This is a genomic window from Sulfitobacter sp. (assembly GCF_039977885.1).
Taxonomy (GTDB): domain Bacteria; phylum Pseudomonadota; class Alphaproteobacteria; order Rhodobacterales; family Rhodobacteraceae; genus Sulfitobacter.
Genome location: NZ_JBDWCI010000009.1, coordinates 115,344 through 173,014, shown reverse-complemented (window position 1 = coordinate 173,014; position 57,671 = coordinate 115,344). Strand labels below are relative to the sequence as shown.

Below are 57,671 nucleotides of genomic sequence, written 5' to 3'. Positions count from 1 at the left end.
TTTAACGTTAGCACTGCGCTGGCCACATTGCGTGACGATACTGCCCTTGGGTCTTTGGAGGGGACAAGCCAGACCTTGGCCCTAAGCGTTGGAAATCAAGAGGTCACCGTTGAGACCATCAACGGCATCCAGATCGACAACACGACCCAAGTGGCGGATGTTGCATTGGTTCAACTTTTGCCGGAAGAAACCTCGGTTTTTACTCGAGTGAATGGCCAACCTGCGATCAGTGTGGACATCATGCGCCAATCCGTTGGAAACACGTTGCAAATATCACAAGACGTTAATGTGGCAGTTACCGAGCTGCGCCAAGAGCTTACCGACGGTGTTGAGCTTATCATTGCATCTGATGATGGCGTGTTTATCGAAGCCTCGATCCAAGAGGTCGTGACTTCAATCTTGTTGGCAACCGCGATCGTGATTGCGGTGATCTTTCTCTTTTTGCGTTCTCCGCGTGCTACTTTAATCCCTGCGATTACAATCCCAGTGGCTTTAATCGGCACTTTGGCGGCCATTTGGATGACAGGGTTTTCGGTAAATACCATTAGCCTGTTGGCGCTGGTACTGGCCACGGGCATGGTTGTGGATGATGCAATTGTTGTCGTAGAAAATATTGTTCGCAAGCGGGCAGAAGGTATGGGAGCGTTTGCGGCAGCAGCTGCCGGCACAAACGAGGTATTTTTTGCCGTCATTTCAACAACCGCAACGCTTGCGGCGGTTTTTATTCCGATTTCATTTCTCCCGGGGCAAGCTGGTGGTGTCTTTTCGGAATTCGGGTTCGTTTTAGCATTCGCCGTCACGCTATCTTCGTTTACCGCACTGACCCTCGCACCGGTATTGTCGGCCCTTTTGGACCCAGGCAAGTCAAAGGCATCACCGAACAATGATGCCGCGACCCAAGGCGCAATGGCGCGCGGTTTTGATGCGGTGATGGACTGGTCCATTCGCACACCCGTTTTAGTTTTGTCTATTGCTGGGGCAATTGTCATCTACGCAATCAGCGTTGCAATCACCCTACCTTCAAGCGTGACGCCAACGGAAGATCGTGGATTTTTCGTGGTACAGGCACGTGGAGCTTCTGACACAACAGTGGATTATCTGGACACGCAGGTGGTCTTGGCGGAAAAAATCCTGACCCCCTATCTTCGAAGCGGTGAAATTGAGACGATCCAAAGTATCGTTGGCGTAGGCGGCGGTACGAGCGCCCAAATCATTGTACGGCTCCCAGATTGGGAAGACCGTGACTTCGCACAGGATGAACTGGTTGCAAAGATAAGCAGACAACTTGCGAATATTCCAGGCGTGCAGATCAGTGCACGCTCCTCCAATAGTTTGAATATTCGTGGCGGTGGCAGCGGCCTTGGGCTTGCCGTGACGGGTACCAACTTGGAAGAATTGACTGCGGCTGCGGAAGTGCTGGTTGCGGCCATGTCCGAAAATGCAGCCTTTGTGAATCCACAACTCTCTTCGGCACCCGTTAGTGCGGAACTGAAGATAAACGTCGATCAAGCGGCTGCTGGTGATATGGGTCTGACACCCGCATCGGTCACCAGTCTGGTCAGCGCATTGGTGCGTGGCGACGTCGCTGTCAGCGTTTTTGACAATGACACCGAAGTTGATGTGAACGTATTGCCAGGTGGTCCAGACATCGACGACCCCTCTGACATTTCGTCGATCTCAATCAGGTTGGATGATGGCTCCTATGTGCCGCTCTCTTCTGTCGCGACTTTGGAGACGGTAGTAAGTGATGCTCAAGTTGCTCGTTTGGGGGGCGCTTTGTCGGTGGCTTTGCAGGCGAATCTTGCTGAGGGTGTAAACCTCTCTGATGGGATAAACTTGGCCCGCGACTTGGCTGCAGACGCGCTGCCTGATGGAATGGGTCTGACTTTCACAGGTGAAGCTGCAACGCTGAATGACAGTACCCAAGAAATGTATGTCGTTTTCGGAACCGCCTTGTTGATCGTCATGCTCGTTCTGGCGGCGCAATTTGAAAGCTTCGCAAGTGCTGTCGTGATCATGCTGACTGTCCCCTTCGGGTTGGCAGCTGCCTTGCTGGCGATTTCCCTGAGTGGCGGGTCATTGAACTACTACAGCCAGATTGGTCTGGTGATGCTCATCGGCGTTATGGCCAAAAATGGTATTCTGATTGTCGAATTTGCAAACCAATTGCGTGAAGCGGGCCAAGACATTGATGCGGCCATTCGCAATGCGCTACGCTTGCGCATTCGACCGGTCATGATGACAATGGTCTCTACGGTGTTGGGTGGCCTCCCGCTTGTACTGACATCAGGTGCTGGTGCTGAGGCGCGTCGGGAAGTCGGTTGGGTCATCGTTGGTGGATTGGGCTTTGCCACGGTTTTCACATTGTTTCTAACGCCAATCTTCTATCGCTGGATCGCCAATTGGGGCAGCATGCCGGGTGCTGCGTCTAATCGGCTTGCCAGCGAGGCCGCGTCCGTTTCTATGTCAAAATGAGATTTTCTTTTAAGGCGATGAAGAGCCAAGATAAGCGGGCATCAAGGCCAAAGAAGAACGTTTTATCTGCACAGATGCCATGCGGCTCGTAAAAGCTGCACTGTCAAACTGGGCCTGTCGCGGTTTGGAATGGCCCTGCTTTTTAGGGTAACTTCATTAACAGCTGGTCTGAATTCTTGCGACCACCTCTCTCAGATCTGTATCGGAGCAAGATCAGCAACCTCGCCTGTGCCTGACAAGACCCAAGATTAAAGATGGAAACAACCATGGTTCTGCGCGGGTTGATTTCTGAGGTTCGGATGGTTCCGAGCACGGACGCGGCAAGCGTTCATCGCATTGAACTCGCAGAATAATTGACTGCTGTCTTGGTATTGTCCGCGCCGAAACGACAAAACCCGCGCTATTTGCACGGGTTAAGTCGGTTGTTATGGTTGCGGGAGTAGGATTTGAACCTACGACCTTCAGGTTATGAGCCTGACGAGCTACCGGGCTGCTCCATCCCGCGCCAATACCGGCTATCTACGGCGCTGCGGAAGGAAGCACAAGTGCCAATTACAACATTTTTGTAAATTACTTTTTCATCTGACCACCCATGCATTTTGTGGGCTTTCATCCCCATTCAGATGCGGGTTGTTCAGCGATTTGAAGGCTTGCTGCCCTGTGCCCTGAGGGGCCCTCAGATTGTTCAAGCGCTCAACCATTGCCGGCAGTGGCTTTGGTCGAGCGCTCCACTCCGTGACCGTGCCATTGATGTGCTCCGGACCGTTGTAGACACCCATTGGACCTGTCACGCTTTGGTCCGGGTCTCCGTCCAAAGAGATGTCATGACAGGATCATGGAGAGATAGCCGCCAATCAATGCAAGCACGGTCGTGAGGGCATAGCTGACCGGATAGGGAACCGCAGCGACAGAGCTCTTGGATTCTTCCATGATTGCATTCAGGCCAGGGGTGCTGTTTCTGCCGCCTGTTGTCGCGCCGTCCGAAATCACAGAATTCAAGCCGAAAACTTTTACTCCGATCCAGAATGCGACGAGTGGGGGGATAAGCGCGCCTGCTGTCCCGATCAGCGCCAGCCATATGATTGTGTCGCCACCGAGGGCGGAAATCACCTTGGGACCCACATTGGCCGACAACACAGCCACAAAGGCGTTCAGTCCAAAGTCCTGAAGAAAACTACGCGCGCCTTCATGCACGGGGCCCCCGAAGTCTGGATTCCGGCTTCGAAAATAGCTGACGCCCACACCGGCCATGATCACGCCAGCGGAGGTGCCAAACGCAAATGGGATGCCGGAAATCGTGACGGTGATGATCCCCACCAAATAGCCTACCAGCATGGCAAGCGCGAGATAGAGCAGGTCAGACTTCATGGTTGGCAAAATTGCGCGCCCGCCAAGTTGTTTTGCAGCCGCTTTTAATGCCGCATCCGGACCTGTCAGGCGCAGCACATCGCCAAAATATACATCGCTGTCGGGGCCTAGGGGTAACTCGTTGCCAGCACGAAACAGGGCCTGAACCTCGACGCCGCCAGTGCCGTGGCTTTGCAGTTCAGCAATAGTCTTCCCCGAAACCGCATGTGAACCAATATGAACGTCGGCAACTTCCAAAGGCACATTACGGGCCAGCAGATTATCGGATTCAGGGCCGATGAGTTCGCGTTCATCAAAGATCAGATCATGCACATTGCTGCGGACGGTTACGATATCGCCTGCAACGATCACGGGATCACTGGCCAGATCCACGATCTGTTGATCACGCACCACGCGCAAAATCGGAACATGGGGGAAATCAGCAGCCAACTGCGAAATGCTGCGCCCCAGAAAACGATCGTGGGTCACGTTGAAGGCACGAAGGTCATAGGGGGACGGGCCCATCGTTAATGCACCAGGAGCCCCCGGTACCGGATGTATGGCACCGCCTGTGTATTCGGCTTCAGCCTGCTTTGCATCCGCTTCAGCATCATAGCCAAAGATACGGGGCAGGTAACGGATCAACAAGATGATACCCACAGTCGACAGCACGTAGCTGATTGCATATGCGGCGGCCATGTTTGCGCCGACTTCCTCGACGGTCATACCTTCAGGCGGCACGTAAGCGCCACTGGCCATTGCGCCTTGGCCGACGCCGAGGACTGCAGTGATCGTGTAGCTGCCCGAGATAAGTCCTGTCGCATACCCGGGGGCCAGGCCCATCAGTTTTGCCCCGAAATAGCAGATGACCCAATTCAGCGACCAGACGATCAGGCCAATCCCGACAAAGGCCAGCCCGCCTTTTCGCAGGCCGGAAAAGAACTGAGGGCCGACTTTCAAGCCGAGAGCGTACATAAACAGCAACAGCATGAAAGAGGACAGAATTCCGGGAATCGAATAGGTGATGCCATAAGCTGCTTCAGCGATCATCGACAGAACCACCCCCACAAGCAACGTGCCTGCGGTAGAGCCAAGAGAGATCGTCTTGAAGCTAAAGCTGCCGATCAGTGTACCAAGAGCCAGCGCAAGCAGCACATAAGCAATCGGTTGGTTGTCCAGAAGCTGAAAAAAGCCGTGAAGCCCGGCCTCGGTAACCGGTTCGATCTTGTCAAATATTTGTCCAATGACGCCTTCAGGCGTTGAGGTGGCCGCATCTTGTGCCGATGCCGGTCCGCCAACAAAAAGCAGTGGCAGTAAGGAGACTTGGGCAGCAGATTTCCCTGCTGCCCTCAAGAAACTTCGCAATTCAACCATGATGGAATCCCGGGCCTGCAGTGGTATTAGGTACCGGATTTTTGGACAAATGCTCGATTGCGCGTTTCATATCTTCGAGAAGAAGACCGGCCAGATCACGGCTGACTCCGTGGCGTATCAGAATGCGCTGAACGACCGTTTCCTGACGGTTTGACGGCAACGGGTAGGACGCAATCTGCCAACCGCGCATTCGCACCCTTTCGGACAGATCATAAAGCGTGAAGCCATGATCGCCATCTGTCAGCTTGTACGCAACAGCGGGAAGGCCACCATGACCATTATAGACCATTTCGAACGGCCCGATTTTCGCCAGTTCCGCTCCCAACCATTGAGCTGTATCTGCGCAGGTCTGCTGGATTGCAGTGTATCCTTCGCGGCCCAGCCGCAGGAAATTGTAATATTGCGCGATAATTTCACCGCCCGGGCGGGAGAAGTTCAGCGCGAATGTGGGCATATTGCCGCCTAGATAATCCACGTAGAAAATCAGATCTTCTGGCAGGTCCTCTTTTGAGGCCCAGATCACCCAGCCCACACCCAGCGGCGCCAACCCGTATTTGTGACCTGAGGCATTGATAGAACGCACGCGCGGTATTTTGAAATCCCACACGAGTTCGTGCTGGATGAAAGGCGCAATGAAGCCGCCCGATGCAGCATCGACATGGATCGGAATATCGAGCCCAAGATCGCGCTGCATTGAATCCAGCTCGCGTGCCAGGGCTTCGACGGGCTCGTAGATGCCGGTAAAGGTAACGCCCAATGTAGCCACCACACCGATGGTATTTTCATCGCAGTATTTGCGCAGGTCCTCTGGTTGGAGGCCAAGCGCATCGCCTTCCAGCCGCACCTCACGAATTTCGACATCGAAATACCGTGCGAATTTTTTCCAACAAATCTGCACCGGACCCGTGACGATATTGGGTTTGCTTGTGTCCTTGCCCTCGGCCTCGCGTCGCGCGCGCCATTTCCATTTGAACGCCAAGCCCCCCAACATGGCTGCTTCGCTTGAGCCTGTGGTTGAACAGCCCACAGTCTCCCATGATTTTTCCGCGTGCCACAGGTCCGCAAGGATGTGGACACAGCGATTTTCGATCTCGGCGGTCTGTGGGTATTCGTCTTTGTCGATCATGTTCTTGTCGACGGCGTCAGTCATCAACTGCTTAACTTCATCTTCAACCCAAGTTGTGCAAAACGTAGCCAAATTCTGACGCGCATTGCCGTCCAGCAATAATTCATCACGCACTAAAGAATAGGCGGCATGTGGTTCTGCGCCGCTGTTCGGCATGCGGTATTTTGGAAGGCTATTTCTAGATGCATCGGTTGCATAGATATCCTGTAAAGTGGATTGGTCCTTGAGATCAACTTTGTGGATAGGCATTTCGAGGGTCCTTTGATGGCGCCGATTCAGACTGAAGAAGGATTGATACGTGCGTTTGATATCGCTGCGCTATTCGCGTTAACTACGATACCTAATCGCGGATTAACGCTTCGTACCCTCAAAGGTATTGATCCAAATCAATTGCCAGGCAAATTGCCGCTTTTTTTCGGCAGGTCATTAGGGGATAAGCCAGCCGCTGAAAAACAGGGCTGACGCCAATTCCGGCCAGCCATCAAACGCGGCTTTAGCGTGTTGGCGCGCCAGTAATTTTAGAGCGCGCGTCCAGAGCGCTCGTCAGGTCATCGGGAATGACATCGACATATGTGCAGGCCCACAGGATGCGGGTTTCTTCATCGTTCAATGCGCGCAGGCCGTGTTTCAATGTGCTGTCAAAATACGTGCTGTCGCCGGTTTCCAGGATGACGGGCTGGTAATGCTCTACCGCAAGTTCCAGACGTCCTGACAGAACATAGATGAATTCCTCGCCTTCATGTGCGGACAGATCGCTCAGGCTCAAGGGTGCACGGTTTTCCACAAGGGTCACCAGTGGCACAATCTTTTTGCCGGTCAGCGCGTTGCACAGCGCTTCGTATTCGAAAAACTTTGTCCGGACCTTGCGCCCTTGGCCGGCGCGGGTGACGGTCATGCGGGTTGTCTGTTGTACCTCAGCATCCGAGGCAAATATCTGCTCGAGGCCAACACCGTAAACGCGGGCAATCCGCACAAGGTTTTCATAGCTGGGCGATGTTCGGCCGCTTTCGATCTTTTGAATGGTAGACAGGGCCAAACCGGATTTCTGGGCAGCGTATTCGAGGGTGAAGCCGTTTGTTGTCCGCAAGGATTTCATCCTCATGGCCAGATCATTGCGCAGCTCTATGCGGGTCGTTTCCCAGTCATCATCGGCCTGCGCGAGGTTTGATTTGCCGTCTGGTGCCATGGTCGAATGTCTCCGAAAAAGATGCCTGTCGGTGATAGACTGTAGGAAAGACAGGGCGCAATACGCGATTTATGCGCGGGCATTGTGGGTCGCCCTGTCTTTGCGGCGGTTAAAACCGCTGCATCAATAAAACACACCAGGTAGCCATGTTGCCAACCCCGGGAAGGTCAGTATCAGCGCAAGCACGATAATCTGGCATATGATAAAGGGGATCACGCCGACATACATCTGCTTTAGTGTCATGCTGTCCGGTGCGATGGACCTGAGGTAGAAAATCGAGGGTGCCATCGGCGGAGTCAGATAGCTGGTCTGGAGAGTGACCAGAAAGACGGTCGAGAACCAGAGCGGATCAATGCCGTAGGTGCGTAGGATGGGCATTGAAATTGTCATCATGATCAACACGATCGAAATCAGATCCATGGCAAATCCCATGATAAAGGTGATCCCCAGAATGACTGCCATGACGGACCATGGTTCAAGGCCGAGGCGGTCAATCAATCCGGTGGTCGCGCTCATTCCGCCCGACGCAAAGAAAACACCCGAGAACATGGAGCCAGCCAGCACGATGGCGAGGATCATCGCAGTGAGCGACACAGTTTTCAGTGAGGCTTCAAAAAGCAACTTGAGCGAAAAGCGGCCATAGAAAAGGGCCAGCAGGACAACGCCAGCCGAGCCGCAGGCAGCTGCTTCTGTCGGGGTTGCCAACCCGCCAAAGAGTGTGCCGAGCACGGTCAGGATAAGAAAGGCGGTGGGCAAAAGCGCTACGGCGGAAATGCGCAGCTTTTCGGCAAAGGTTTTGTCATCAGGTTCCAGATCTCTTGGGGCTACCTCTGGGCGAAGGGTTGCGACCCCTGTGATGTACAGGATGAACATTGCCGACATCATCAAGCCCGGCAGCAGGATCGCAGCGAGCAAATCACCAACCGGAAGGGCGGCGATCGGGGCAAGAATAATGACCGGAATAGACGGTGGAATCACGGTGCCCAAGGACCCGCCGCCACAGATTGTGCCAGCGACAAGCGAATTGGCGTAGCGCCGTTTCAGCATGGCGGGAATGGCCAACATCCCAACCAGCGTTTCAGTCGCCCCGACAACACCGCTTGCTGCGGCGAAAACGGTGCACATGATCAGTGCCGCGATCGCGAGGCCGCCGGGCAAACGGCGCGTCCACATGTAGATCGAGTCAAACAGCTTTTCGGCGATGCCGGCCTTTTCCAGAACTGCACCCATGAAGATGAACAGAGGGATCGCGCCCAACACATAGTTTGTCGCAACCTCGTCGACCTTTTGTGCCATCTGCAAAAACAAGATATCGCCGAACCGCATCCAGCCGAAAGCCAGTGTCGTCAGCATCATCGAAAATGCCACCGGGATACCTAAAAAGATAAGGGTCAAGAGGGCGGGAAACATCCAAAGTACATTGATGTCCATTATTTTGCTTCCTCGTTGGTTTCGGTCGCTCGCAGCGAGCATTGAAGGATTTTTGCGAATGACTGAAAGATCATCATCGTCATGCCGAGGACATAAATGACGCGGTAAGGCCAGATTTTCGGGTTCCAGGCGCTCAGCCCGCTGCCTTCTCCGGTCTCAAAGGCCCGCAGGGCGCTTTGTGCCAAAGCAAGCGTCAGGAAAATGAAAAACCCTGTCAGGACAAAATAGGCGATTGCATCAATGATGGCAGTCCAACGCTTTGGCAGGATATCATGCATGAAATCGACATTTACATGGGCATCAATACTGAGCGCATAGCTCATCCCCAGAAGGAAGATTGACCCCATCAGCATGTAACTTATCTCGAAGGCCCATTGCGTCGGGGCGTCGAATAGATACCGGCTGACCACCTCATATACCATCGCCACAACCAAGGGCATGACCAAAAAGGCCGCCAACCTGCCCGCCCAAAGGGAAAGCCGGGATATAGCGTTCGCGATTTGCGCCTGCTTGGGTTTCAGTTTTCGGGTTGGCTCTGGGGGCATCTGTTGGCTCCTGAACGGGAATTAAAATGAGAGCGAAGCCGCAAAGAGCGTGAACTGCTCTTTGCGGCGTCAGATTGTTTAGTGATCGCCGGGGGCAAACCGGAATTCGGTCAGGCCAGAGAGTGAGGCCAAGAAGGTGCTTTGGTCTTTGTAGACGCGGGCGAACCATTCGTTTTCAAGAGACTGTTCTTCGGCCCATTCCGCAGATGCAGCGGCCACAGCGTCGATCAGGCTGTCATCGACGATGACGATTTCTGCCTTACCCTCGGATTTGATCGTCTCATATGCTTTCAGGTCAAGATCGGCATATGCGAGGTAGGTTGTCTGAAGCATCCATTGGCCCGCAAGCTTCAGCAGCTCTTGATCTTGTTCGGGGATCTCGGCCCAAGCATCTTTGTTAAAGATGCAATCCATCATGGCACCGCGAGAATGCACACCGGGCAGCATCACGTAGGGCGCAATGGAATCGAACCCTTCTTGGACGTTTCCGCCCGGGCCACCCCATTCCACGGCGTCGACAACTTTACGTTCCAGCGCCGAAAATACCTCGGAGCCGGGCAAGACTACTGTGGAAACCCCCAGCTTTGGCGCGATTTCCGCCCAAGCCGACGAGGTGCGCAGTTTTAGCCCGTCAAGATCTTCGACCGTGCGGACGGGTTTGTGGGCGTGCATGAAAATCTCGGTTTCGGTCACGCCGCAGGGCACAGAAACAACATCAAATTTGTCCATCCGCCATTCTGCCAGCAACTCTGCGCCGTTCCCGTTGATCATCCACATCATGTATTCTTCGGGGTTGGGGCCACCGGGCCAGCTGCCGAACAATGCGCCGGTGCGGTCGATAGACCAGTCATAACCGCCCCAGCCATAGCCGGATTCAGCGATGCCCAATTTTACGGTTTCCGCAACTTTCAAAGCGGGGCCCAAGGCACCAGCAGGAAAGACGTTGATCTTGACCCGGCCGTCCGTGATTTTTTCGACGGTTTCGGCATAGCCTTGAATGCCAACATCATACCAATGCCCGCCTGCAAAGGGCGTAGCCATGTTCAGCTCGATCGTGTCAGCCATAGAGGCGACACCGCTTACTGCGGTTAGTGCAGCCGCGTAGATGAATTGTGATTTCTTCATGAATATCTCCTTGGGTTTCAGTATTGGTTCGGGGTTGCAAAAACAGGGGGCGCGGGAACGGTTTGGCCGATGTTAAATCGCGCCAGAAGCGAGCGCGCGCAGGCGGGTGAGTTGTGATATTTTTAAAGGAATTCCATGTGTTCGGCGCTCTGCGCACAGGCGGTGGCGTCGCAGGCCGGGCCGTGCATCAAAGCCGGCGTCTTCGAGCATTTTCATAAGGACGCTGGCCCGCGAAGGTAGTCCCCGCCCAAGCCCGCCAAATGACGGGTCGATCCCGATTATGATTTGTCCGGTCTTGGGGGTTTCGGCTCCGGGGTGGGTCGACCAGTCAAACTCGAACGAGAAATTCCCGCCGGATAATCCGGCTGTCAAAAGCTCGACCATCAACGAGATGGCGGACCCCTTGTGCCCGCCAAAGGGGACCAGAGCACCGCCATCCAGAATCGCATCAGGGTTGTTCGTGAGTTCACCGTTGCGATCTACGCCCGTGCCCGCAGGCAAGCTCCGGCCTTCTTTGGCGGCGATCTGGACGTCGCCATTTGCCATTGTTGTCGTGGCAAAGTCGAAAACGAGCGGCGGCTGGCCTTCCACGGGGGCGGCAAAGGCGATGGGGTTGGTGCCATAAACCGGTGTGCTGGCACCGTGCGGCACCGAACACGCAAAGCTGTTGACCATAGAGAGCGCGACCAGCCCGCTTTCCGCAAAGGGGAGAATGTCGGGCCACAGGGAAGAGAAGTGATGCGCGTTGCCAATAGCCAAAAGCGCGATCCCGTTGCTGCGGATTTTCTCAACAAACGCATCATGGGCGAGGGCCAGCGCCGGTTGTGCAAAGCCGTTGTTCGCATCGACGGCGATAAAGCCGGGTGCTTTGTCCTCTATGATCGGTACGGCTTTGCCATCGACCCAACCGCTGCGCAGGGTGTTGACGTAGCCCTCGATACGGAACACGCCGTGGCTTAACGACCCATCCCGTTCTGCGCCTGTGCAATTCTCGGCGAGTTGCCGTGCGACGACATCGCTACAACCATTCTGGACAAAGATTTCCTCCAGCAGTGCAATGAGTTCTTTCTCGCTGCTGTATTCGAATGCATCGCTCACGTTGTCTGGTCCGCTTATTTTAGTGACGTTCCAGAGATTGGTTGCATGGTTGTGGTGAGCAGCAAAAGAAAAAAGTGGTAATATTTTACCAAATACAGATCCTATTGGACTAAATTTGCGCCTGTGATTAATTTTTGACCATGCTGTGAGGTGCGGCAGGGGCAGGGCGCGAGGGTAAAGGCCGTATTGTGCCTTCTAAATGATATGATATAACATAACGATTAATGAAGCCTTCGAGAGAGCCCCAACAATGCCCCGAACCGACAAGCGTATCCCTGTAACATTGCTGACCGGATTCCTTGGCGCTGGCAAAACCACGATGTTGAACCAGATATTGGCCTCCGGCGGGGGGGCGCAGATTGCTGTCGTTGTGAATGAATTTGGCGAGGCTGGGCTGGATCATGACTTGATTGAGGCCGTCGACGAGGAAGTCGTGCTGATGCGGTCGGGCTGTCTGTGTTGTTCTATCCGTGGGGATTTGTCACGGACCCTGCAGGATCTGAGGGCGCGCAGGAAATCACGGCGGATCAGCTTTGACCGTGTCGTGATCGAAACCACAGGTCTTGCCGATCCCGGCCCTATTCTTCAGACTTTTTTAACCGATCCCTTTCTGGCTGGGAAATTCCGCGTTGACGGTGTGGTTACTGTCGCGGATGCGGCGAACGGGCCGGATACGCTCAATCAGCAGTTCGAAGCTGTGTCGCAGGTCGCAATGGCAGATCTGCTGGTGCTGAGTAAGACGGATTTGGTGTCGAAGCACGACAGGGCCACATTCGAGAGCAGGCTACGCTCGCTCAACCCGACGGCGCGTATTCTCACGGCCAAACGTGGCGTTGTTCAGACTGCATCGCTTTGGGGTCTTAGCGGGATGCGGCAGGCAGGAACGCCAGAACAGATCGTACCTTGGGTGACTCCAGCAGCAGCTGTCGACCCTTTGGCAAACCTTTCCGGTATTGCGCCGGAGAAAAGCCGCCTTTCTGCACCGCCTGTTCATACCCATGATGCGCGGATCGGTTCGGCGTCCATTGTTTTGGACCGTCCCATCCCGCCCAAGGATTTCGATCTTTGGCTGGACACGCTGATCCAATTACGAGGCGCTGACATCTTGCGGGTCAAGGGGATCGTTCACCTTGAGGGTATTGCTACCCCGTTTGTGTTTCACGGTGTGCAGCACCTGTTCGACCCGCCCATTCCGCTACGCAATTGGCCCGGTGGAGACCGCCAATCACGCATCGTCGTTATCGCGCGCGACATGACCAAACCGGAGCTGAACCGCAGCCTTGATATGCTGCGCGCCTCCCAGAGTGAGCGCTTACATGCCTCTTCCCTATAAGGAACTTATCAAATGACTGAAAAACTCCCTGTTACTGTCCTGTCCGGCTTTTTAGGTGCGGGTAAGACGACCCTGCTTAACCGGGTGCTGAACAACCGCGACGGGCGGCGCGTTGCCGTAATCGTCAATGACATGTCCGAGGTCAACATAGACGCCGACCTTGTGCGCGCGGACACAGAACTCAGCCGCACGGATGAAACATTGGTCGAGATGTCTAACGGTTGCATCTGTTGCACCCTGCGCGATGATCTGCTGGCCGAAGTGCGCAGATTGGCAGCAGAGGATCGGTTTGATTATTTGTTGATTGAATCCACCGGAATTTCGGAACCATTGCCCGTGGCGGCCACCTTTGATTTTCGCGATGAGGCGGGGCAAAGCCTGTCGGATGTATCTCGTCTAGATGCGATGGTGACCGTTGTGGATGCGGTGAACCTGCTCAAAGATTATTCCAGCCACGATTTTCTCAGCGACCGCGGCGAAACAATGGGCGAGGAGGATGAGCGCACCTTGGTGAACCTGCTGGTTGAACAGATCGAATTTGCGGACGTTGTAGTGCTGAACAAAGTGGACGATGCCAGCCCGGCCCAAGTCGAAGCAGCACGCCAGATCATCCGAAGCCTGAACGCAGACGCCCGCATCATCGAGACCAGCTTTTCCGATGTGCCGGCGAGCGCAATCTTGGACACAGGGCTGTTCGATTTTGAAAAAGCCCATGACCACCCGATGTGGGCCAAGGAGCTTTACGGTTTTGCCGATCACGTGCCCGAAACCGAAGAGTACGGCGTGGCCTCTTATGTGTACCGCGCGCGCAGGCCATTCGAGCCCGAGAAAATCATCTCTGTCTTGAATGGAGATCTGCCAGGGGTGATCCGCGCCAAAGGACATTTCTGGATCGCTACACGACCTGATTGGGTGGCTGAATTTTCGCTTGCAGGGGCATTGTCATCGATCAAGCCGCTGGGCACTTGGTGGGCATCGGTTCCCAAAGACCGCTGGCCCCCGCAGGACAGTGTTCAGGCTTATATGACCCAGCACTGGCAAGAGCCGTGGGGCGACCGTCGGCAAGAGATTGTTTTCATCGGTGCGAACATCGACTGGGCGGATATAAAATCGCGGTTGGACAATGCGCTTGTGCCAGACGCGCAGGCCGTATCGCCAGAGGCGTTGCCCGCGTTTTCTGATCCCTTTCCGGTCTGGCGCATGGCGAACCAAACCGCATGATCAAAGCCGCGAAGACCTGTGCGCCAGTTCGCTCAGGTCTTCGGAAATATCCGGTTAGGAATAGGATTAACCCAATTTAAATCACGTTGGTGCCACGCGACCGCCCATTTCTAGGACCAAATTCGGCTCAAACAAAACCACTGGTTTGAGTGGTGTATGAGTGCAGAGGGTTCAGGTAATGGCAACGATCAACGGCGGCGACACCGACGACAGCTTAAATGGGACAGCGGATTCCGACAACATCACCGGCGGTGCCGGTAATGACACGATTCAGGCCGGTGCAGGTGATGATGTCGTAGATGGCGGTTCTACGTCACTAACCAACACGGATCTGTTTCTTGACTGGACCGATGAAGGTGTCGACGGGGATAATATCGCTACCGGTTTCACTCAGGATACCGGTGGTATCAATGTTGCGGTAAGCTTTGAGAATGGCGGTACGGGCACGACGGCAACCGTCGAAGAGGATGCCCATTACGTTGATACGGATGAACCATTCGACCCGAATTCGGGGCTCGGGTTGCGGGGGAACGGTACGGGAACCGCCTGGACCACCGAATTGGGCTTTTCCGCTGTGGGCGGGTCTGGCCTTGCCGATGAGGTCGAAAATGTCTCGTTCCGGTTGCAGGATGTTGATCAGGGTGGTTGGCAGGATGTCCTGACCGTCAATGCCTATGATGCGGACGGCAATATGGTCTCTGTGACGCTGACTCCGGCGGGGGATGATACGGTCAGCGGTAACACCGTGACCGCGGGGCCCACATCAACCGGTGCGACGGATCCGCAAGGCTCGGTTCTTGTTTCTGTCGCGGGACCAGTTGCGCGGATCGAGATCATTTATGACAACGCAGGAACCGGTGGTCAGCTCCTTTATGTGAGCGATGTACATTTCGAAGCTGTACCCACCGACGAAGACACGATTTTTGGCGAAGATGGCAATGACAACCTGTCAGGGGGTTTTGGCAACGACCTCATTGACGGTGGCGCGGATGATGACACCATTGATGGCGGGTCTGGGAATGACACGCTCATCGGTGGTGATGGCCGTGACGTAGTTGCAGGCGGTGCGGGCAGCGATGATCTTTCTGGCGGATCAGGGGCCGATACGCTGGATGGCGGCGAGGGGAATGATACGCTTGCCGGCGATGTCGGCGCGGATGTCCTTACCGGTGGCGAAGGCGCTGACAGCCTGAGCGGCGGAAATGGTTTTGATACGCTGACAGGAGGCGAGGGCGCCGACGTACTTGATGGCGGTGCGGGCAATGACGTGTTCTTTGCCGGTGGCGGCGATACAGTCATTGGTGGCGAAAGCGGCACTGACACGAATGACGAATTGATCGTTGATGATGTGGCTGGGGTTACCTTCGACCCTGACAATAGTGAAAACGGCACCGTAACCTTCAATGATGGCTCCACCGCGGCTTTCACCGGGATCGAAACACTGACGGTCAATGGCGGTCCCGATGGCGTTGTTTCGGGCAGTGATAGTGCTGACCTGATTGACAGCAATTACGTCGACGAGAACCTCGAACAGATCGACAATAATGATGGAACCCTTGGCACGTCGGGTGATGAGGATAATGTTCAGGCCGGGCTGGGTGATGATACGGTCTATGCGGGGCAGGGCGATGATGTTGTATCGGGTGGCCCCGCCACGATCGGGACGGTATCGGAAAACCTGAGCTGGATTGCACAAGGGTCCGGCACGGATGTTTCGGGTGGCTTCACCCAGGACACCGGCGTCGCGAATATCACGGTGACGGTCACCGACGATGGCGGGCTAAGCCAAGCGGACATCGACAACTCGACGCAGTTCGTTGACACGGCAGCTGGCGAGGCCTTTGAGACAAATTCGGCTCTTGCGCTGGGCGGCAACGGTGCTGCGGATGTTGCTACGGTCAATTTCGCATCAGATGTGCCGCTTGATACGGTCAGCTTCCGGATCAACGATGTGGACAGCGCCAGCTGGCAAGACATCGTCACAGTGAATGCCTTTGATGCCGATGGCAATCCGGTCCCCGTGATCCTGACCGCTGCGGGTGATGAAACCATCACGGGTCAGACCGCTACAGGCGGGGCGGTAAACGACAATCAGGCCGATGCGAACGGTTCTGTTCTGGTCGAGATTGCCGGACCTGTCGCCAGCTTCGAAGTGGTCTATGAGAACGGTTCGACAGGTGGGCAGGTCGCCTACATCACCGATGTGCATTTCACAGCGAATGAGACCGACGATGATGTGATCCACGGGGATCAGGGTGACGACAGCCTTGATGGTGCGGCCGGTGATGATGTTATCTTCGGAGACCAGCTTGCCCTTGATCCGGCTGATTTCGCGTCAGGAACCTCTGGTGCGGCGACAAATGTGACCTTTGACAACCAGTCGCCCTATGCCGTCGAGCTGGCACAGATTGATGACACAGGCGCAGTTGTGTCGGTCATCACAATTCCGGCGGGTATGAGTTTCGCGCCCGCCTCCACGACCCAGACAAACTGGGTGCTTCTTGACCCGGACACTGGCGATATTCTCGAGCTTTACGAAGCACCTGCGGATGGCTCTACGCAGGTCTTTTCCAGCGCGGGCGAAGACACGCTGACAGGCGGTGCAGGCAACGATAGCTTGTCGGGGGATTGGGGCAACGACGTCATCAGCGGCGGCGAGGGAAATGATGCGGCCCGTGGCGGGTCCGGTGATGACACGATCAGCGGCGATGAGGGCGACGATAGGCTGGATGGTGGTTCAGGTAACGATAGCCTGTCGGGCGGTGCCGGATCAGACAGCTTGTCGGGTGGTGATGGCGATGACGCCCTGACAGGCGGCGATGGCCCTGACACGCTGGATGGTGGCGCGGGCAATGATACCATCGTTGCCAATGACAGCGCGACAGGCGGTGCCGCAGGCGCAACCGATCCTGCGTTTGGCGATCTTATCACCGGTGGCACGGGTGACGATGCAATCTTTGCCAACGGCTCTGATACCGTCGATGGCGGTGAGGATGCAGGCAATGGCGATACCGACACGCTTTTTGTCAGCGATGTTGCTTCGATCCAGTATCAGGATGCTGACGGGTCGGATGTCGCATTCGAAACCGAACAGGGTATTGTCACCTTCAATGACGGCTCAACCCTGAGCTTTAGCAATATTGAAAATGTCGTGGATCAGGCTTTGGACGGATACGTCGAAGGCACCACAAGCGACGACCTGATTGATAGTAGTTATACCGGCGATCCCGAAGGTGATTTTGTCGATGGGAATGACGAAATTCTAGCCGGTGAAGGGCCGCAGGACGACATTATTCTGGCGGGCGACGGCAATGATACGGTGCTTGGCGGTGCCGGTGATGATGAAATCTATGGGGATACCGCGGCCTTGCCGGGTACGGCTGACGGGACAGCTGGATCAGACCAAACGCCTTGGGTCTATGAATATTACGACCTCGACCCGAATGGCACGCCGGCGGACCTTGCTGATGCGGGCTTTACCGCTAATGGCGGGCGCGACAACACGGCAACACCGACAGAAACCGGCGTGGCAAGCTCGATCACGCCAAGCGACTATGACACGGAAGATGATTTTGCGCTCAAGTTCAGCAGTGAGTTGACGGTCACGACCGGTGGGACCTATACGTTTTCTACATCCTCTGATGATGGCTCAAAAGTATTCATCAATGGCGTCGAGGTTGTGGATAACGACGGTTTGCACGGCACGGCGACTGCGTCGGGGTCCATCACCTTGCCACCGGGCGAGCATCTGGTCGAAATCATCTATTTTGAAAACAATGGCGGCAATACCCTTAGCGGTACGATATCCGGCCCTGATACGGGCGACAGTGCTGTTGATCTGGCAAGCTATCCGGCCCTCACCCAGCCGGATCTGAACGATGGTGCCGGTGATGACAATCTTGATGGCCAAGCCGGTGATGACATCATTTTTGGCGAAGGCGGCGATGACGCTATTGAAGGGGGATCGGGTGCCGATACCATTGATGGTGGCGACGGCAACGATACAATTTTCGGGGACACTACGGATGGCTCGGCCGAGCCGGTTGTCGTCACAACCGAAGATTTTGAAGGCGGTGCCACCGGCTGGAGCGATAACGCAACGACGGATGGCGGCGCCAACTTTAGCGAATTTCTGGGACGGCTCGGCAATAGTGACGGAACAGAGGGCATCTCCAAGACGTTTTCGGTGGACCCGACAGCGGATTTCGCGATCTTTGAATTCGATTTCTATGAACTTGATAGCTGGGATGGTGGCGGGGACACTTTTTCCATCTTCATTGATGGTGAAGAAGTCTTCGTCGAAAGCTTTGATGACGCTGTTGCCGATGCCTATTCGACCACAGCCACCCTGTCCGATGGCCGTGAGGTCACAATCGAGGTGGGGGCAGGCGCGCCGTCCGACCTTGGGTTTTCGGGGAATGACGACGAAATCCACCCTGTTCGGGTCACGGTCGAGGCCCCGGGAGAGACTGTCACGCTTGGCTTTGGCGCGAACCTATCGGCGGATATCGACAATGAGAGCTATGGCATCGACAACCTTGTGGTCAGCACGGCCCAAGATAGCAGCAATGATGACGTCATCACCGGTGGCAGTGGTGCGGATGTCATTGACGGTGGTGCGGGTGCGGACACCATCAATGCCGGCGATGACGCTGACACGATTTTCATCGGGGCCGGAGACGTGGTCGATGGCGGCGAAGGTGGCGATGACAATGATACGCTGATCCTTGGCGATCGTGGCGCAACCGTCATCTTTGACGAGGATAACCTCGAAAACGGGAGTGTCATATTCTCGGATGGCTCGACAGCGACCTTCACCAACATCGAAAACATCGTGCCATGCTTTACCCCCGGTAGCAGGGTCGCCGTTCCGGGCGGTACTGTCGCCGTTGAGGATTTGCAGGTCGGACAATTGGTTGAAACCCGCGACAACGGCGCGCAAGCCGTGCGCTGGATCGGCAGGAAATTTGTCAGTGCCGATGAGCTAGAGCGTTCTCCTCATCTGCAGCCGATCGTGATCTGTCAGGACAGTATTGCGCCTGCGGTGCCGAACCGTGATATGCGGGTCTCGCCCCAGCATAGGATGCTGATCGAAAACAGCGCGACCCAGCTTTGGCTCGGAGAGGAAGAGGTGCTCGTTAAGGCCAAGGATATGGCTCATAAGCCGGGCATTGATCAGATGGATGGCAAAGGCAGTGTGACTTATATCCATGTCATGTTGGGCCAGCATGAAATCATGCTGGTGGATAACGCATGGACCGAAAGCTTCCAGCCCGGTGATGTCATTGCCTCTGATGCGGCTGGTGAGGTGTTCGAAGAGCTGCTGGCGTTATTTCCGGAACTGGAAACGCAAGAAGGCCGAGCAGATTATTCTGCGGCTAGATTGTCGGCCAAGCCCCATGAGGCACGGCTGGTCCTGTAAGGCACAAAGGCTCTGGCATAGTGCCGGGACCAAGCTGTCGTGTCGCAAATTGATCCGCTACGGCGCAGGAACCAGCAGGGTTACGCGGTCGGGTGCCATTTCTGCCATGACGATAGTGCCGTCTTGTTGAACGGCCAACCCGTGGGCATAGGTCGAAAAGCTCCGGCAGCGGCCGATCAGCTGGCCGTTTGGATCATAGGCGGACAGCCGCGGGGTCTGGTCGCTGACCAGCAGCGTGCCATCGGAACAAAGAGCAAGAGCCATAGGTTTGTGAAGCCCGTCAATTTGACCCAGCCAGTTGCCCTCGGCATCAAATTGCTGGATGCGGTTGTTCTCGCGGTCGGCTACGCAAAGCCTGCCTCGGGAGTCGAATATCAAACTATGGGGTGTCGAAAACTCTCCCGGCCCTGTCCCTGCTTGTCCGAATGATTTCAGGTGCCGCAGGTCAGAGTCGAAAATATGCACGGCGCTGTTTCCATAGCCGTCCGCGACATAATATCTAGCATCGGGTCCCCGCGCACAATCGCATGGATGGTTGAACGGGCGGCCCAAGGCAGGGCGTTCATTACAATGCAGGCGCGCGACTTCATTCATGCGCGCATCCAGAAGCACAATCTTGTGGCCATCCATGTCGCTGGCTGCCAATAGCCCGTCATCAATCGTGCGTAACCCGTGACCACACACAAACTGTGGCAAGTCCACGCTGTGGTTCAAGAGCGATCCGTCACGCGCGAGGGTAACCAGCTCGGGTGCCTGACGCCTGAGCACAACGATCCGGTCATCAAAGACACTGACATCGGTAATGCCGCTAAGCGCCGCATGGCTCACGTGCTTTACACGGTAGCGTTGTTGACCAAGTGTGACATAGGCCGCAGGCCGTGCCGGCTGATGTGGCGCGTTCACAATCTGCCTTGCAGGGCTTCGGCCATCCTGAGCAGTTTGGCGTCCTGTCCCGTGCTTGCTGTGATCATCAAACCCGCCCCGGGGTGGCTGGAAATCGGCAAGCTGACAGAGCAGCCGTCGATGAGATTGCCAAAGCTGGTGTTGCGCAATGCCAAAAGGTTGATCCGGTCATAGGTTGCGTCATCGTTTAAATCATCAAGCTTTGGAGGCATGATCGCGACAGTGGGCAGGACCAGCGGTGTGTCGCCAAATATCTGTGCGGCCTCGACGGTGAGTGCTTCCCGCGCTGCCAGAGTGCGGGAAAAGTCGATCGCCGAGAGGCCATCGGCCCGGGCCATGCGTGAGGCCACGCGTGGATCAAGGTCGCCATGGGCCTGATCGAAATAAGCGCCATGGTGGGCGCGCGATTCCACGGCCGAGAACTGCCAAACGGGGATGGTGCGATACTGCTCAAAGATATCAAGGCTCAACCGGCGTACTGAAATACCCGCAGCGCCCAGCTTGGCCAAGGCTGTCTCAAAGGCATCGGCCACCTCTGCGTCGAGATCGTCCAGACCAAAGTTTTCTGGCACAATGACGGCGCTGGGCATAGCCGCGTCAGCCAGGGGCGTGTCACGCAGCGTATTCAACACCGGTCTGAGGAGGCTTGCTTCCCGGGACATGATGCCAACGCTGTCCAGAGAATGTGAAAGAGCAACGGCCCCGTCGCGCGGAATTGTCTGTGCGGTGGGTTTGAACCCGTACAGCCCGCAAAACGCCGCCGGAATACGCGCCGAGCCGCCCGTATCTGTGCCAAGCGCCACATCGGCCACACCGCGCGCCACTGCCGAAGCCCCGCCAGAGGTGGATCCGCCTGCGATACATCCTGCGCGCAAGGGCGTGAGCGGTGTGCCGTAATGCGGGTTCAGCCCGAGGCCGGAATAGGCAAATTCGGTCATATTGGCATGCCCGATCAACCCCGCGCCGGATTGGCGCAAACGCTCAACGGCTGTGGCGTCCTGCGTCGCGGGCGCGGTATCTTTGCGCACGACAGAGCCTGCACGCGTTACATAGCCGCGCACATCAAACAAATCCTTCACCGCCACGTTCAGGCCGGACAATGGTCCTGTGTCGTTGACCTTGTCGGTGAAGGTGCAAGTGAAGGCAGGCGCTGTGGCGTTCGCGCGGGCGGTGTCCAGCAAGGATTGAGGTGTGTTTTCCATAGCGGGTGTTCTTTCAAAGGGTTTGTTGCACAAGCCAGGTCGCAATGCCCGGAAAAGCAGTGAGCAAAATAACGGCAAGCACGAGGATCATGAAGTAAGGCAAAACCATTTTGGTAATCACGAAGATGGAATTGCCGGTCAGTTTCTGGATGACAAAAAGGTTAAAACCCAAAGGCGGCGTGATTTGCGCCATTTCAACCACGATGATCAGGTAAATCCCGAACCATACCGGATCAATCCCGACCGCGATGACGGCAGGCATCACAACCGAAGTGGTGAGTACGACAATGGAAATCCCGTCCAGAAAACAGCCAAGCAGCACGAAGAAAACTGTTAGCACAGCAATCAGCCCCGGCGCGCCCAGCCCACTCGAAGAGATGAGCTCTGCCAACTGCCCCGGTAGGCCGGAAAAGCTCATGGCGGAGGTCAGGAAGGCGGCACCCAACAGGATAAGCCCGATCATCGCAGAGGTGCGGGTTGCGCCTAGCAGGGAGTCGATAAAGGTCTTTATGCTGAGCGAACGGCCAAATGCGGCAATGAGCAAAGCACCAGCTACACCAATGGCAGCGGCTTCGGTGGCGGTTGCGATACCGGCATAGATCGAACCGATAACTCCGATAATCAAACCCACAACGGGCAGCAACATCCGCAGCCGTGCGAGCCGCTGGGTAAATGATATCTTGGGTTCGGGGGCGGGAACTCCGTCGGGGTTCATTTTTGACCAGATGGCGATGTAGCCTGAAAACAATGCCATAAGCATCAGGCCGGGTACGACACCGGCGATAAACAGGCGGTTGATCGATACCTGCGCCGCGACACCATAGACAATCATCACGATGGATGGCGGGATCAAAAGGCCCAGCGTGCCGGACCCTGCAAGCGATCCGATGGCCAAACGGTCGGCATAGCCGCGCGATTTGAGCTCGGGCAACGAGATGCGGCCAACGGTGGCTGTCGTGGCTGCAGAAGACCCCGATACAGCCGCGAAAATCCCGCAGCCGATGACGTTCACATGAGCAAGACCCCCCGGCAGACGCCCGACCCAAGGGGCAAGGCCAGAGAAGAGATCTTCGGCTAGGCGGGTGCGGTAGAGAATTTCACCCATCCAGATAAACAAGGGCAAGGCCGTCAAGGTCCAGCTGGCGGAATGGGCCCACATGGTTGTGCCCAAAATCGCATCCACGGGGGTGGAGGTGAAGACCGTGAAGATAACGACAGCACTGGCCAAAAGCGCGACGCCTACCCAGATGCCCAGTCCCAGCAGGATCAGCAAGGTGACGATAAGTGTGGCGGATTGTAAAATGATATCCATGTTCATTCTCCGCGCGTTTGATCGTCGGTATTGGCAATTTCGACCGGCAGGCCAAGGATCAGGCGTAGCGTGCGTTCGGCAAAGGCTACCGCAAACAGAACAGCGCCAAAGGCCATAGGTGCCTGAGGGATCCAGAGAGGCACGGCAATGATGCCTTGGCTGACGTCATCGTAGGTCCAGCTTTCGTGGACATAGCCAAAGATGGCCCAAGCCACCCATGCCATCATCAGCGTTGCAAAACCTGCCGCCAGAATATCGCAAATATGGCCCGGCTTTTCAGGCATCAACTGACGTAGCGACGTCACACGGATATGATCGCCGTGCATCAAAGCAGCAGGTAGCGCGAGAAAGATCGAGGCACTTAACCCCCAAGCGGCAAAATCATCAGCAGAGGGAATTTGGCTCCCCAAAAGGCGCATACCAATCTGCGACAGGATCAGCACGACAATCCCCAGCAACGAAAGCGCAGCCAATGCGCCACAAAAATTAAACAGATGACGGGTCAGCAACATGGGGGGCGCTCCAATTTAAAGGAAATCGGCCGAGGTGCGACCACCTCGACCTTTTTTGTGAAACGGCCCAAGCGTATCACCGCTTGGGCCGGTCCGGATCACTTCATTGCGTCGACGATCTTTTGGCCATCTTCGCCTGCCTGCTCGAGCCACTCGGCCTGCATTGTGGATGAGATTGCGTCGAAATCGGTCGCAAGCCCGGCTGGCGTTGGCAGTACTTTCATGCCGTTATCGGCCATGGTGCTTGTGGCTTCGCCTGTTGCCGTTTCAGCCATTTCAAAGCCGCGGGTCTCGGCCAGTTTAGCGGCCTCTTTGACTGCGGTTTGCACCTCGGAGGACAGAGCGTCAAAAGCGCCTTTGTTCACGATCACCATGTTTTTGGGCAAAAATGCCTGCACATCGTAGTAGTGTGAAACAAAATCCCACGCTTGGCTGTCCACGCCTGTCGAGGGGGATGTAATCATGCCGTTGATAACACCGGTCGAGAATGCCTGACTGATTTCCGACGAAGCGATTGTGGCCGGTACGGCGCCCAAAAGCTCGGCCAGACGTGCGGTTGAGGGGTTGTAGGCGCGGAATTTTACGCCATCAAAGGATGTCGCGTCGGTGACTTCCTTATTCATGTAGATGCCCTGCGGTGGCCAAGGCGCCGCATAGAGCAGCACAAGCCCGTCTTCGGCCAGCTTTTCCTCATAGATAGGACGTGACGCTTCCCACAGGGTGCGGGCCTCATCAAAATTGGTGGCCAAAAGTGGTACGGCATCCGCGGAATAGGCTGGGTCTTCGTTGCCGAGTGCGGAAATCAGCACTTCGCCGATGGGCACGATACCGCGTTGGACACCGCGTTTGACTTCGGCACGTTTGAGTAGGACCGAGTTGGAAACCACGTCGATTTCCAGCTCGCCTTCGGACAGGCGCGCCACGTCGTCGGCAAAGGCACGGATGTTTTTGGTCAGATAGTTGCCGTCCGGCGCATCGGTGGACATCTTCCATGTCTCGGCATGGGCAAGGCCCGCAGACAGGGCGGCAATGGCGGTTCCGATAAGTAGTTTTTTCATTTTAGTCTCTCCTTGTTGGGTCGTTTATTAATGTGCTGCGTTTTTCGCAGGTTTTGTGGTGGGTGGTTTAACCTTCGAGCGGTGGCAGGTCGTTTTCATCCAGCGCCCACATCAGGCGGAATGTTTCGGCCTCGCGCACAGCGCTGCCCAGTTTCTCTTTCAGATCGCGCAAGGTGGCTTCAGCAATCGGTTCCGATGCCAGATCGACAGCAATACAAGGAGCCAGAACACGGCCTTGGGTGCTTTCTGAGGGGAGGGGAGTTGATAGAGCTTCGTCGGGGATCATACTGTGCACACGTAGGACGCCATCATTGGTCACTGTTTCGGATAGTAAGCCTGCAATTGCGTCGGCGTCCATGGAGTCGGGAACCAATTCGATCAGAACCAATGCGCCACCCCAGCCAAAGCCGCCTTCTTGTGCAACATGCATGACGCGGCGGCGGGTGTTGGACATGCGGCCAAAGTTCGTCACCGACCATTGGGTTTGTTTGGTAAAGGCCTTGCGGTAGGCGTCGGACGTGAAATCGGCAAGGCTGCTGGCGCGGTACAGCGCAAGGTAGCGGCGCGCAGAGCCGGAAACCGCACGGTAGCGGCGTGCACCTGTGAAACCGGGAATGCGCACACGCTCTTCCATGTGTTCGCGGTCATACCACTGATTGAAATCGGTTTCATGGTCCGGGTCGATATCGCTCCAGACGAATAGTTGCGCTTGGTCTGTGGTGCGGATTTTGGTCATTGTAGATCCTCATCTGGGTGCAGGCCCGTTGCGCAGATGGTGGTATCTTTAATCGGCGTGTGGGGGCTGTCGATTGTGGTCAGGGCACAGTCAGACAGAAGTTGTCTTTGCACAAACGGGATTATTCAGGAGGGGGTGATCGGGTTTTCCGATCATGCGGCGCGTTCCGGCTTAACCGGGGTGCTGATGGCGTTGTGCGCAATCCTTTGCCAGCTCGGCAATCGCCTTATAGGTCGCCGCATCCGAGCTGCGCCGCCAGATGCAGAACATGGGAAGCGGCGGCAGGTCTGCATCCACGTCCAGCTCGTATAACCCCGGTCCCGCCAGATCGCAGGCAAGGGGCAGGGTTGCTATCCCCAGACCGCGTTCGGTCAGGCGGGCAATTGCAGCCATTGACGTGATGCAATGCACAATCGAAGGCCGCAGGCCGCGTTCATTGAAAAGTGCCAGAACATTGGTGTGCGGGCGCGAATTGCGGGTGAAGGTGATCAAAGGTCCGCTGGCAACGTCACTCAGCGAAAGCGCTTCGCCGCGCATCCCTTCGGGGCCAAACCAACCCATTGCCAAGGGCGGAAGCTCTGCGCAGATGCAGGTTTCGTCATAGCGGTCATCGGTGGTCAGCAACATGTCCAGATTGCCGCGCTCGAATGCGGTGGCAATGTTGGGGGTGGGTTCGACAGTCAGCTCCAGTTCCAGCCGCGGGAAACTGCGCGCGACCTCTTCGATCAGGTCGCAGAGCCACGTGTGAACGACAGAAGACACAAGCCCCAAGCGGACTCTGCCCGCCGCATGGGTGGGGTCAGACAAGCTGTTGCGCATCTTGCGTTCGGTGGCCAGCATGTCTTGGGCTTTTTCGAGAATAAGCGCGCCGGCCACTGTAATGCGGGTTGCGTGAAACTCCCGGTCGAACAGATCAACGCGCAATTCGGTTTCCAGTGACGATATCCGGCTCGATACCGTTGCTTGGCTGATATTCAACTGCTCGGCAGCCGCACGGAAACTTCCCAAGCTGGCGACCGTAACAAAGGTTTCTAGAAATCGCGTGTTCACGGGCTGTTCAATCTTACCAGTCGGATTATTCAGCTTCCCTATATCACTTCGAAAGCAAAGTCACTCGGGGCTCTTTTCGTTTGCTAAGGGGGCAGGGAAAACCGTTTCCGTTGGTGGGTGTTTTACAAAAACTTCACTTTGCGAATCTTAGTAATTCACATATTCATGAATTATGGAAAAAATGATTCCCCACCGCCTCTCGATCCTTGGCCATCCACAGCGGCTTGCTGTGTTTCGATTGCTTATGCGGCGTTATCCTGATCGCGTCCCCGCGACCGAACTGGCGCAGGCGCTCGGGTTAAAGCCGAATACACTGTCGACCTATGTGAGCGCATTGCTGCAAGCCGGTCTGGTAACGCAAGAGCGTGTGGGAACATCCTTGCGCTATGCCGTCCACATGGATGCCACCCGTGAGACAATCGACTACCTGCTCATGGACTGTTGTCGGGGTCGTCCTGACATCTGCTCCCCAAACCTTCACCCATCCCCTATCGCGGAGACCGTCATGCGAAATCCGACATACAACGTCTTGTTTATATGTACGGGAAATTCAGCCCGTTCGATTTTTGCCGAAACCATCCTACGCGACATGGCGGGGGATCGGTTTCAGGCATTTTCCGCCGGCACAAAGCCCCGATCCGAGCTGAACCCCTTTGCGATCGAGGTTCTGGAGCAAAAAGGCCACGATGTATCGTTGCTGCGGTCCAAGCATATCTCCGAGTTTCAGGGGGGCGATGCGCCTGATTTCGACTTTGTGTTCACCGTCTGTAACGGAGCGGCGAATGAGGAATGCCCCTCATGGCAGGGTCAGCCGGTTACCGCACATTGGGGGTTGCCTGATCCGGTCAAGGTTGAAGGCTCGGATGCGCAAAAAAGCCTTGCCTTTCAGCAGACCTACGGTGCGCTGCGCAATCGTTTGAGCGGCTTCGCCAATCTGCCCATCGCCTCTCTGGACCGGATGTCGCTGCAAAATGCAGTGGATGATCTGGGTCAACTCAACGAAGAAGGATCCGCGATATGACTGTCTATGCTTTGAATGGCCTTGGCCGCATTGGTAAACTTGCCCTGAAGCCGCTGCTGGCTCAGGTGGCAAAGATTGCCTGGATTAACGATGCTGTGGGCGACCCCGAGATGCATGCGCATCTGTTGGAATTTGATACGGTGCATGGACGTTGGCAGGCAGATTTCGGCCATGATGCACAAAGCGTCACCATCGACGGCACCCGCATTCCGTTTATCGGAACGCGCGACATTTCCGAGCTGCCGCTTGAAGGTGTAGATGTGGTGATCGACTGCACCGGTGTTTTTAAAACACAGGCTAAACTGGCCCCCTATTTCGAGGCGGGCGTAAAGAAAGTTGTGGTTTCGGCTCCTGTGAAGGATGGCGAGGTTGCGAATATCGTCTATGGCGTAAACCACGACAGCTTTGTGCCTGACCGCCACAACGTCGTGACGGCTGCCAGCTGCACGACAAACTGTCTGGCTCCCGTGGTGAAGGTGATCCACGAAAACCTGCGCATTAAACATGGTTCGATCACCACAATCCATGATGTCACGAACACACAAACCATCGTGGACCGTCCGGCCAAGGATCTGCGGCGCGCCCGTTCGGCGCTCAATTCGCTCATCCCCACCACAACAGGAAGCGCGACTGCCATCACGTTGATCTACCCTGAACTGACGGGGCGGTTGAACGGACACGCTGTTCGCGTGCCTCTGCTAAACGCCTCGCTCACGGATTGTGTATTCGAGGTCGAGCGCGAGACATCGGCCGAAGAGGTCAACGCCTTGCTCAAGGAAGCCTCGGAGGGGGCGTTGAGCGGTATTCTGGGATACGAAGAGCGCCCGTTGGTTTCGGCAGATTACATCAATGATGAACGCTCGGGCATCGTTGACGCGCTATCGACGATGGTCATCGCAGGCACGCAGGTGAAATTATACGTCTGGTATGACAATGAAATGGGCTATGCTCATCGCCTTGTTGATGTTGCTCGGATGGTCGGAGAGAGTCTGTGACAATCGCCTCAGCCCGCCCTGAAGGGCAGTTGGCCTACATCACCGTCACCGCAGCATATTGGGCCTTTATGCTCACGGATGGGGCGCTCAGGATGCTGGTGTTGCTGCATTTTCACACGCTGGGATTCACGCCTGTGCAACTGGCCTACCTCTTTGTGCTCTACGAAGTCGCCGGTATGGCCACCAATTTGGCGGCGGGTTGGATTGCGGCGCGGTTCGGGCTTACCTCGACCCTTTATGCGGGGTTGGGCATTCAGGTTGTAGCACTTGTGATGCTGGCGCAACTCGATCCGACCTGGGCGGTTGGCACCTCGGTTGCTTTTGTGATGCTGGTGCAAGGGGCAAGCGGCGTGGCCAAGGATCTGGCCAAGATGTCTTCGAAGTCTGCTGTCAAAATACTTGCCCCCAAGGAAAAGGGCGGGTTGTTTAAATGGGTTGCTTTGCTCACGGGATCAAAGAACGCGGTGAAAGGTGTCGGCTTTTTGATCGGGGCTGCGCTTCTTGCGAGTTTCGGATTTCAGGCGGCAGTACTGGGCATGGCGGCTGTTCTTTTTGTTATCCTGATCGCGGTGTTGATCCTTATGCCTGCGGGGTTGCCCGAGGGGCGAAAGGGCGCAAAATTCTCTGAAATATTTTCAAAGTCGACCAACGTGAACTGGCTGTCTTTAGCGCGGGTGTTTCTGTTCGGCGCGCGGGATGTATGGTTTGTTGTGGGCATTCCGATCTACTTTTACGCCGTCTTATCCGATGGCAGTGAGGCGGGAAATCGCGGGGCGTTCTTTCTGATCGGCACATTCATGGCGCTTTGGATCATCCTGTACGGCGCGGTTCAGGCCGGCACGCCGCGTCTGCTGCGGGCGAATAGCCGCAGTGAAGCGCAATTGATCACCGCCGCGCGTGGCTGGGCCTGGGCTTTAGCGGTGGTTCCGGCGGCTCTGGCTGTGGCGGCTTTGGTGGCGACGGGGGCTCAGACGTGGCTCACGGTGATGTTGGTGGTCGGCCTATTGGCGTTCGGCGGGTTATTCGCAGTGAACTCGGCGCTTCATTCGTATCTGATCCTTGCGTTCACTAAAACAGAGCGCGTCACGATGGATGTCGGGTTTTACTATATGGCGAACGCCGGTGGGCGATTGGCGGGCACGGTTCTGTCGGGGCTGACTTATCAGCTTGGTGGTTTGGCTTTGATGTTGGGAACTGCGGCTGTGATGGTGGCGATTTCGGCTGTCGCAGTGGGCTTTCTGAAACCTGAATCTGCGGGTTCTATAAAGCCCGCGTAACAGGTGCACCGAGGCTGGTGGTGACTGCAATTGGGATCACTGCATGGCAGAAGGCGAAAGTCGGGGGCGGTCTAGATGGCGGGCGCCCCCAACCGTTCACGGTATCGCACCGGCGGGACGCCCATCATTTTTCGAAACTCCCGCCGGAAAGTTTCGGCCGAACCAAAACCGCAGACCTCCCAAACGTCAGACAACGGAATCGTACCATCTTCGAGCAGCTCGGCCGCCCGCGACACGCGCTCAAGCTTGAGCCAGCTCGACGGCGTTGTTCCCGTTTCTTCGTTAAACCGGCGTGTGAGGGTCCGGCCACTGGTCGCCGCCACGCGGGCCATGCGCTCCAAGGGCCAGCTTTCATTGATTGTGGCGCGGATGCGGTCCTGTAGCTGGGCCAAGCTGGAACCGGCGCGGGCTTTGGGTTCGGGGCGGGGTACAAATTGACGTTGCCCGCCATCGCGCTGCGCCGGCAACACAAGGCGGCGCGCCACGGATGCCGCAACCTGCGCACCGTAATCCTGACGTATAATATGCAAGCCCAGATCAAGTCCCGCAGCCGAACCCGCAGAGGTGAAAACGCGGTCACCTTCCACAAATAAGACATCCGGATCAACGGTCACGTCGGGAAACCTTTTCGCCAGCAGGTCGGTATAACGCCAATGGGTTGTTGCCGATTTTCCGCTCAATAACCCTGAGGCTGCCAGTACAAAGACGCCTGAACAGATTGATGCAATCCGTGCGCCACGGTCATAAGCTGCGCGCAAAGCTGCACATAGGGGTTCGGGAACAGGGGTGTAGGCACCACGCCAACCCGGCACGATGATCAAGCTGGCATCTTCCAATAGTTCAAGATCACCATCAGCCTCAATCGTGATGCCGCCTGTCGCACGGATTGGGCCGTGCTCGGCCTTTACGGTGGCGAAACGGTACCAGTTTTCAAATTCGGGTCGGGGCAACGCGAAGAGTTCAACTGCGATGCCGAATTCAAACGTGCACAGACCATCGTATGCAATTGCGCAAACCAAGGGGCTTTTTTCAGGAGGAGAGGCGGGTTTTTTCATATTGGCTGAATCCGACCGTATATTGTCATTTATGCCAGTATCGCGATTTTTCGTTTGCTGGCAAGTTCGCCACATCATCAGAAACCGGAGATAAGACATGACCCCGCTGAACGAGCTGATCACCGCCATCGACACATATTTCGATGCGATCCATCACTGCGACACCGAAAAATTGAATGCTGTCTTCCATCCGCAATCGAGCCTGTTTGATGCTGATAATGGATCGGTTTTTGTTGAACCCATCGAAAGCTTTGGCCGTGACGTGGCAGGCCGCTCATCTCCGGCCAGCAGGGGGCAGCCCCGCATCGCCGAAATTTTGATGGTCGATTATCTTTCTCCCGTGAGTGCCACGGTCAAAATTCGCATTCAGGCACATGAGAGTGTGTTTGTTGATCACTTGGGTTTTGTAAAAGGTGCAGACGGCTGGCAGATCGTTTCAAAAATCTGGCATCTGGAAAGCACAGTCGAGGCAGGAAATGCCGATCAACAGGCTGCATGATCCCACCCTGAAATTTTCAAAAATAGGAGACTGACACAATGCAACGGACACCTGTCAACCCATGGAACTGGTCGCTTAACCTTGGCTATAATCAAGGCGAAGTTATTGAAGGCGCGCAGCGGCAATTGATTTGCGCGGGGCAAACTTCGGTCGATGGCGAAGGTAATCCGCAGCATCTGGGCGATATGCGAGGTCAGATAGGCCTTGCCTTGGACAACCTTGAAGCGGTTTTATCAGGTGCGGATATGGATCTGAGCAACATCATCCGGCTTGGCGTGTTTGCAACTGATGTGGATGAGGTGCTCAAGAACTTCGATCTTTTCGGCATGCGCTTTGGCCCTATCCAGTCCGCGCCCCCTATGACGCTTTTAGGGGTAAGCAGGCTGGCGATCCCGGGTCTGTTGTTCGAGGTCGAAGCGACAGCAGCGGCTTGATTTTAAAAATCTGTCGACGAATGGCGTTGGGACCTATTGGGGCAATCCTTGTGGTCACGCCCATTCTGCACCCGGCCGGTATGCCGTTGGGTGCAGATCAGGCGGCTCTGCAGTATTGGTCAATCAAGCTATTCAGCTCACCTGCGGTGATTGGCTTGGCAATAAAACCATCCATACCATGTTTGGTCACGGCCACTTTGTCATGATATTGCACATCAGCCGTTACGGCGATAATTGCGATGTTTCGCGGAGGGTCGTTGGTTTTTTTCCGAATTATTTGAGTTGCATCAATACCGGATAAATTGGGCATGTGAATGTCCATGAGGACCAAAGCATAGTCTTCGGGACTTTGGTCCAATCGGTCACAGCCTTCTTGGCCATCCTTTGCGATATCAACTTCGATACCCAAAGTATCGATGATTTCTTGCATCATGAAGCGGGTGAAGTAGTCATCTTCCACGAGAAGGATCTTCTTTGCTGTGGTCATTTCCGACGCTCCATTTAACTAGAATACTACAATCTTAGCGAGAAGGTCGTGGTGTAGCAATCATCAGTTGATGGGCAGGTAATATTAAGTGTCCCGCCCATAAGAGTGGCAAGTTCGCGACTGATCGCAAGCCCAAGCCCTGATCCGCCGTTCTCGCGTGTTTGGGCAGCATCAATTTGCACAAACCTTTCAAAGATGGCTTCATGTTGGTTTTCGGGAATACCACAGCCGGTATCCGAGACAGATATCTGTAATTGTGGGGGCGCTGATGGGTCCGTGTTTTCCAGATGACCGATCTGGATTGTGACGCGGCCTTCCTTGGTGAATTTGAGCGCATTGTCCGTCATATTATTTACAATCTGTGTCACTCGGCGTTCGTCGAGCACCGCAAATAGGGGTATTGTCTCGTCTACCTCGAGTGATAATTCGATTGATTTACCAAGGCGGTGTTTCGTTGCTGCGGCTGTTTCCAGCCATTGCCGTGCCAAAGATCGAATATCGGTTGATGCCGGATCTATCTCGACGGCATCGGCTTCAACGCGCGACATTTCCAAGACGTTTACCAACTGCGCCAAAAGATGGTGCGACGCATCAAGGCCAACCTCGGCCTGCTTTTTCTGGCGTGGCGGTACATCCGCCATCTGGATCAGTTGGAACAGGCCCATAATCGCATTGAGAGGTGTGCGGACTTCGTGGCTCATATTGGCCAGAAAGATTTTCCTGACCTCCATGGCTTTCTCGGCCTCATTGGCGCTGTTTTCGGCCCGTGTTTTCGCGGCATAAAGTTCGGTCACGTCATTCGCTATGGAAAAGATTTTCGTGGGCTCTCCATCTTCGAATTGCACGACGTTTGACCATATGACGATTTTGGGAATGCCGCTCATTACCTGTTCTAGCAATACCGAATAGAACGGGTTTTCGGGGGTGGTATTCTCAAAACCGGCTTGTACCTCTGCACGCCGCTCTTCGGGAATGAAGGTAAAGAATTTCGTCCCCATTAGTTCAGCAGGCGGTATCCCGAATAAATGCTCACATGCGGCGTTTGCTTGCAAAACGGTTGTGTCCATCGCTGACACTGACATCGGTTCGGGCGCATATTTAAAGAACGACAGAAAGCTTTCGGTCTCTTTTTCGAGCGCGCGCTCAAGTTTTCGTCGCTCTGTGATATCCTCGACAAAGGCAATAAACATATCGCTATCGTCATGGAGTTCCAGCCGTATGGAGACCGGATAGATGGTGCCATCTTTACGCTGGTGTTTGGTCTCGAATTCGAGATTTGGGAGGCTTCGTTTTTTGAGCGGCTCGACTAGGGCGTTTAAGTCATCCAGACTGAAATCCGGCTTGATATTGGCGGGCGTCAGTGTGCGGAGTTCTGCCATGCTGTAGCCAAGGTTTTCGCGAGCGCCTTTGTTCACTGTCGTGAAATAGAACGATCCGGCTTCAAACATGAATACTTCATGATGCGAGTTCTCAACCGCGCGGCCAAGCTGTGTCGCGGCTTTCTGGGTGTCTTCGCGCGCGTTTTGTGTTGCTTGTAATTTTATCTGGGTGGTCACCGATCCGGCAAGGTCTGTGAGGGATGAAATATCATCCTGCGACCACGCGCGCGGTTTGAAATCTATCGCACATAAAGTGCCAAGAACCGCGCCGTCAGGTGCTGTGACCGGAATGCCCAGATATGCGGCGATGTTCATATCGGGGATGGCCGGATTATCGCTCACGAGTTGATGGTTCTTGGCATCTTCGACCACTAGAGGTTTGCCATCGGCGACGACATGTTTGCAGAATGAATGAGACAGCGGTGTCTGCCTCAGGCTTGCCCATGGTTCGCCCAAGCCCTTTTCGCTTGTGAAAAACTGCCTGTCTTGATCATGGTCAATGACCGACACAAGGGCCACTGGTACGGAAAGCATCTTGGCTGCCAGACGGGTAAGGCGGTCAAAGTCTTCTGTGGCAGGACAGTCGAGCAGCTTTAGCTGTGCCAGGGTGTGTTCCAACGTAAAAATACCTCTTACCCAGCCTGCGTCGTACATGCGTATGATTTATCAGCTTTCTGCTAGGATATTCGTATTCACGAATTGATTAACATATTGTTAAGGAATCCGCAGCGTCAAAGATCATTTGCTTTTCTGGGCGTTTACGGTTCCTTAACCATGAAGCGCAATGTTCCGGCAACTTTCCTCAACCTGGAGAATTAAAGTTGAAGGTTCTCGTTCTTGAAGATGATCCGGCTCTCCGGTTTGGGCTTTCCCAGGTTCTGGAAGACGGCGGGCACATTGTTTATGCGGCCAGTGATATTTCCGCAGCTTGCGATATCCTGAATGAAGTGAGCCCCGACCTTTTATTGCTGGACCTCATGATCGGACACGCAGAGTCCATTCAGGTTGCCGACCTTGCCGGTTACCGTTGCCCTGATGCCGAGATCATCTATTTGACCGGTAGCAACAAATATCCCAGCGGTGAGTTGTTCAACCTATCCCGAAACGCGTCGTGGGTATTGCGCAAGCCAATTGATTTTCGCGAGCTGCAGGCAATATTCTCACACTTTAAAAGCACCCTTCCCGAACCGCAGCCGCCACAGGCCATACGAAATGACGGCCTTCCCTTGGGGTGAACAGTCGCCCGAACGATCCGGCCTACGATCCTTTTGGAATAAGCTGGGCGCGCAGACTGGCCAAAGCTCAGCAGGTTTTGCCGCCGGAGCTTTCAGCAAGTTTTGATAGCATTGCGAGGCATTTTTCCAACTGATCCACCTCGATGAATTCGTCGGCCTTATGGGCCTGTTCGATGGATCCGGGACCACAGACCACTACGTCCATACCGATGTTCTGAAAGATACCGGCTTCGGTGCCGAATGGCACAACGCCGACTTTGTTCGACCCTGTCAGGGCGGCCACAATACGGCGCGCTTCATTCTCCAGAACCGGCACCAGCCCGTCGACTTCGCCGACAACTTCGGTTTCGATGCTTGCGCCGGGAAAGGCGGCTTTCATGCTGGGCAGCAGCACGTCGCGGCAATACCCGTCCAGATGCAGTTTCACAAAATCGGCGTCTGTTTTGCTGATTGGGCGCATTTCCCAGTCTACCTGCGCCTTTGACGCAATGACGTTATGAACAGTGCCGCCGGACATGGCACCGACATTCACCGTCGTCCATGGTGGATCGAAGGGGCTTTCTGGCGGGGACATGCTGCGCAACTGGTCCTTTAGGTCCAGCAAGAACGAGACATAGCGCGCGGCGTATTCGACAGCGTTCACACCAAGATCAGGCGCAGAGCCATGACCCTCGAGGCCCTGAAACCTTGTTGTGTATTCGTAGCATCCTTTGTGCCCTTCGATGATCCGCATCTGCGTGGGCTCGCCGATGATTGCAACGCTGGGTTTGATCCCCAGCGCGCCGAGAGACCGAACAAGGTGACCCGCACCGATGCAGCCGACCTCTTCGTCATAGGTAAAGGCAAAATGCAGGGGGCGGCTCTTGCGGGCCTGCGCAAAAGTCGGGGCCATGGCAACCGCGGCGGCGATGAACCCCTTCATGTCACAACTGCCACGTCCGTAAAGGCGGTTGCCGCGCCGGGTCATCCGGAACGGGTCGCTTGACCAGTGTTGATCGGTCACCGGCACCACATCGCTGTGACCGGATAACAAAATCCCGCCGTTTTCTTCCGGCCCGAGCGTTGCGAACATATTTGCCTTTGTCCCGCCGGGATCATGCATGAGATGCACCTTGGCGCCGCAGTCTTCAAGGCGCTGGGCAAGGTAGTCGATCATCGCAAGGTTGCTGACGGCCGAGACCGTGGGGAAAGCGATCAGGTCTCCCAGAATGTCGATCGTTTTATCGAGCACGGGATCAGGCCTTTACGAAGAGCTTGCGCTCAATGTCGCACAGAGGTTGCGCGGGGCCCTCGGGTGCGATCACGATTGTCTCGGTCGTCTCAAGCCCCCAACTGTCCATCCAGAGGGCAGGCATGAAATGAAAGACCATGCCCGGTTGAAGGACGGTTTCATCCTCGTTGCGGATCGAGGCGGTGCGCTCGCCCCAGTCGGGCGGATAGCTCAGGCCGACGGGATACCCCATCCGCCCGCTGCGTTCGATGCCGTGTTTTGCCATGATCGCCATAAAGGCATTGGCGATATCGCAGGTGCGATTGCCCGCGCGTGCGGCCTCCAGCCCGGCGGCGATGCCTTCGATCTGCGCGGCTTCCGCGCGCCGCATCTCGTCAGGAGGCGTGCCCAGATAGATAGTACGGCAAAGGGGCGCGTGATAGCGGCGATAACAGCCCGAAAGCTCAAAGAAGGTTGCCTCGCCCGCGCGCATCGGTGTTCCATCCCACGTCAGATGGGCCGCGGTCGCGTCCAGCCCTGATGGGGTCAGGGGCACAATTGCGGGATAGTCGCCCCAATCATCGCCAATGCCCGTGATCCCCGCATGTATGATATCCGCGACCAGATCGTTCTTGCGCACACCGGGTTCAGCACGTTCCAACGCAACCTGCGTGACCTTTTCCGAAATGCGCGCTGCCTTGCGGATAAAACCGATTTCCGCGTCGGATTTCACGAGGCGTTGCCAGTTCACAAGGCCTGTTGCATCGATCAACCGCGTCGAGGAGAGTTCGGTAGACAAGACCTCATGCGCTTTGGCCGAATAGTAATAATTCTCCATCTCGACGCCGATCCGCCCACGATCCAGCCCCCGCTCTTTTAGGGTTTGGGCCAGATCCTGCATCGGGTGAACCTGCGTCGACTGCACATAGTGGTCGCCGTAGCCGAGAATGTTGTCCTGTGCCATCCAGCACGTGCGCCGACCGCCCAGCATATCCATATGGCGCCCCCACCAGATTGGCTCTCCTGAGGGGGGGATGATAACGCCCTGATGCACATAGAAGGACCAGCCGTCATAGCCGGTCAGCCATGCTTGGTTCGAGGGGTCGGTGACGAACAGTGCATCCAGCCCCGCCGCCTGCATCGCTGCGCGGGTCGATGCAAGCCGGCGGTCGTATTCGCCCCGACTAAAGGGCGCGCTCGTCATCCCAGCACCGATTTAACAGCCCGCATGGTCGCGGTGACAATTTGGTCGACTTCCTCGGACGACAGGCAGAAGGGCGGAGCGAAGCCAAGGATATCACCTTGTGGCATAGCGCGCGCGATGATGCTGTCCTGCTCAAGAAGCTTTGCCGCGATTTGCGGCCCGATCTTATCCGCGGGATCATGGAAGATACGGTCGGTTTTGTCTTTCACAAATTCAACTGCGCAAAGCATGCCTTCGCCACGCACATCGCCGACCTGTGGATGATCATTGAACGCATCGCGCATCTTCGCATTCAGCAGCGCGCCGACCGTGCCTGCATTCTCGACCAGCTGCAGCTTGTCAATCAAAGCCAGGTTCGCAACCCCGGCGGCCGCCCCGATAGGGTGCGCCGAATAGGTCCAGCCGTGACCGATGGGGCCGTTTTCGTCGGTTCCCTTTTCCAGCACGCGCCACATCTTCTTTGACACGATAGAGCCGGACAGCGGCGCGTATGCAGAGGTCAACCCCTTGGCGATGGTAATCAGATCGGGCTTCATCCCGTAGAAGTCAGAGCCGAACATCGAGCCGAGCCTGCCAAAGCCGGTGACGACCTCATCGGCAACAAGAAGGATGTCGTGTCGATCCAGAACCGCCTGAATGGCAGGCCAATATCCTGCGGGCGGCGGGACAATACCGCCTGTGCCCAGAACCGGCTCTCCGATGAAGGCGGCGATAGTGTTTGCGCCCTCACGGTCGATCATGGCCTCCAGCTCGGCAACACAATGAGCTACAAAATCGCTCTCCGACTGGCCAAGGTCGGCACGCCGGAAGTAGTCGGGGGCTTGGGTGTGGAGAACTTGCGCCAACGGCAGGTCGAACTTCTTATGAAACAGCTCCAGCCCCGTGAGTGATCCCGTCATAAGGCCGGAACCGTGATAGCCACGCCAGCGCGATATTATCTTTTTCTTCTCCGGCCGACCGAGGATGTTGTTGTAATACCAGATAAGCTTGATGTTGGTTTCATTGGCGTCTGACCCCGACAGCCCGAAATACACCTTGGACATGTGATCAGGCGCGCGGTCCAGAACCATTTTTGCAAGTGTGATAGAGGCCTCGGTCCCGTGACCGACATAAGAGTGGTAATAGGCCAGCTCCCGTGCCTGATCCGCGATCGCTTCGACAATTTCTGTTCGGCCATAGCCTGCGTTTACGCAATAGAGCCCGGCAAAGGCATCGAGCATCCGGTTTCCGTCCCGGTCCTCGATATGGCAGCCGGTCCCGCCTTTGATGATGCGTTGGGGTACATTCCCCCGCGCGAATTCCGCCAGATGGGTGGAGGCATGAAAGAAATTGTCGCGGTCCCATTCTTCCAGTTTGTCATTGTGCAGCATCAATAGGCTCCTTGGTTTGATCCGGGCGGATCGAAATTACATGAATGGAGCCAAATGCGCGCAGAGGTCTATTGGACCTCATTAAAGGGCGGTTAGCTCCGCTCACCAAAGCAGCAGCGCACAATGCCTTTATTGCCGAGGTAATAAAACATTAAGAAAGATTGTATTTAATGAAAACTAAAAAATGACGGGAACCTATCACTGATGCGCCTATTGCTTAGAAAAGCAGCCTTTAGGGCATTAGGCATCGTTGTGTGGTGTCGGTCCAATCGGTGCGCCGGTATGATATACAATCTAGAAAAGAGCGAATAAGCTTAGGTTAATTTGTTGGAGGCAGTACTCTGCGTTTGAAAATAAAAGTTTTGGCAGGCGGTCGGTTATTCCATATCGCTTTGTTGGGTATTGCTGTTTTACTTGCGAGCGTTGGTCCTTCTCGGAGCCAATCCGACACTCCGACTCTTACCGTTGGCTGGGTTCATTCACCGCCGGTTTGGCAGATGGGCGAAGATGGTGGCGAGGCGGGCTTCTTTATCGAATTCGCAAAGCTGATTGCCGATGAAATTGGTCATGAACTGATCATTAAAAAATACCGGACAGTAGGGGACGTTATTCGTGCCCAGAACGCTGGCGAGACAGATATGATTGCCGGCGCGGCGGCATTCACAGCTCTTGAGGCAAATAACCTTTTTTCGGTGCCCATAGGGCGCACACAAAATCGCATATTTGCCAACGCAGACAATGCGAAGGATTGGGATCTGGAAACCGTTTCAGGCATAATTATTAGCTATGTGCCCGGAGTGATGACACCGGAAGTAGACGGGCTTTTGCAGCGCAACTTCGCCGTGAGTTCCTCAAGTCTGGGCTCGGGGGTGATTGGGGTGTTGTCAGGCGACTATGATGCTTTCGTCTACCCTGAAGAAGCAGCGAGCTATTTGCTGCATAAGGCAAGAATTGATCATCTGATTGTACCGGTCGGCGAGCCGTTGAGCCTCATTGATCGCGTTGTGGTGCTTCACCGTTCACGTGCAGATATTCTAGGCCAAATCAATGCTACCATCGAGCGCATGAAGGCAGATGGCACACTGGCTGCGCTTCTTGATGAAAACAACGTAGAAATTTACAAGCCGGCCCCCGAAGTCCTGACCGTGGCCTTTCCTGACATGCTAGCGGAAGACGGAGATACGTCGGGGTTTTCCCCAAGTTATATGCTGGATGAAGCTGGTGAACCGAGCGGCTACACTGTCGATATTTTTCGCGAAGTCGCCGACCGGGTCGGGTTGAAATATGAATTCAAAATGGTTCCGGCTGAATTGATGGTTCAAGGGCCAACCGCTGCAGGCGTCGATATCATTCCGTCACTCGGAATTTCCCCGAAGCGGACAAAGATCATGGATCAAACGCTCCCCGCCGGAAACCTCCAGATTTTGGCGACAATCCGCAGCGAGGATGCCGACCGTATATTAACGCCTGCGGATATTTCCGGTAAGACTGTTGGTGTCCTCGCGGGGAGCTTTTCTGATATACAGGCGCAGCGTGATCCTACACTTGTGGTAAAGCGCTTTGCTTCTCCTGAAGAACTGCTTGAGGGTTTGCTCGGCAAGCAGGTCGATGCGGGATTGATGCTGCGGACCCATTTGCTGAAATTGGCAAATCAACAAGGGGATGGTGCAAAAGTGAGCGAGCTGGCGGAGGCTGTGTTTTCCGCGGATCGCGCTATTTCTCTTCGGTTCGGGCTTGGTCAGATTCGCGAACGCCTCAATGACGAATTGCCAAGCTACCTGCTCTCGCCCGAATTTGCGGAGCTGAGAGAGAAATACTATGGCCGCCCCGCATTTTGGACCGAAACAAGGCTGCGTTACCTTGGCGGGGTGCTCGCCACGCTTGGTGTTCTGGTGTTTGGGTTGCTCATCGCGTTCTTGGCCAGCGAGCGTGCGCGGCGGCGCGAGAAACATGCAAACCAACAAGCCGAAACCGCGCGGCGTGAAGCTGTTGATCTGAGCCTTCGCTTGCAGGCCGTCATGGAAGCTTCAAGCAATGGTGTGGTGGTTCTAAGCCGTGATGGCAAGGTCGCCATGATGAACCCTCGCGCACGAGATTTGTTCGAAATTCCGGACAACTATAACTGGCCGCAGGATTTGGGAAATTCATTTTTTGCGATCAACGAGACAGGTATTCCTTTGAAAGAAGAGGATTGTCCGTTCCGTATTGCTTTGGAAAACAGCAATATAGACGGCGAATTATACCAGTTTCACAGAGAGAATTCCAAAAAGCCAAAGCATATTCGCATCTCGAGCTCCGCGATCCCGCTGGATGCTTCTAGCGAAATCGGAACCGTGATTATTCTGAATGATGTGACCGAATATGAACGCCAGCGCAAAGAAAGTTTGCGCAATGGCCGGATGAGCGCGATTGGTCGGCTGACGGGCGGTGTCGCACACGACTTTAACAATCTGCTGGCAATCATAATGGGTAATCTGGAGCTTATGAAGGACTCCAAGATTGATCCGATGCATAACGAGCTGATTGATGCGGGGCTTGCCGCGACAAGACGCGGTGCCAATCTGACGAAGAACCTGCTCGCCTTTTCCAGGCAATCGAGACTCGAGGTTGAAGTTCTTGATCTGAATTCTGTTGTTCTGGATGCGCAAAGCTGGATGAGGCGCGCGCTTCCTGAATCAATTACTGTTGAGACATCCTTGTTGGCAGGTGTCTGGCCCGTCGAACTGGATCGCTCTTCTTTGGAAAGCGCCCTTTTGAACCTGATCGTGAATGCGCGGGATGCGATGGAAGGAATGGGGCAGTTAACAATCCAAACCGCCAATTTGCGCATTGATGAAGCATACGTCGATTTCCGTGACGAAGAGCTCGCCGTTGGTCGTTATGTCATGCTCGCGGTAAGTGATACGGGTGCTGGCATTAGCAAGCAGAACCTTGAACGCCTATTTGAGCCTTTCTTTACTACCAAAGGCCCGGGCGAGGGGTCTGGTGTGGGTTTGTCTATGGTGCAGGGTTTTGTGAAGCAGTCGGGCGGGACTGTGCAGGTCTATTCGGAGGAGGGCGTGGGAACGACATTCAAGCTGTATTTCCCGGCCACTACGGACACGACATTGTCACCATCACACGAAGAGCCGAAACCTGTTGCACCGCCCGGTCGCAATGCAAGAATACTTCTTGCCGAGGATGACAAAAGCGTCCGCAAAGTGCTGGAAGGCATCCTGAAAGGAGCAGGCTACACTGTGGTCACGGCCAGCTCGGGTGATGCTGCACTGGAATTGTTCCATACAGAGGCAAAGTTCGACCTTTTGGTGACCGACATTGTTATGCCCGGCACGTTGCAAGGTACGGGGCTGGCCAAGGCAGTTCGGCCATTGCAGCCGAACCTGCCGATTATCTTTTTGTCGGGTTACGCTGCCGAAGCCACTGTTCTGGGTAATGGTTTGCAACCGGAAGACGTTCGGTTGATGAAACCCGTCCCAAAGGACGAGCTATTGGAGATCATCTCTCGACGTTTGGAGGATACCAAGCATTTGCGCGCATGAGCTGTGAGTATCTGATGGGCAAAAGCCTTTTTTGCCGTCGTCCGGCATTGCGGGGTGCCCTTGGATTTCTGAACCCGGATCCTCCGCGGTTACCTCATCACAAAGGGATCGGGAATTGGATCGTCGCTGGTGCGCAGCCAGACGGCCTTGATTTTCGTATAGTCGAGCGCGGCCTGCATGCCGCCTTCGCGGCCATGACCGGACAGGCCGTGCCCGCCAAAAGGGGCGATGGGACTGACGGCGCGGTATGTGTTGACCCAGACGATGCCCGCGCGGATGCCGCGTATCATGCGGTGGGCGCGGGTGAGGTCTTTGGTAAAGACACCCGAGGCAAGGCCAAACGCGGTATCATTGGCGAGCTGCAAGGCCTGCGCTTCGGTGTCAAAGCCAACGACTGATAGAACAGGGCCAAAGAATTCGGACGTGAGGCAAGGTGCATCTGGTGCATCTGTGCAATCAATGATTGTCGGCGCGAAATACTGCCCGTCGCGGTCAATCGCTTTGCCGCCCGTGATGATGCGCGCGCCTGCGGCCTCTGAGGCCACCACAAGATCGACGGCTGTTGTCAGTTGCCCTTGGGTGCACAGCGGACCGATCTCGGTATCCATGTCATCGGGAGAGCCGATCACCACCGCTTCGGCCTTTTCTTTCAGGCGGGCAAGGAAAGTATCTTTGATCTTGTTCGAGATAATCAACCGCGATCCGGCGACACAGCTTTGACCGGTTGCGGCAAAAATCCCCGAGATCTGCGCGTTCACGGCACTTTCAATATCGGCATCGTCAAACACGATGAAGGGTGATTTCCCACCCAACTCAAGCGAGGTCGAGGCGAGGTTCTCTGCTGAATTGCGCACGATGTGTCGCGCCGTATCAGGCCCGCCGGTAAAGGCAATATGATCCACCTTAGGGTGGGCGGTCAGCACCGCGCCGCAGTCTGCGCCGAAACCTGTGATGACGTTCAAAACGCCAGCCGGAAAACCCGCCTGATCAAAGATGCGGGCAAATTCCAACATCGGGGCAGGGGCCTCTTCCGAGGCTTTGAGCACCACGGTGCAGCCAGCAGCCAACGCAGGCCCGATCTTTACCGCTGACAGGAACAGCTGCGAATTCCACGGCACAATGGCGGCAACCACGCCCACGGGTTCACGGCGTAGCCAGACCTCCATATCGGGCTTGTCGATGGGCAAATGCGCGCCTTCGATCTTATCTGCCAGCCCCGCGTAATAACGGTAATACTCGGCCACATAGGCAATCTGGGCCGATGTTTCGCGGATGATCTTGCCGGTATCGCGTGTCTCGATATGGGCTAAAGTCTGTGCATTCTCGGCAATCAGATCGGCCAAACGGTATAGGAGTTTCCCCCGTGCGGAGGCTGTCATATTTGCCCAAGCGGGATCAAAAAACGCCTCATGGGCCGCGTCAACGGCGGCGTTGACATCCGCTGCGCGTGCCTCAGGCATCATGGCCCAGACGTTGCCTGTCGCGGGGTCGCGGCTCTCGAATTGGGCGCTGCCGTTTGAGAACGCACCGCCGATATACTGTTGAAACTGCTGCATGGGTTTTCCTTATGCGAAGGCTGGCATGACGTCTGTTATGAACCGCTCAAGCGAGGCTTTTTTGCGCTCAAAGCTCATGCCGCTGTCGATCCAGAATGAATATTCGTCATAGCCAAGGGCCTCATAGGTTTTGATCCGCGCGATCGCATCTTGGGGCGTGGCAATCACCTTGTCGCGCAGCACAGCTTCGGCAGAATAAAACGGATGCGCGGCGATTTCTTCCTCCGACAGCTCGGCGATCAGGCCTTGGGATACGGGGCGTTCGTTTTTGAACCATGCGCCGAAATAGCAGTAGAAGCGATTGATTTCTTCCGCTGCGCGCTGCGCGTCCTCGGCATCCTCGGCGATATATGTGTGGTTGAGCAGCATGATATTGGGGCGCGGCACATCAGGGAATTTGGTGCAGGCGGTGTTGAAGGTTTCAATCAGATTGGTGATCTCGGCGTCGCCTTGCCACAAGGGCGTCACCTGCACATGGCAGCCGTTGGCGATGGCGAATTCATGGCTGTTGGGGTCACGTGCCGCGACCCAGATGGGCGGGCCGTTTTTCTGGATCGGTTTGGGAGAGGAGGTGGTTTTCGGGAAGCTATGATAGGTGCCTTCCTGTGTATAATCGCCTTGCCACAACCCTTGCACGGCGGGGATCAGTTCGCGCATCCGCTGGCCCGCATCCCATGCATCCATACCCGGAACGACACGTTCATATTCATAGCTATAGGCACCGCGGGCAATCCCCAGCTCAAGCCGCCCATCCACGATAATATCTGTCATGGCAGCTTCGCCCGCCAACCGGATGGGGTGCCAGAAGGGCGCGATGATTGTTCCGGTCCCAAGGCGAATGTTCTTGGTCTGGCGCGCCAGATCGACAAGGTTCAGAAAGGGGTTGGGCGCAATGGTGAAATCCATGCCGTGATGCTCGCCGGTCCAAACCGTATGCATCCCGCCCTCATCTGCAATCTTCGCGAGGGCCACAAATTCATGATAGAGGTCTTGCTGGTCCTGCGCATGAGAGGTCCGCTCCATATGGGCGAAAAGTGAAAATCGCATGTGGTTCTCCTATGCTATCGGGCGGACTTCGCCGCTGTTTTGGGTGCCGTAATAGATGCCGAAACTGCCGATGGAGGCTTCGCGGCCCAGCCGTTCCAGCATGGTAAGAATAGCGGGATCAGAAACATCATCGAGCGCGGTTTTGGTCAGCGGCACAAAGACACCGCGTGTCGGCGCGCCCTGCGCGGCAGAGCATAAAAACGCGATATTCTGGCGGTTGCGGCCCGCATCCTCGAAAATGGAATAGATAAAGCCGGGTTGCGCTGTCAGGCCCGCCGCATCAATCAGGCTTTGCACGGCGGCGGTTGTGCCTTGGTCTTTCACAACAGTTTCGGGCAGGGCCAGACCGCCATTGCCATCATCCACCAGCAGCACCTCGCCGTTGCGTTCAATCACGGCAGACACCACCAGATTGCTGTTCTGGGCCAGTGCCTCGGCGGACATGGCGGGGGTCACATAGGCACCGCTGGCATAACCAAGCCCGGGGTTTGCGGTTTGGTCAAAGGCCATGACAGTGCCGATCAGAATAACGTGGTCGCCTGCCTCCACGGTTTTGTGCATCGCGCAGTCGAACCAAGCCGACACATCCGCGATAACGGGCGATCCATGGGGGCCGTTTTGCCAATCGACGGTGGCAAAGCGGTCCTCGACGGGGCGGGCAAAAGTGTTGGAGATGTCAATCTGCGTCTCGGCAAGGATGTTCACCGCAAACCCTTGTGCCGCGACCAATGCATCGTAATTTTTGGACGTCTTGGCCAAGCAGACCAGCACCATCGGCGGGTCCAAAGATACGGATGTAAAGGAATTCGCCGTAAAGCCGATAGGGGCACCGTCTTTGCCATATGCGGTTACAACCGTGACGCCTGTCATAAAGCTGCCAAAGGCATTGCGCAGGTCGCGGGGGTCAAGCGGTGTCATTGCAGCTCCTTTGGGGCGGGGGGCATGGCCAGCCATGCAGCCAGATGGGCGTTTGCGACGTGCGGCGCGGTGAGCGTGACCATGTGGCGGTGCCCTTCGATGACAACTGCGTGGCCGTCCGAGGCCTGCGCGACCATGGCCCGTGACATCGCTGGCGTTGAATTGGGGTCGTCGCTGCCTGTGAGGGCCATAAAGGGGCATGTGATCTGGGCATATTGCGCCGCATAGGTCGCATCGCCCTGCGCAAAGGCGCTATAGGCGGTGGCATAGCCATTCAGATCAACGGCACCCAGCCAACCCGCGACCTGCGCACGGGCGGCGACATCAACAGCACTATCGCCAAACCAGCGCGATAGGGGCGTTTCCAGATCGACCTCACCCGCCTTAATCTGTTCTGCGCGGGCCACAACTGCCGCACGTGCAGCGGCATCGCGGCGGTAGACACCGTTGATCAGGCAAACGCGCGTGGTCAGTTCGGGATGTGTCACGGCAAAGCCACCCGCGATCAAGGCACCCATGGAGTGGCCTGCAATGTTGACAGGGCCCAGATCCAAAGTATCGACAACATCGCGGCACCACGCAACGAACGCGCCCAAATCACTGCCCGCCGCCAGAGGGCTGCTGTCCCCGTGGCCGGGCATGTCCACGGCAATCACGCGGTGGGTTTTGTACAACGCGTCGATTTGCGGTGCCCATGCGGCCGACTGCATGCCTACGCCGTGGATCAGCAACACAGGCGCGCCTGCGCCATGATCGCGCAGGGCAACTGTATGGCCCGAGTTAGACAGACGCAGGGTTGTCAACGTCATGCCCCAGCTCCTTCAGGTCTTGGTACCGATCGCCGATACGGTGATGCGGACGGCCACCAATGGAGGCACCCAGGGCGATCAGGATTTCATCCGCCGCTGGTGCATCGGCCACAGAGGTCTGGATGGTCAGATAATGCGACCGCCGCCCCCCATCGTTTTTATCCATCAAGGGGATCATCAACGGCGCATTCGCAGGGCCGCGTGTGTTGCAAAACGACAGGTAGGATTTCGCACCAACCGCGTTGCGGTAGTGGTTGCCGAAATGCAGCGTGTGGATCAGGGCCGAAGCATGCTCGACCTCGCCGTTCATACCCACGATACCGGCCTTGCCGTAGCCTTCGACCTTATCGCCGCCGCCGGCCGCATCCAGCACCATCTCGGTCAGCAAGGCACCAAGACCAGAGCCGCAGTCACTGATTTCCGGCCCCAAGTCTTCGACAAACCCACGCCCCGCCCAAGGGTTACGGATCACCGCAATCGCCGCGATCATTTTCAACGGCGTTTCGGCGGTTTTGCCGCCTTCGATCAAGGTGTTCTCGACGTGTAAAAGTGTTTTGCGAATTTCAGCTGGCATGACGGCAGTTCCTTGGAATTTCGATTTGTCTGGATCATGGTATACCATCAGACAATATGTCAATCATGTTGTTCAACCGGATTGCTTCGGCTATGCTTGGGATCATGGAAAACACTGAATTGCTGCTCGAAAAAATCGACAAAGCGCCGCAAACATTGCGGGATATTGTGCAAAACAGGCTCAGAGAGGCCATTTTAAGCGGCCAATTTGCGCCCGGTTCCCGTCTGGTTGAGCGCCCATTATGTGAGCAGCTCGGCGTAAGCCGGACAGTTGTGCGCGAGACAATCCGCTATCTGGAGGCGGAGGGGCTGGTCGAGATCATCCCGAACCGTGGTCCAATCGTGGCCACGCTCAGCTGGGATCAGGCCAAACAGGTCTATGATATCCGTCGCCAGCTGGAGGGGGCTGCGGCATGCGCCTGCGCGGAATCGCAGGGTGAGGATTTCGGGCCGAAACTGACAGCCGCGCTGGCCACTTTGCAAAGCAAAGTGAACGACACGGAATGGCGCGATTTTTTAGAGGCCACGACCCATTTTTACGAACTCATCTTTGTCGAGGCAGGCCATAGCATTGCTTGGGAGGTTGTTCAGCGGCTGAACGGGCGGATCAGCAGACTGCGCACGCTTACAATCGCTGACAAATCCCGCGAACGCGCAGGGATGAGCCACATGATCGCGATCCATGACGCCATCCTGAGTGGCGATGTGCAGCGCACGCAACAAGCGGTCCAAGACCATCTTGCGGACGCGGCCAAAGTGGCGAGCCGGTTTTTGCAGGATACACCGGTGGAGGGCGACAATGGCTAAAGGATACTGGATTGCGTTTGTCACGGTGACAGACCCCGACCGCTATGCGGGGTATCAGCGCCACGCGCCTGCAGCTTTTGCCAAATACAACGCCCGCTTTTTAGCGCGCGGCGGGGAGGCCGAGACTCTTGAGGGGCCGTGTTTTGAACGCCACGTGATCATCGAGTTCGAGAGCAAGGATCAGGCGCGCGCCTGCTACAACTCGCCCGAATACCAACAGGCCCGCAGCCACCGCGAGGCGGCCTGCACGGCAAATATAGTGATTGTCGAAGGCTTGCCTTTGGACGACACCCCTTCTTAAGGACACTGACATGGACACATTCGACGAAGACCTGTTTCTCAAGGGCTTGGCGCAGCGCAAGGCGACGCTGGGGGCTGAATATGTAGAAAACAACCTTGCCGCTGCCGATGATTTCACGAGACCGTTCCAGGAAGCGATGACCGCGTGGTGCTGGGGATTTGGCTGGGGCGATGACGTGATTGATGCGAAAACACGGTCGATGATGAACCTCTCGATGCTCGGGGCCTTAGGCAAAATGTCGGAGTGGGAGCTGCACTGCCGCGGTGCGATCACGAATGGCGTCACCAGAGAAGAAATTCGTGCAATCATCCATGTGATTGCGATCTACTGCGGTGTTCCGCAGGGGGTGGAATGTTTCAGAGCCGCCAAGAGGGTGTTTGAGCAGGAATGATCGGGCTGTTTGGCTTGAAGGCTATCGTGTAGTTCATACAGGTAAGCTTATCTTTGTGCTTTTCGTTGCTCATACCGAAAAGCGAATGCCTGCTTGGGGTATTCCCGTCATCCATTGCGGCAAACGCGAAAAATAACGTGGCTCAGGTTGACGTTGAAAGCGTGAGCTACCGGAGTTTCCGCACGGCAGGACCCAATGCCGGCGCGGCTCTCGCCTTTGTCGGCGTCTAGCCGCCGGACTGAGATGAGGGTTGCCCAAGGGCCAATGAAAAACCGGACGAAAACGCCCGGTTTTGTTTTTGACTTGGTAGTTATACGCCAGCGCAGGCGCTACTTTTTGAACGACAAGAAGCTGTCTTCGTCTCGCATCAAAAACAGGGCGACTGACGCGCCAAGGATCGGGATGGACGCAAGGAACAGCATGTTCGGGTAGGCGCCAAACGGATCAAGGATGCGTGGCAGTGACACAAGAAAGCTGGATATGTTCATCAGGGCAACCGCGCCATAGGTGATTGTTTTGAACGCGCCTGCTGCAAATGCAAGAAGCAGGATGATTTGCAAGATACCCAATGCAAGAACGATACCGGGGCCTGTGCCAAAGCCATAGAAATTCTCGAAAATGCCGGGGGAGTCTTCAGCACCGCCATAAGACGCGGGGTTCATGATCTTGAGGACAGCCCAGAGGATCATCAAAAGGAAGAGGCTGATCCGCAGGCAGAGCAGAGCGGTTTGTGTAGAGTTGGGTTTCACGTGAAATTCCAGTTTTAATAATCAAGCCAGAAGTATCTGGTCAGGTGGTTTTGAGGTCCCTTGGGAGGAAGGGTGCGGGCTTGTGGCGGTGCAGGATGCGCTGGTTATCCGCGCTTTTTGCACCATCGAAAGTCTTAGATAGGGCTTGCCTGTGCGGGTTTCATGTCACGTTATGGTGACCGGCATAATCTGGCATTTACAGGGGCTGTTCCCCGCAAGAGGCCATGCCTGAAAACACATTGCACAGCTCCGGTGCAGGGGGCCGGGGTTGACGAAACCTCTATATATCTATAAATCGCGATATATGGATAATAATGTCGCCCTTGATGCCTTTGCAGCCCTTAGTCAGGCGACCCGACTTGATGTGTTTCGTCTTTTGATCAAGGTGGGCGAGGCAGGAATGACAGCAGGTGACATCAGCGCCGCGTTGGAAGTGCGCCAGAACACCATGTCGGCCAATCTTGGGGTTCTCGCACGGGCTGGTCTGATCCGCAGTGAACGTGAAGGGCGCAGTATCCGCTACTTTGCCGATGTAGAAGGCACCCGCGATCTATTGTCGTTCCTGATGGAGGATTGCTGCGGCGGTCATCCGGAACTGTGCCAACCTTTGGTCAAGACGTCGGTCCGCAATGACTGACGGGCCGCCGGTCTATTCCGGCATCACATATGCAATGTCCGAGGCAGATGCTCTCACAGCTTAGGAAATTTTAACATGACCGATTTACCAACTCCCCAAGCGGCAGGGCTGGGTGCATTTGAACGCTGGTTGTCCCTTTGGGTGGCGCTGGCCATCGGGGCGGGGCTTGTGCTTGGTAATCTTTTCCCCTCCACTTTCGAGATGCTTGCCGGGCTCGAGATTGCTTCGGTCAATCTGCCGGTAGCGGTGCTGATATGGGCGATGGTCTATCCTATGATGGTGGGCGTGGATTTCTCGGCGCTGCGACAGGTCGGGAACAAGCCAAAGGGACTGGCGGTCACCTTGGTTGTGAACTGGCTTATCAAACCTTTTACCATGGCTGCGTTGGGCGTGTTGTTTTTCAACTATGTTTTTGCCGGCCTGATCCCGCCTGACGATGCCCAAGCCTATCTTGCCGGTGTTATCCTGCTGGGGGCCGCGCCCTGCACGGCTATGGTTTTTGTCTGGTCCAACCTCACGCGTGGGGATGCGACCTATACGCTTGTGCAGGTCAGCGTGAATGACGTGGTGATGGTGTTTGCCTTTGCCCCGATCGTGGCGTTCTTGTTGGGGGCAACCAATATCGTTGTGCCGTGGGATACGCTGCTGTTATCGGTCGGGCTTTACGTGATGCTACCGCTTTTGGCAGGGTATCTGACGCGGCAACGGCTGATCGCCAAAGATGGAGAGGCGGCTGTAGAGGCCTTCAAATCCCGCGTTCAACCTTTTTCGATCATCGGCCTGTTGGTGACCGTCGTCCTGTTGTTTGCCTTTCAGGGAGAGGTGATTTTTGACCGCCCCTTGGTGATTGCCCTGATTGCTGTGCCGTTGCTGATCCAGTCGTATGGCATTTTCTTTCTCGCCTACGGGGCTGCACGGGCGTGGGGTATTCCCTTTAATGTGGCAGCCCCCTGTGCGCTGATCGGCACGTCCAATTTCTTTGAATTGGCCGTTGCCGTTGCGATCAGCCTGTTTGGCCTAGGCTCGGGGGCCGCGCTGGCAACGGTTGTTGGTGTGCTGGTTGAAGTGCCGGTGATGTTGTCGCTTGTGGCTTTTGCGAACCGGACACAGCACTGGTTCCCCACGCAAAAGGGGTAGGCAGGCTTAATAGCCTGCAGCCTGCCCATCCTTGCGCGGATCCGATCCCGCCGCATAGCCTCCGTGATCAAGGCGTTGCACCAATTGCGCGCCGCCAAATCCGAACGCATTGTCCGGCGCTTCGATCTGGACGACGTGGCCAAGGCTTTCCAACCCCTCCAACAAGGCGGCTGACATTGTCGGTTCGCAGGCGATTTCCAGCCCCTCGATCGCGCGCCAGCGCGGCGCGTCTGCCGCCGTCTGGGGGTCTTGTCCCCAAAGCTGCGTGCGTAGCAACAGCTGTACATGTCCCTGCGCCTGAATTGGTCCGCCCATCATGCCAAATGCCATCAGAGGCTTGCCGTTCTTCATGGCAAAGCCGGGGATAATTGTGTGGAAGGGGCGTTTGTTCGGGCCGACCTGATTGGGATGACCTTGTTGGGTGGTAAAGCCAAAACCACGGTTCTGCATGGATATTCCCGTGCCCGGCACCACCACACCTGATCCAAAACCGGCATAGTTGGACTGGATGAAACTGACCATCATTCCCGACGCATCTGCGGTACTCATCAATACGGTTCCGCCCCGTTTGGGGGCCCCTGCGCCAAAGTCTTGAGCGCGGTCATTCTCGATCAGCGCTGCGCGGGATTTGAGATATGCAGGGTCCAGTAAGGCGGTCTCGTCCACTTCGGTCATGTGATCGCGGTCGGCGACATAGGCGTCAAGGTCGCGGTAGGCCAGCTTGATCGCCTCGATCTGTAAATGCACCGCCAAAAGGTCGTCAGGCCCGCAGTCGCGGATGGAGGTGTGCTCTAACATACCAAGGGCCATCAGGGCTGCGATGCCTTGGCCATTGGGCGGGATTTCATGCAGTTCGACATCGTCAAATGTCTGGCTGATCGTGCCGCACCAATCATTCCGGTGCGCGGCAAGGTCGGCCACGGTCATCGCGCCGCCATTTTCTGCTGCATGGGATGCGATGGCCTGTGCAATCTCGCCTTCATAAAACGCACGCCCCTTGGTGGCGGCAATGGCGCGCAATGTTTTGCCCGCGTCAGGGTTGCGGAAACGCTCTCCGGCTTTTGGAGCGCGACCGCCCGGCATGAAGGTTGCCGCAAACCCGGGTTGATCCTTCAAAACCGCAGCGCCTTTTTCCCATAGCGCGCCAATCACGGGGGATACGATAAACCCTTCCTCGGCATAGCGGATCGCAGGGGCCAGCACGGTTTCCAATTCCAGTTTTCCGAATTTCTCGGACAGTTCGACCCAAGCGCTAACCATGCCGGGAACGGTCACGGCGTCCCAGCCGTGCTGGGGCATTTCACCTACGAAACGGTCCGGCGTCCATGCGGTGGGTGAGCGCCCCGAGGCATTCAGCCCGTGCAGCTGCTGCCCGTCCCAAAGGACGCAAAACGCATCCGACCCAAGGCCGCAGCCGGAAGGCTCGACAATTGTGAGCGCCGCAGCGGTGGCAATTGCCGCATCCACCGCATTGCCGCCCTGTTGCAAAATCGCAAGCCCTGCCTGCGTGGCGAGAGGCTGCGATGTGGCGACAACATTATCGGCCAGCACAGGGGAACGGCGGGAAGGGTAGGCGGCATCATGACGTAGGTGCATCGGACGGTCTTTCATTTGTTTTCTTATTGTTTTGAAGATGGCTGCGGATGGCCCAACCAACCGAGACAACGGCAGCCAGCAAAAAGAGCGCGCTGATGGGGCGGGTGAAGAACAGGCTGATGTCCTCATTGGTCATCAAGGCGCGGCGGAGGTTTGTCTCTGCAATGGGGCCAAGGATGACGCCCAGAACCAGCGGAGCCAGAGAGTAGCCAAGCGCGCGCAGCGCATAGCCCGCGATCCCGATAAAGATGAGCAGGTATAGGTCAGTCACGCGGTTGTTCAGGGCGAAGGTGCCCACAACACAACAGGTCATCACCACCGGTACGATCAGCCATTTTGGCACTTCGGTTACGCGCAAGAACAATCGCATCGAACAGACAGACACGACCAGCATCATGAAAGAGGCCACAACCATCGCGATGAACATCCCGTACACCAGATCTGCGTGGTCAATGATCAACCTCGGCCCCACAGAAATCCCGTGCACCATCAAAGAGGCCATCAGGATCGCATCTACAGCCGAACCGGGAATGCCCAGACCGATCAGCGGGATCAAACCACCGCCCGCGGTTGCGGAATTACCCGCCTCTGAGGCGACGATGCCGTCCGGCTCGCCGGTGCCAAAGCTGTCGGGGTTCTTTGATGCGCGCTTGGCCCGATCATAAGCCACAAGATTGGCGATAGAGCCGCCCGCACCGGGCAGGGCACCGATCAACACGCCGATGATCGAGGACCGCAGCAGGTTCACGGGCCGCATCAGGACTTCTTTCATCACGGCCCATGTGTAAAACTCGATCGCGCCGGTGACCAGCGCGTTGCCAGACCGCACATTGCTCGCGTCTTCGACTTCGGACACCAATTGGGAGATCGCGAAGATCCCGATCAGCACGACCAGAAAGGGCAGGCCGGTTTGTAACATCTCAAACCCGAAATCGAACCGTGGCCGCCCCATCATCGGGTCCGGCCCCACGGTTGAAATCGCAAGCCCGATCAGCCCTGCCAGAATGCCGCGCATCACAGAAGCCCCCACAAGGCTGGCCACAATCGTAAGCGCAAAAACAATCAGCGAGAAATACTCCCACGGGCCCAACCGCACGGCAAATAGCGCCAGTGGCGGTGCCGCGAAAATAAGAACGACGGTGGAAATCACGGTGCCAAAGAATGATGCCCAAACCCCCAAGGATAACGCACGGCCCGGCTGGCCCTTGCGCGCCATGGGAAAGGCATCAAATGTGGTAGCCACCGACGATGGCGTGCCCGGAATACCCAAAAGCGCAGCCGAGATCAGCCCGCCCGTATAGCCGCCAACATAGACGGACAGCATCACGGAAATCCCCTGTAACGGCTCCATCGTAAAGGTCAGCGGCAGCGTCAGGACAATCGCCATGGTGACGGTAAAGCCCGGGATCGCGGCCGCAACAATGCCCGCGATAGAACCGGCAAGCATGTAAACCAGTGTGGCAAGCGTAAACACCTGCGCCGCACCGTTTAGAAAATCTGCCATGTCACAGAGCCCCTTTGGGAAGAAAGACAGTAAAGACCTCGGCGAACAGCCAGTTTAGCCCGAAGGAAAACACCACAGCCACAACCACGGCCAAGGCGACGGATTTGGCGCTGCGCGGCATCAGGATCAGTTGCAAACACAACAAGAAGACAAAGCTGGCGATCGAAAACCCGAGCAGAGGGGTGGCCAGCAGGTAGATCGAAAAGGCACCAAGGCTGATAAACACAAGATAACAGCGGCGAACCCACGCGGCACTTTGGCGAATGAAGTCACCATAGGCGGCCTTGGGAATGTCGCGAAGCGCGCCGAAAATGGCCCCTGCGGACATCAGGGCAATCAACGCGAAAATTATCGTCGGAAAGGCCCCCGCGCCCAACGCCTCAAAGCGCGAGGCGGGGATGGTGCGGGCTGCGACGAGCAACCCGACCGAGCCGACAAACAAAACCACATAACTCAAGAGGCGCGCAATCTCGCCCGCCTCTTGCGTCTTTATGTCGGGCGTGTCGCTCATTGAGCGAGAACCGAAGACAGGGACTTTACGGTGGCGTCAAGGCTGCCCAGATAGGCGCTGTATGCATCCTGACCGCGGAACAAGACGTCGGCACCTGCACCTTTGGTTTGCTCGATGTAAGTCTGGTCTTTGGATAGCGCCTCAAGTGCGGCTTCCATGCTATCGCGCGCTTCCTGAGGGGAGCCTTTTGGCATGACAATGCCGCGCGTCACGTTCAGCTCGAGGTCTTTGCCCAGTTCTTTGAATGTTGGCACATCGGGCGTTGCCGCCATCCGCTCCGAAGAGCCGACCGCCAGAAACGTCAGATCACCATTGTCGGCAAATTGCTTGGATGAGCTGATATCGCCAATGGCAACGTCAAGGTTGTTGCCGATCAGGGCGCGAATACGCTCGCCGGTGCCTTCATAGCCGACATATTTGAACTCAAGGCCAAATGCTTGCTCGATCATAGCGGCATGCAGATGGGGCACGCCGCCCAAAGTCACGCCCATGGTGATCGTACCGGGGTTGGCCTGCGCATAAGTGACGAATTCTTCAAAGGTGCTATAGTTTTTATTGATGCTGGCCACGAGATATTGGGGCGAGGCGGTCATCAGGGCGACGGGATCAAAATCGTCCCATGTCAGATCGGTAATGCCGGTTTCAGACGCGACCAGCAGGCCTTCATGCACAAGACTGATGGTATAGCCATCCGCCGCGCGGCGCGATGCTTCGCGCAGGCCCACCGTGCCACCGACACCGGGCATGTTGATGATTGGCGTCTCGACACCCAGAAACGGCGCGATGTTATTGGCCACTAGGCGCATCAACGTGTCCGATCCCCCACCCGGAGACCACGGCACGATAAATTCAACCGCGCGGTCGGGGTAGGTTTCGGCTCCAGCCGGGGTGGCGGCGATGGTTGCTGCAGCAAAAAGCGCGGCAATGCTGTTTCGGATGTTCATGTTTTCATTCCCTGTTCGGATTTGGCAATTATCATTATTGTTCACTGTGGTGAAACGCTAACACAAGAAATACGCAGGCAAAGCGTTAAATTCTTGCCATTAATTCCAGTTTTGCTAATTTTAAATCATGGATACGCGGCAACTTGAAACCCTTTTAGCGATCGAACAGCACGGCGGCTTTGCGGCGGCTGCGCAGGTTGTGAACCTGACGGCCTCGGCGGTCAGCCAACAAATCACCGCCTTGGAAGCAGAAATCGGTGCGGAATTGTTTGACCGTTCGCGCCGACCGCCCATGCTGACAGCCAAAGGAATTGAAATGGTGCGCTCTGCGCGCTCGATCCTGAATATAGTGAGCGAAACCAAAGCCTCGGTAACCGCTGGCCGGGTGCGGGGCACGATGGCTTTCGGGTCTTTGCGTACCTTTTCCAACACGGTTGTCCCTACGGCTTTGGCTGCTTTGCGCACCAGATACCCTGAATTGAACTTTCGCCTTCGGGTCGGCAAATCCGAAGAGCTGATGAACAATGTCGCCTCCGGTCAACTCGACGCGGCTTTGGTCGCGGATCACGTCACTGTGCCCGGCACGCTGCGCTGGACGCCCGTGATCGAGGAGCCTCTTGTGGTGCTGACGCCGACAGGCTGCGGAGATATGTCGTTGGAGGATCTTGTGCGCAACGTCCACTTTATCCGCTACCGGACTCAGGTGCCGCTTGCCCGCCAGATTGATACGGAAATGGCAAAGCTGGGGGTTGCCCTGAAACAGATTGCATCCGTCAACACGATGACGGCGGTTGTGGGCTGTGTGCGTGCGGGGCTTGGTTTTGCCGTTGTGCCCCAGATCGCGCTTGATGAGGTGACCCGTGACACGTTGGATCGGCTGCCCTTCGGCACGCCACCTATCACCCGCACGCTGGGGGTGGTGCAGCGAATGTCGTCACGCCAAGAGGAAATCACCGGCGCGCTCATTGATGCGCTGACCGAACTTTAAGCCGCTTGGTTGTGGCCGTCAGGTGTTGTTGTGATGGCATAGGGCGCTGCCTGTCTGACAATATCTGCCAGATCTACAACGCCATGCGCCAATCGCGCACCTGCAGTGACCGGTCCGGCCAATAGCTTGTCAATTGCGGCGGCCGCAGGCAGGACGGGGACAAAAGGCCCATGATCGTTGCGTGCGATAAGACACCACTTGGAGTGTCGCGGCAGGTCGTTTTCGTCGCGGCCGGTGATATCAACCATCATTCCACCGCTGTCCGATGTCGTGAGGCGCGTGATACTACGCGCTTTTAGCAGCATGGGGATCAGCCATCCAAGCTGGCCAATCAGGCCGCGTTTGCGCAGCGCGGCAAGTGTTTCGATCCCCAGTTGTTCCAGTCGGGATTCAAGCCCCGCAGAAAAGCTCACGCGCGACCTCACATTCAGCATCCGGCCCAAATGCTCTGCATCAAAGGTCTCGACGGCGGCAACACGGCGTTTTCCCAGACCAGGAATGACAACCTTATGCGGCGCGCCCCAGCCTGTGGTGTGGTCCAGATGGCCCGAACGCCAGATCGGCACATCCCGCCCTGCATAGCTCAGGATTGCTTCGATGACCGACCGTCCCACCGCGCTTTTGCCGCCGGGGGTGATACAGATATCAATCGTATCGACGTGGTGCCAGCCTTTGGTCAGCTGCTGCACCACACAGGTTGACAGCGTCGGGGTCGAACTGGCTCCGGCCAGCGCGGCAACACCGTGATCGCGTGCTATCCCGTCCAAAGCGCTGAGAAAATCGGTGAGGTAATCGCGCGCATCCGCCAGATCGACAAAATGCGCCCCATTGCGCAGGACAATGCGCGCGGTGTCATAGCCAGCCCCCTGAAACGGTCCAGAGCAATCCACAACGGCAAAGGGTTTGATCTCTTCCAGACGCTCTTGCAGGTTTGTCGCGCAATCGAGGCCCACGGGGTGCAGCGGGGCAAGGCTATCCTTTATGCTCTGGATGAAATCCGCTGCCCGTCCCTCCGCGCGGGAGGAGACAAATAACGCCACAT

At 56.1% G+C, this 57,671-nt stretch carries 49 protein-coding genes and 1 tRNA gene (2 of these 50 cut by a window edge); 18 read left to right on the top strand and 32 right to left on the bottom strand.

Annotated features, from left to right (window positions below; all coding sequences use genetic code 11):
• On the top strand, nt 1-2,475 hold the 3' portion of the coding sequence (locus ABJM03_RS07495; RefSeq protein WP_348416780.1) for an efflux RND transporter permease subunit. Its footprint begins 624 nt before the window's first position; only the last 2,475 of its 3,099 coding nucleotides appear in the window; the start codon falls outside the window, past its left edge; the stop codon is at nt 2,473-2,475.
• A 428-nt stretch (nt 2,476-2,903) separates the two neighbouring features.
• On the opposite strand, the gene ABJM03_RS07490 is transcribed toward ABJM03_RS07495, so the two are convergent.
• From ABJM03_RS07490 to ABJM03_RS07480, 3 genes are all read right to left on the bottom strand, one after another.
• Nucleotides 2,904-2,980: transfer RNA gene (locus tag ABJM03_RS07490), tRNA-Met, on the bottom strand.
• Between the two features lie 317 nt (nt 2,981-3,297).
• A complete protein-coding gene (locus ABJM03_RS07485) occupies nt 3,298-5,196 on the bottom strand; it encodes a transporter (RefSeq protein WP_348416779.1) in 1,899 nt (632 codons plus the stop codon).
• Nucleotides 5,189-6,571 (bottom strand): glutamate decarboxylase, encoded by a 1,383-nt coding sequence (locus ABJM03_RS07480; RefSeq protein ID WP_348416778.1) that lies wholly within the window; start codon nt 6,569-6,571, stop codon nt 5,189-5,191. Before ABJM03_RS07480 ends, ABJM03_RS07485 begins: the two co-directional genes overlap by 8 nt.
• Nucleotides 6,572-6,586: 15 nt before the next feature.
• On the opposite strand from ABJM03_RS07480, the gene ABJM03_RS07475 reads away from it, so the two are divergent.
• Complete coding sequence (locus ABJM03_RS07475; protein WP_348416777.1) at nt 6,587-6,784, top strand: hypothetical protein; 198 nt, start codon at nt 6,587-6,589, stop codon at nt 6,782-6,784.
• A 31-nt stretch (nt 6,785-6,815) separates the two neighbouring features.
• Here ABJM03_RS07475 and ABJM03_RS07470 read toward each other — a convergent pair whose 3' ends face one another.
• The 5 genes from ABJM03_RS07470 to ABJM03_RS07450 all read right to left on the bottom strand — a co-directional run bounded on the left by ABJM03_RS07470 (nt 6,816) and on the right by ABJM03_RS07450 (nt 11,707).
• On the bottom strand, nt 6,816-7,508 hold the full coding sequence (locus tag ABJM03_RS07470) for an XRE family transcriptional regulator (protein ID WP_348416776.1): 693 nt from the start codon (nt 7,506-7,508) through the stop codon (nt 6,816-6,818).
• A gap of 123 nt (nt 7,509-7,631) precedes the next feature.
• Nucleotides 7,632-8,939 carry a TRAP transporter large permease subunit gene (locus ABJM03_RS07465; RefSeq protein WP_348416775.1) on the bottom strand — a complete coding sequence of 436 codons (1,308 nt, stop codon included), beginning with the start codon at nt 8,937-8,939 and terminating at the stop codon, nt 7,632-7,634.
• Entirely contained in the window at nt 8,939-9,484 is a 546-nt protein-coding gene (locus ABJM03_RS07460) for a TRAP transporter small permease subunit (RefSeq protein WP_348416774.1), read from the bottom strand. The genes ABJM03_RS07465 and ABJM03_RS07460 overlap by 1 nt, the downstream gene beginning before the upstream one ends.
• Before the next feature lie 78 nt (nt 9,485-9,562).
• Nucleotides 9,563-10,609, bottom strand: a complete 1,047-nt coding sequence (gene dctP, locus ABJM03_RS07455; RefSeq protein WP_348416773.1) for a TRAP transporter substrate-binding protein DctP — start codon at nt 10,607-10,609, stop codon at nt 9,563-9,565.
• A gap of 72 nt (nt 10,610-10,681) precedes the next feature.
• Nucleotides 10,682-11,707 carry an Ldh family oxidoreductase gene (locus tag ABJM03_RS07450; protein WP_348416772.1) on the bottom strand — a complete coding sequence of 342 codons (1,026 nt, stop codon included), beginning with the start codon at nt 11,705-11,707 and terminating at the stop codon, nt 10,682-10,684.
• 250 nt (nt 11,708-11,957) lie between these two features.
• On the opposite strand from ABJM03_RS07450, the gene ABJM03_RS07445 reads away from it, so the two are divergent.
• From ABJM03_RS07445 to ABJM03_RS07435, 3 genes are all read left to right on the top strand, one after another.
• Nucleotides 11,958-13,040: a GTP-binding protein gene (locus ABJM03_RS07445; protein ID WP_348416771.1), complete on the top strand. Its 1,083-nt coding sequence runs from the start codon at nt 11,958-11,960 to the stop codon at nt 13,038-13,040.
• Between the two features lie 12 nt (nt 13,041-13,052).
• Nucleotides 13,053-14,261: a GTP-binding protein gene (locus ABJM03_RS07440; protein ID WP_348416770.1), complete on the top strand. Its 1,209-nt coding sequence runs from the start codon at nt 13,053-13,055 to the stop codon at nt 14,259-14,261.
• Between the two features lie 178 nt (nt 14,262-14,439).
• Nucleotides 14,440-19,683 (top strand): Hint domain-containing protein, encoded by a 5,244-nt coding sequence (locus ABJM03_RS07435; RefSeq protein WP_348416769.1) that lies wholly within the window; start codon nt 14,440-14,442, stop codon nt 19,681-19,683.
• Nucleotides 19,684-19,740: 57 nt separating this feature from the next.
• Here ABJM03_RS07435 and ABJM03_RS07430 read toward each other — a convergent pair whose 3' ends face one another.
• The 7 genes from ABJM03_RS07430 to ABJM03_RS07400 all read right to left on the bottom strand — a co-directional run bounded on the left by ABJM03_RS07430 (nt 19,741) and on the right by ABJM03_RS07400 (nt 26,456).
• Nucleotides 19,741-20,586: a 6-bladed beta-propeller gene (locus ABJM03_RS07430; RefSeq protein ID WP_348416768.1), complete on the bottom strand. Its 846-nt coding sequence runs from the start codon at nt 20,584-20,586 to the stop codon at nt 19,741-19,743.
• On the bottom strand, nt 20,583-21,788 hold the full coding sequence (locus ABJM03_RS07425; protein WP_348416767.1) for an amidase family protein: 1,206 nt from the start codon (nt 21,786-21,788) through the stop codon (nt 20,583-20,585). Before ABJM03_RS07425 ends, ABJM03_RS07430 begins: the two co-directional genes overlap by 4 nt.
• Before the next feature lie 13 nt (nt 21,789-21,801).
• The gene (locus ABJM03_RS07420) at nt 21,802-23,100 is read right to left on the bottom strand and encodes a TRAP transporter large permease subunit (RefSeq protein ID WP_348416766.1); all 1,299 of its coding nucleotides are present in this window, start codon (nt 23,098-23,100) and stop codon (nt 21,802-21,804) included.
• Between the two features lie 2 nt (nt 23,101-23,102).
• Nucleotides 23,103-23,612 carry a TRAP transporter small permease gene (locus ABJM03_RS07415; RefSeq protein ID WP_348416765.1) on the bottom strand — a complete coding sequence of 170 codons (510 nt, stop codon included), beginning with the start codon at nt 23,610-23,612 and terminating at the stop codon, nt 23,103-23,105.
• Between the two features lie 98 nt (nt 23,613-23,710).
• The gene (locus ABJM03_RS07410; protein WP_348416764.1) at nt 23,711-24,670 is read right to left on the bottom strand and encodes a TRAP transporter substrate-binding protein; all 960 of its coding nucleotides are present in this window, start codon (nt 24,668-24,670) and stop codon (nt 23,711-23,713) included.
• A gap of 67 nt (nt 24,671-24,737) precedes the next feature.
• On the bottom strand, nt 24,738-25,406 hold the full coding sequence (locus tag ABJM03_RS07405) for a hypothetical protein (RefSeq protein WP_348416763.1): 669 nt from the start codon (nt 25,404-25,406) through the stop codon (nt 24,738-24,740).
• A gap of 171 nt (nt 25,407-25,577) precedes the next feature.
• Entirely contained in the window at nt 25,578-26,456 is an 879-nt protein-coding gene (locus ABJM03_RS07400) for a LysR family transcriptional regulator (RefSeq protein ID WP_348416762.1), read from the bottom strand.
• A 172-nt stretch (nt 26,457-26,628) separates the two neighbouring features.
• On the opposite strand from ABJM03_RS07400, the gene ABJM03_RS07395 reads away from it, so the two are divergent.
• Genes ABJM03_RS07395 through arsJ form a run of 3 tightly spaced genes read left to right on the top strand, consistent with a single transcriptional unit; the run spans nt 26,629 to nt 29,749 of the window.
• Nucleotides 26,629-27,477, top strand: coding sequence for a helix-turn-helix domain-containing protein (locus ABJM03_RS07395; RefSeq protein WP_348416761.1), 849 nt, complete (start codon nt 26,629-26,631; stop codon nt 27,475-27,477).
• Nucleotides 27,474-28,472 carry an ArsJ-associated glyceraldehyde-3-phosphate dehydrogenase gene (locus ABJM03_RS07390; protein WP_348416760.1) on the top strand — a complete coding sequence of 333 codons (999 nt, stop codon included), beginning with the start codon at nt 27,474-27,476 and terminating at the stop codon, nt 28,470-28,472. The genes ABJM03_RS07395 and ABJM03_RS07390 overlap by 4 nt, the downstream gene beginning before the upstream one ends.
• Nucleotides 28,469-29,749 (top strand): organoarsenical effux MFS transporter ArsJ, encoded by a 1,281-nt coding sequence (arsJ, locus tag ABJM03_RS07385; protein ID WP_348416759.1) that lies wholly within the window; start codon nt 28,469-28,471, stop codon nt 29,747-29,749. Before ABJM03_RS07390 ends, arsJ begins: the two co-directional genes overlap by 4 nt.
• 71 nt (nt 29,750-29,820) lie before the next feature.
• Here the strand turns inward: arsJ and ftrA are convergent, their stop codons facing one another.
• Nucleotides 29,821-30,804 carry a transcriptional regulator FtrA gene (ftrA, locus tag ABJM03_RS07380; protein ID WP_348416758.1) on the bottom strand — a complete coding sequence of 328 codons (984 nt, stop codon included), beginning with the start codon at nt 30,802-30,804 and terminating at the stop codon, nt 29,821-29,823.
• A 97-nt stretch (nt 30,805-30,901) separates the two neighbouring features.
• On the opposite strand from ftrA, the gene ABJM03_RS07375 reads away from it, so the two are divergent.
• Nucleotides 30,902-31,303: a nuclear transport factor 2 family protein gene (locus tag ABJM03_RS07375; RefSeq protein WP_348416757.1), complete on the top strand. Its 402-nt coding sequence runs from the start codon at nt 30,902-30,904 to the stop codon at nt 31,301-31,303.
• Nucleotides 31,304-31,341: 38 nt separating this feature from the next.
• On the top strand, nt 31,342-31,737 hold the full coding sequence (locus ABJM03_RS07370; protein WP_348416756.1) for a RidA family protein: 396 nt from the start codon (nt 31,342-31,344) through the stop codon (nt 31,735-31,737).
• Nucleotides 31,738-31,834: 97 nt separating this feature from the next.
• Here ABJM03_RS07370 and ABJM03_RS07365 read toward each other — a convergent pair whose 3' ends face one another.
• Both ABJM03_RS07365 and ABJM03_RS07360 read right to left on the bottom strand, forming a co-directional pair.
• Nucleotides 31,835-32,224, bottom strand: a complete 390-nt coding sequence (locus tag ABJM03_RS07365) for a response regulator (RefSeq protein WP_348416755.1) — start codon at nt 32,222-32,224, stop codon at nt 31,835-31,837.
• A 26-nt stretch (nt 32,225-32,250) separates the two neighbouring features.
• Nucleotides 32,251-34,221 carry an ATP-binding protein gene (locus ABJM03_RS07360; RefSeq protein ID WP_348416754.1) on the bottom strand — a complete coding sequence of 657 codons (1,971 nt, stop codon included), beginning with the start codon at nt 34,219-34,221 and terminating at the stop codon, nt 32,251-32,253.
• Between the two features lie 203 nt (nt 34,222-34,424).
• Between ABJM03_RS07360 and ABJM03_RS07355 the strand changes: the two genes are divergently transcribed.
• Entirely contained in the window at nt 34,425-34,838 is a 414-nt protein-coding gene (locus ABJM03_RS07355) for a response regulator (RefSeq protein ID WP_348416753.1), read from the top strand.
• A 67-nt stretch (nt 34,839-34,905) separates the two neighbouring features.
• Here ABJM03_RS07355 and argE read toward each other — a convergent pair whose 3' ends face one another.
• Genes argE through ABJM03_RS07340 form a run of 3 tightly spaced genes read right to left on the bottom strand, consistent with a single transcriptional unit; the run spans nt 34,906 to nt 38,622 of the window.
• Nucleotides 34,906-36,069, bottom strand: coding sequence for an acetylornithine deacetylase (argE, locus tag ABJM03_RS07350; RefSeq protein WP_348416752.1), 1,164 nt, complete (start codon nt 36,067-36,069; stop codon nt 34,906-34,908).
• A 4-nt stretch (nt 36,070-36,073) separates the two neighbouring features.
• A complete protein-coding gene (locus tag ABJM03_RS07345; protein ID WP_348416751.1) occupies nt 36,074-37,252 on the bottom strand; it encodes a M24 family metallopeptidase in 1,179 nt (392 codons plus the stop codon).
• Entirely contained in the window at nt 37,249-38,622 is a 1,374-nt protein-coding gene (locus tag ABJM03_RS07340) for an aspartate aminotransferase family protein (RefSeq protein ID WP_348416750.1), read from the bottom strand. Before ABJM03_RS07340 ends, ABJM03_RS07345 begins: the two co-directional genes overlap by 4 nt.
• A 347-nt stretch (nt 38,623-38,969) precedes the next feature.
• Between ABJM03_RS07340 and ABJM03_RS07335 the strand changes: the two genes are divergently transcribed.
• The gene (locus ABJM03_RS07335; protein ID WP_348416749.1) at nt 38,970-42,161 is read left to right on the top strand and encodes a transporter substrate-binding domain-containing protein; all 3,192 of its coding nucleotides are present in this window, start codon (nt 38,970-38,972) and stop codon (nt 42,159-42,161) included.
• A gap of 89 nt (nt 42,162-42,250) precedes the next feature.
• Here ABJM03_RS07335 and ABJM03_RS07330 read toward each other — a convergent pair whose 3' ends face one another.
• Genes ABJM03_RS07330 through ABJM03_RS07310 form a run of 5 tightly spaced genes read right to left on the bottom strand, consistent with a single transcriptional unit; the run spans nt 42,251 to nt 47,065 of the window.
• A complete protein-coding gene (locus tag ABJM03_RS07330) occupies nt 42,251-43,717 on the bottom strand; it encodes an aldehyde dehydrogenase (RefSeq protein WP_348416748.1) in 1,467 nt (488 codons plus the stop codon).
• Between the two features lie 9 nt (nt 43,718-43,726).
• Complete coding sequence (locus ABJM03_RS07325) at nt 43,727-44,764, bottom strand: LLM class flavin-dependent oxidoreductase (RefSeq protein WP_348416747.1); 1,038 nt, start codon at nt 44,762-44,764, stop codon at nt 43,727-43,729.
• Nucleotides 44,765-44,773: 9 nt separating this feature from the next.
• The gene (locus ABJM03_RS07320) at nt 44,774-45,682 is read right to left on the bottom strand and encodes a flavin reductase (protein ID WP_348416746.1); all 909 of its coding nucleotides are present in this window, start codon (nt 45,680-45,682) and stop codon (nt 44,774-44,776) included.
• Nucleotides 45,679-46,491 (bottom strand): alpha/beta hydrolase, encoded by an 813-nt coding sequence (locus ABJM03_RS07315; protein ID WP_348416745.1) that lies wholly within the window; start codon nt 46,489-46,491, stop codon nt 45,679-45,681. The genes ABJM03_RS07320 and ABJM03_RS07315 overlap by 4 nt, the downstream gene beginning before the upstream one ends.
• Nucleotides 46,463-47,065: an amino acid synthesis family protein gene (locus ABJM03_RS07310; RefSeq protein ID WP_348416744.1), complete on the bottom strand. Its 603-nt coding sequence runs from the start codon at nt 47,063-47,065 to the stop codon at nt 46,463-46,465. The genes ABJM03_RS07315 and ABJM03_RS07310 overlap by 29 nt, the downstream gene beginning before the upstream one ends.
• Nucleotides 47,066-47,121: 56 nt before the next feature.
• Between ABJM03_RS07310 and ABJM03_RS07305 the strand changes: the two genes are divergently transcribed.
• From ABJM03_RS07305 to ABJM03_RS07295, 3 genes are read left to right on the top strand one after another with little or no spacing between them, the layout of a single operon-like run.
• Nucleotides 47,122-47,871 (top strand): GntR family transcriptional regulator, encoded by a 750-nt coding sequence (locus tag ABJM03_RS07305; protein ID WP_348416743.1) that lies wholly within the window; start codon nt 47,122-47,124, stop codon nt 47,869-47,871.
• Entirely contained in the window at nt 47,864-48,172 is a 309-nt protein-coding gene (locus tag ABJM03_RS07300; RefSeq protein ID WP_348416742.1) for a DUF1330 domain-containing protein, read from the top strand. Before ABJM03_RS07305 ends, ABJM03_RS07300 begins: the two co-directional genes overlap by 8 nt.
• Before the next feature lie 10 nt (nt 48,173-48,182).
• A complete protein-coding gene (locus ABJM03_RS07295; protein WP_348416741.1) occupies nt 48,183-48,563 on the top strand; it encodes a carboxymuconolactone decarboxylase family protein in 381 nt (126 codons plus the stop codon).
• A gap of 329 nt (nt 48,564-48,892) precedes the next feature.
• Here the strand turns inward: ABJM03_RS07295 and ABJM03_RS07290 are convergent, their stop codons facing one another.
• A complete protein-coding gene (locus tag ABJM03_RS07290; RefSeq protein WP_348416740.1) occupies nt 48,893-49,312 on the bottom strand; it encodes a hypothetical protein in 420 nt (139 codons plus the stop codon).
• A gap of 304 nt (nt 49,313-49,616) precedes the next feature.
• Here ABJM03_RS07290 and ABJM03_RS07285 point away from each other — a divergent pair, with 304 nt between their 5' ends.
• Together ABJM03_RS07285 and arsB are read left to right on the top strand one after the other, a co-directional pair.
• Nucleotides 49,617-49,949, top strand: a complete 333-nt coding sequence (locus ABJM03_RS07285; RefSeq protein WP_348416813.1) for a metalloregulator ArsR/SmtB family transcription factor — start codon at nt 49,617-49,619, stop codon at nt 49,947-49,949.
• A 75-nt stretch (nt 49,950-50,024) separates the two neighbouring features.
• The gene (arsB, locus tag ABJM03_RS07280) at nt 50,025-51,086 is read left to right on the top strand and encodes an ACR3 family arsenite efflux transporter (protein WP_348416739.1); all 1,062 of its coding nucleotides are present in this window, start codon (nt 50,025-50,027) and stop codon (nt 51,084-51,086) included.
• 6 nt (nt 51,087-51,092) lie between these two features.
• Here the strand turns inward: arsB and ABJM03_RS07275 are convergent, their stop codons facing one another.
• The 4 genes from ABJM03_RS07275 to ABJM03_RS07260 are packed head-to-tail and all read right to left on the bottom strand — an operon-like array spanning nt 51,093 to nt 55,641.
• Nucleotides 51,093-52,682, bottom strand: a complete 1,590-nt coding sequence (locus ABJM03_RS07275) for a gamma-glutamyltransferase family protein (protein WP_348416812.1) — start codon at nt 52,680-52,682, stop codon at nt 51,093-51,095.
• Complete coding sequence (locus ABJM03_RS07270) at nt 52,666-54,186, bottom strand: tripartite tricarboxylate transporter permease (protein WP_348416738.1); 1,521 nt, start codon at nt 54,184-54,186, stop codon at nt 52,666-52,668. Before ABJM03_RS07270 ends, ABJM03_RS07275 begins: the two co-directional genes overlap by 17 nt.
• A 1-nt stretch (nt 54,187) precedes the next feature.
• Nucleotides 54,188-54,697 (bottom strand): tripartite tricarboxylate transporter TctB family protein, encoded by a 510-nt coding sequence (locus ABJM03_RS07265; protein WP_348416737.1) that lies wholly within the window; start codon nt 54,695-54,697, stop codon nt 54,188-54,190.
• Complete coding sequence (locus ABJM03_RS07260) at nt 54,694-55,641, bottom strand: tripartite tricarboxylate transporter substrate binding protein (RefSeq protein WP_348416736.1); 948 nt, start codon at nt 55,639-55,641, stop codon at nt 54,694-54,696. Before ABJM03_RS07260 ends, ABJM03_RS07265 begins: the two co-directional genes overlap by 4 nt.
• A gap of 127 nt (nt 55,642-55,768) precedes the next feature.
• On the opposite strand from ABJM03_RS07260, the gene ABJM03_RS07255 reads away from it, so the two are divergent.
• Entirely contained in the window at nt 55,769-56,629 is an 861-nt protein-coding gene (locus ABJM03_RS07255) for a LysR family transcriptional regulator (RefSeq protein ID WP_348416735.1), read from the top strand.
• Here ABJM03_RS07255 and ABJM03_RS07250 read toward each other — a convergent pair.
• Nucleotides 56,626-57,671 carry the 3' portion of a hypothetical protein gene (locus ABJM03_RS07250; protein ID WP_348416734.1) on the bottom strand. It continues 82 nt past the right edge of the window, so only the last 1,046 of its 1,128 coding nucleotides appear in the window; the start codon falls outside the window, past its right edge; it ends in the stop codon at nt 56,626-56,628. The two genes, ABJM03_RS07255 and ABJM03_RS07250, sit on opposite strands and share 4 nt — an antisense overlap.

Bases quoted from the DNA above. Each gene is read 5' to 3' on its own strand.
- ABJM03_RS07485 (WP_348416779.1), bottom strand. From the start codon at position 5,196: ATGGTTGAATTGCGAAGTTTCTTGAGGGCAGCAGGGAAATCTGCTGCC.
- ABJM03_RS07480 (WP_348416778.1), bottom strand. From the start codon at position 6,571: ATGCCTATCCACAAAGTTGATCTCAAGGACCAATCCACTTTACAGGAT.
- ABJM03_RS07475 (WP_348416777.1), top strand. From the start codon at position 6,587: ATGGCGCCGATTCAGACTGAAGAAGGATTGATACGTGCGTTTGATATC.
- ABJM03_RS07470 (WP_348416776.1), bottom strand. From the start codon at position 7,508: ATGGCACCAGACGGCAAATCAAACCTCGCGCAGGCCGATGATGACTGG.
- ABJM03_RS07465 (WP_348416775.1), bottom strand. From the start codon at position 8,939: ATGGACATCAATGTACTTTGGATGTTTCCCGCCCTCTTGACCCTTATC.
- ABJM03_RS07460 (WP_348416774.1), bottom strand. From the start codon at position 9,484: ATGCCCCCAGAGCCAACCCGAAAACTGAAACCCAAGCAGGCGCAAATC.
- dctP (WP_348416773.1), bottom strand. From the start codon at position 10,609: ATGAAGAAATCACAATTCATCTACGCGGCTGCACTAACCGCAGTAAGC.
- ABJM03_RS07445 (WP_348416771.1), top strand. From the start codon at position 11,958: ATGCCCCGAACCGACAAGCGTATCCCTGTAACATTGCTGACCGGATTC.
- ABJM03_RS07440 (WP_348416770.1), top strand. From the start codon at position 13,053: ATGACTGAAAAACTCCCTGTTACTGTCCTGTCCGGCTTTTTAGGTGCG.
- ABJM03_RS07435 (WP_348416769.1), top strand. From the start codon at position 14,440: ATGGCAACGATCAACGGCGGCGACACCGACGACAGCTTAAATGGGACA.
- ABJM03_RS07425 (WP_348416767.1), bottom strand. From the start codon at position 21,788: ATGGAAAACACACCTCAATCCTTGCTGGACACCGCCCGCGCGAACGCC.
- ABJM03_RS07420 (WP_348416766.1), bottom strand. From the start codon at position 23,100: ATGGATATCATTTTACAATCCGCCACACTTATCGTCACCTTGCTGATC.
- ABJM03_RS07415 (WP_348416765.1), bottom strand. From the start codon at position 23,612: ATGTTGCTGACCCGTCATCTGTTTAATTTTTGTGGCGCATTGGCTGCG.
- ABJM03_RS07410 (WP_348416764.1), bottom strand. From the start codon at position 24,670: ATGAAAAAACTACTTATCGGAACCGCCATTGCCGCCCTGTCTGCGGGC.
- ABJM03_RS07405 (WP_348416763.1), bottom strand. From the start codon at position 25,406: ATGACCAAAATCCGCACCACAGACCAAGCGCAACTATTCGTCTGGAGC.
- ABJM03_RS07395 (WP_348416761.1), top strand. From the start codon at position 26,629: ATGGAAAAAATGATTCCCCACCGCCTCTCGATCCTTGGCCATCCACAG.
- ABJM03_RS07390 (WP_348416760.1), top strand. From the start codon at position 27,474: ATGACTGTCTATGCTTTGAATGGCCTTGGCCGCATTGGTAAACTTGCC.
- ftrA (WP_348416758.1), bottom strand. From the start codon at position 30,804: ATGAAAAAACCCGCCTCTCCTCCTGAAAAAAGCCCCTTGGTTTGCGCA.
- ABJM03_RS07375 (WP_348416757.1), top strand. From the start codon at position 30,902: ATGACCCCGCTGAACGAGCTGATCACCGCCATCGACACATATTTCGAT.
- ABJM03_RS07370 (WP_348416756.1), top strand. From the start codon at position 31,342: ATGCAACGGACACCTGTCAACCCATGGAACTGGTCGCTTAACCTTGGC.
- ABJM03_RS07365 (WP_348416755.1), bottom strand. From the start codon at position 32,224: ATGACCACAGCAAAGAAGATCCTTCTCGTGGAAGATGACTACTTCACC.
- ABJM03_RS07345 (WP_348416751.1), bottom strand. From the start codon at position 37,252: ATGACGAGCGCGCCCTTTAGTCGGGGCGAATACGACCGCCGGCTTGCA.
- ABJM03_RS07340 (WP_348416750.1), bottom strand. From the start codon at position 38,622: ATGCTGCACAATGACAAACTGGAAGAATGGGACCGCGACAATTTCTTT.
- ABJM03_RS07330 (WP_348416748.1), bottom strand. From the start codon at position 43,717: ATGCAGCAGTTTCAACAGTATATCGGCGGTGCGTTCTCAAACGGCAGC.
- ABJM03_RS07325 (WP_348416747.1), bottom strand. From the start codon at position 44,764: ATGCGATTTTCACTTTTCGCCCATATGGAGCGGACCTCTCATGCGCAG.
- ABJM03_RS07320 (WP_348416746.1), bottom strand. From the start codon at position 45,682: ATGACACCGCTTGACCCCCGCGACCTGCGCAATGCCTTTGGCAGCTTT.
- ABJM03_RS07315 (WP_348416745.1), bottom strand. From the start codon at position 46,491: ATGACGTTGACAACCCTGCGTCTGTCTAACTCGGGCCATACAGTTGCC.
- ABJM03_RS07310 (WP_348416744.1), bottom strand. From the start codon at position 47,065: ATGCCAGCTGAAATTCGCAAAACACTTTTACACGTCGAGAACACCTTG.
- ABJM03_RS07305 (WP_348416743.1), top strand. From the start codon at position 47,122: ATGTCAATCATGTTGTTCAACCGGATTGCTTCGGCTATGCTTGGGATC.
- ABJM03_RS07300 (WP_348416742.1), top strand. From the start codon at position 47,864: ATGGCTAAAGGATACTGGATTGCGTTTGTCACGGTGACAGACCCCGAC.
- ABJM03_RS07295 (WP_348416741.1), top strand. From the start codon at position 48,183: ATGGACACATTCGACGAAGACCTGTTTCTCAAGGGCTTGGCGCAGCGC.
- ABJM03_RS07285 (WP_348416813.1), top strand. From the start codon at position 49,617: ATGGATAATAATGTCGCCCTTGATGCCTTTGCAGCCCTTAGTCAGGCG.
- arsB (WP_348416739.1), top strand. From the start codon at position 50,025: ATGACCGATTTACCAACTCCCCAAGCGGCAGGGCTGGGTGCATTTGAA.
- ABJM03_RS07275 (WP_348416812.1), bottom strand. From the start codon at position 52,682: ATGCACCTACGTCATGATGCCGCCTACCCTTCCCGCCGTTCCCCTGTG.
- ABJM03_RS07270 (WP_348416738.1), bottom strand. From the start codon at position 54,186: ATGGCAGATTTTCTAAACGGTGCGGCGCAGGTGTTTACGCTTGCCACA.
- ABJM03_RS07265 (WP_348416737.1), bottom strand. From the start codon at position 54,697: ATGAGCGACACGCCCGACATAAAGACGCAAGAGGCGGGCGAGATTGCG.
- ABJM03_RS07260 (WP_348416736.1), bottom strand. From the start codon at position 55,641: ATGAACATCCGAAACAGCATTGCCGCGCTTTTTGCTGCAGCAACCATC.
- ABJM03_RS07255 (WP_348416735.1), top strand. From the start codon at position 55,769: ATGGATACGCGGCAACTTGAAACCCTTTTAGCGATCGAACAGCACGGC.